48 protein-coding genes (2 of these 48 only partly in view) are annotated in these 57,671 nt (G+C 37.9%); 27 read left to right on the plus strand and 21 right to left on the minus strand.

Annotation, left to right across the window (positions count from 1 at the left end):
- The 6 genes from sov to JYB62_RS09000 form a co-directional block, all read left to right on the plus strand.
- Window positions 1-4,496, plus strand: the 3' portion of a protein-coding gene (sov, locus tag JYB62_RS08975) for a T9SS outer membrane translocon Sov/SprA (protein WP_243431479.1). The gene continues 2,443 nt to the left of window position 1, outside the view; 4,496 of the gene's 6,939 nt are visible here — the last part of the coding sequence; the start codon falls outside the window, past its left edge; its stop codon occupies window positions 4,494-4,496.
- A gap of 56 nt (window positions 4,497-4,552) precedes the next feature.
- Window positions 4,553-4,927 (plus strand): glycine cleavage system protein GcvH, encoded by a 375-nt coding sequence (gene gcvH, locus JYB62_RS08980; RefSeq protein ID WP_205645054.1) that lies wholly within the window; start codon window positions 4,553-4,555, stop codon window positions 4,925-4,927.
- Window positions 4,928-4,986: 59 nt separating this feature from the next.
- On the plus strand, window positions 4,987-5,310 hold the full coding sequence (locus tag JYB62_RS08985) for a VanZ family protein (RefSeq protein WP_205645055.1): 324 nt from the start codon (window positions 4,987-4,989) through the stop codon (window positions 5,308-5,310).
- Between the two features lie 67 nt (window positions 5,311-5,377).
- Window positions 5,378-6,052: an energy transducer TonB gene (locus tag JYB62_RS08990; RefSeq protein ID WP_205645056.1), complete on the plus strand. Its 675-nt coding sequence runs from the start codon at window positions 5,378-5,380 to the stop codon at window positions 6,050-6,052.
- Window positions 6,053-6,201: 149 nt separating this feature from the next.
- On the plus strand, window positions 6,202-6,873 hold the full coding sequence (locus JYB62_RS08995; RefSeq protein ID WP_205645057.1) for an energy transducer TonB: 672 nt from the start codon (window positions 6,202-6,204) through the stop codon (window positions 6,871-6,873).
- Window positions 6,874-6,976: 103 nt separating this feature from the next.
- Complete coding sequence (locus JYB62_RS09000; protein ID WP_205645058.1) at window positions 6,977-8,536, plus strand: N-acyl-D-amino-acid deacylase family protein; 1,560 nt, start codon at window positions 6,977-6,979, stop codon at window positions 8,534-8,536.
- Between the two features lie 22 nt (window positions 8,537-8,558).
- On the opposite strand, the gene JYB62_RS09005 is transcribed toward JYB62_RS09000, so the two are convergent.
- Genes JYB62_RS09005 through JYB62_RS09015 form a run of 3 tightly spaced genes read right to left on the minus strand, consistent with a single transcriptional unit; the run spans window position 8,559 to window position 13,828 of the window.
- A complete protein-coding gene (locus JYB62_RS09005; RefSeq protein ID WP_205645059.1) occupies window positions 8,559-9,440 on the minus strand; it encodes a YicC/YloC family endoribonuclease in 882 nt (293 codons plus the stop codon).
- A 15-nt stretch (window positions 9,441-9,455) separates the two neighbouring features.
- Entirely contained in the window at window positions 9,456-12,758 is a 3,303-nt protein-coding gene (locus JYB62_RS09010) for a biopolymer transporter Tol (RefSeq protein ID WP_205645060.1), read from the minus strand.
- Between the two features lie 23 nt (window positions 12,759-12,781).
- A complete protein-coding gene (locus JYB62_RS09015; RefSeq protein ID WP_205645061.1) occupies window positions 12,782-13,828 on the minus strand; it encodes an NAD(P)/FAD-dependent oxidoreductase in 1,047 nt (348 codons plus the stop codon).
- Between JYB62_RS09015 and JYB62_RS09020 the strand changes: the two genes are divergently transcribed.
- From JYB62_RS09020 to JYB62_RS09040, 5 genes are read left to right on the plus strand one after another with little or no spacing between them, the layout of a single operon-like run.
- Window positions 13,827-14,537, plus strand: a complete 711-nt coding sequence (locus JYB62_RS09020) for an MBL fold metallo-hydrolase (protein WP_243431480.1) — start codon at window positions 13,827-13,829, stop codon at window positions 14,535-14,537. The genes JYB62_RS09015 and JYB62_RS09020 overlap by 2 nt on opposite strands.
- Window positions 14,534-15,226 carry a CDP-diacylglycerol--serine O-phosphatidyltransferase gene (gene pssA / locus JYB62_RS09025; RefSeq protein ID WP_205645062.1) on the plus strand — a complete coding sequence of 231 codons (693 nt, stop codon included), beginning with the start codon at window positions 14,534-14,536 and terminating at the stop codon, window positions 15,224-15,226. Before JYB62_RS09020 ends, pssA begins: the two co-directional genes overlap by 4 nt.
- Window positions 15,223-18,474, plus strand: coding sequence for a type IX secretion system sortase PorU (porU, locus tag JYB62_RS09030; protein ID WP_205645063.1), 3,252 nt, complete (start codon window positions 15,223-15,225; stop codon window positions 18,472-18,474). The genes pssA and porU overlap by 4 nt, the downstream gene beginning before the upstream one ends.
- The gene (porV, locus tag JYB62_RS09035) at window positions 18,471-19,682 is read left to right on the plus strand and encodes a type IX secretion system outer membrane channel protein PorV (RefSeq protein WP_205645064.1); all 1,212 of its coding nucleotides are present in this window, start codon (window positions 18,471-18,473) and stop codon (window positions 19,680-19,682) included. Before porU ends, porV begins: the two co-directional genes overlap by 4 nt.
- A 2-nt stretch (window positions 19,683-19,684) precedes the next feature.
- A complete protein-coding gene (locus tag JYB62_RS09040) occupies window positions 19,685-20,956 on the plus strand; it encodes a M16 family metallopeptidase (RefSeq protein WP_205645065.1) in 1,272 nt (423 codons plus the stop codon).
- On the opposite strand, the gene JYB62_RS09045 is transcribed toward JYB62_RS09040, so the two are convergent.
- From JYB62_RS09045 to JYB62_RS09055, 3 genes are read right to left on the minus strand one after another with little or no spacing between them, the layout of a single operon-like run.
- The gene (locus JYB62_RS09045; protein ID WP_205645066.1) at window positions 20,953-21,903 is read right to left on the minus strand and encodes a glycosyltransferase; all 951 of its coding nucleotides are present in this window, start codon (window positions 21,901-21,903) and stop codon (window positions 20,953-20,955) included. The two genes, JYB62_RS09040 and JYB62_RS09045, sit on opposite strands and share 4 nt — an antisense overlap.
- Window positions 21,890-22,816, minus strand: coding sequence for a hypothetical protein (locus JYB62_RS09050; protein WP_205645067.1), 927 nt, complete (start codon window positions 22,814-22,816; stop codon window positions 21,890-21,892). Before JYB62_RS09050 ends, JYB62_RS09045 begins: the two co-directional genes overlap by 14 nt.
- Window positions 22,809-23,234, minus strand: a complete 426-nt coding sequence (locus tag JYB62_RS09055; RefSeq protein WP_205645068.1) for a sugar 3,4-ketoisomerase — start codon at window positions 23,232-23,234, stop codon at window positions 22,809-22,811. The genes JYB62_RS09050 and JYB62_RS09055 overlap by 8 nt, the downstream gene beginning before the upstream one ends.
- A 115-nt stretch (window positions 23,235-23,349) precedes the next feature.
- Between JYB62_RS09055 and JYB62_RS09060 the strand changes: the two genes are divergently transcribed.
- Entirely contained in the window at window positions 23,350-23,961 is a 612-nt protein-coding gene (locus JYB62_RS09060) for an IMPACT family protein (RefSeq protein ID WP_205645069.1), read from the plus strand.
- On the opposite strand, the gene JYB62_RS09065 is transcribed toward JYB62_RS09060, so the two are convergent.
- From JYB62_RS09065 to JYB62_RS09075, 3 genes are read right to left on the minus strand one after another with little or no spacing between them, the layout of a single operon-like run.
- Window positions 23,951-24,556, minus strand: coding sequence for a 3'-5' exonuclease (locus JYB62_RS09065; RefSeq protein WP_205645070.1), 606 nt, complete (start codon window positions 24,554-24,556; stop codon window positions 23,951-23,953). The genes JYB62_RS09060 and JYB62_RS09065 overlap by 11 nt on opposite strands.
- 1 nt (window position 24,557) lies before the next feature.
- On the minus strand, window positions 24,558-26,009 hold the full coding sequence (gene nhaC / locus JYB62_RS09070) for a Na+/H+ antiporter NhaC (RefSeq protein ID WP_205645071.1): 1,452 nt from the start codon (window positions 26,007-26,009) through the stop codon (window positions 24,558-24,560).
- Between the two features lie 51 nt (window positions 26,010-26,060).
- The gene (locus JYB62_RS09075; RefSeq protein WP_205645072.1) at window positions 26,061-27,188 is read right to left on the minus strand and encodes an NAD(P)/FAD-dependent oxidoreductase; all 1,128 of its coding nucleotides are present in this window, start codon (window positions 27,186-27,188) and stop codon (window positions 26,061-26,063) included.
- A 73-nt stretch (window positions 27,189-27,261) separates the two neighbouring features.
- Here JYB62_RS09075 and JYB62_RS09080 point away from each other — a divergent pair, with 73 nt between their 5' ends.
- Window positions 27,262-27,741, plus strand: coding sequence for an Mpo1 family 2-hydroxy fatty acid dioxygenase (locus tag JYB62_RS09080; protein WP_205645073.1), 480 nt, complete (start codon window positions 27,262-27,264; stop codon window positions 27,739-27,741).
- Here JYB62_RS09080 and JYB62_RS09085 read toward each other — a convergent pair.
- Entirely contained in the window at window positions 27,735-29,900 is a 2,166-nt protein-coding gene (locus JYB62_RS09085; RefSeq protein ID WP_317194648.1) for a patatin-like phospholipase family protein, read from the minus strand. The genes JYB62_RS09080 and JYB62_RS09085 overlap by 7 nt on opposite strands.
- Before the next feature lie 341 nt (window positions 29,901-30,241).
- On the opposite strand from JYB62_RS09085, the gene JYB62_RS09090 reads away from it, so the two are divergent.
- Complete coding sequence (locus JYB62_RS09090; protein ID WP_205645075.1) at window positions 30,242-30,739, plus strand: DUF4494 domain-containing protein; 498 nt, start codon at window positions 30,242-30,244, stop codon at window positions 30,737-30,739.
- 51 nt (window positions 30,740-30,790) lie between these two features.
- On the opposite strand, the gene JYB62_RS09095 is transcribed toward JYB62_RS09090, so the two are convergent.
- From JYB62_RS09095 to JYB62_RS09105, 3 genes are all read right to left on the minus strand, one after another.
- The gene (locus tag JYB62_RS09095) at window positions 30,791-31,792 is read right to left on the minus strand and encodes a DUF6515 family protein (RefSeq protein ID WP_205645076.1); all 1,002 of its coding nucleotides are present in this window, start codon (window positions 31,790-31,792) and stop codon (window positions 30,791-30,793) included.
- Window positions 31,793-31,812: 20 nt separating this feature from the next.
- Window positions 31,813-32,544 (minus strand): DUF2092 domain-containing protein, encoded by a 732-nt coding sequence (locus JYB62_RS09100; protein WP_205645077.1) that lies wholly within the window; start codon window positions 32,542-32,544, stop codon window positions 31,813-31,815.
- Window positions 32,545-32,613: 69 nt separating this feature from the next.
- Window positions 32,614-33,222, minus strand: a complete 609-nt coding sequence (locus JYB62_RS09105) for an HD domain-containing protein (RefSeq protein WP_205645078.1) — start codon at window positions 33,220-33,222, stop codon at window positions 32,614-32,616.
- 70 nt (window positions 33,223-33,292) lie between these two features.
- Here JYB62_RS09105 and JYB62_RS09110 point away from each other — a divergent pair, with 70 nt between their 5' ends.
- A complete protein-coding gene (locus tag JYB62_RS09110; protein WP_205645079.1) occupies window positions 33,293-34,369 on the plus strand; it encodes a PAS domain-containing protein in 1,077 nt (358 codons plus the stop codon).
- 42 nt (window positions 34,370-34,411) lie between these two features.
- On the opposite strand, the gene JYB62_RS09115 is transcribed toward JYB62_RS09110, so the two are convergent.
- Entirely contained in the window at window positions 34,412-35,284 is an 873-nt protein-coding gene (locus tag JYB62_RS09115; RefSeq protein ID WP_205645080.1) for an SDR family oxidoreductase, read from the minus strand.
- 103 nt (window positions 35,285-35,387) lie between these two features.
- Between JYB62_RS09115 and JYB62_RS09120 the strand changes: the two genes are divergently transcribed.
- Complete coding sequence (locus JYB62_RS09120; protein ID WP_205645081.1) at window positions 35,388-36,194, plus strand: hypothetical protein; 807 nt, start codon at window positions 35,388-35,390, stop codon at window positions 36,192-36,194.
- A gap of 46 nt (window positions 36,195-36,240) precedes the next feature.
- Here the strand turns inward: JYB62_RS09120 and ahcY are convergent, their stop codons facing one another.
- Both ahcY and JYB62_RS09130 read right to left on the minus strand, forming a co-directional pair.
- On the minus strand, window positions 36,241-37,560 hold the full coding sequence (ahcY, locus tag JYB62_RS09125) for an adenosylhomocysteinase (protein ID WP_205645082.1): 1,320 nt from the start codon (window positions 37,558-37,560) through the stop codon (window positions 36,241-36,243).
- A gap of 82 nt (window positions 37,561-37,642) precedes the next feature.
- Entirely contained in the window at window positions 37,643-38,404 is a 762-nt protein-coding gene (locus JYB62_RS09130; RefSeq protein ID WP_205645083.1) for a biotin--[acetyl-CoA-carboxylase] ligase, read from the minus strand.
- A 60-nt stretch (window positions 38,405-38,464) separates the two neighbouring features.
- On the opposite strand from JYB62_RS09130, the gene rsfS reads away from it, so the two are divergent.
- From rsfS to JYB62_RS09150, 4 genes are all read left to right on the plus strand, one after another.
- Window positions 38,465-38,812: a ribosome silencing factor gene (rsfS, locus tag JYB62_RS09135; protein ID WP_074223143.1), complete on the plus strand. Its 348-nt coding sequence runs from the start codon at window positions 38,465-38,467 to the stop codon at window positions 38,810-38,812.
- 65 nt (window positions 38,813-38,877) lie between these two features.
- Window positions 38,878-40,944: an ATP-dependent zinc metalloprotease FtsH gene (ftsH, locus tag JYB62_RS09140; RefSeq protein ID WP_205645084.1), complete on the plus strand. Its 2,067-nt coding sequence runs from the start codon at window positions 38,878-38,880 to the stop codon at window positions 40,942-40,944.
- A 63-nt stretch (window positions 40,945-41,007) separates the two neighbouring features.
- Complete coding sequence (locus JYB62_RS09145; RefSeq protein ID WP_205645085.1) at window positions 41,008-41,787, plus strand: UDP-2,3-diacylglucosamine diphosphatase; 780 nt, start codon at window positions 41,008-41,010, stop codon at window positions 41,785-41,787.
- Window positions 41,784-42,611: a hypothetical protein gene (locus tag JYB62_RS09150; RefSeq protein ID WP_205645086.1), complete on the plus strand. Its 828-nt coding sequence runs from the start codon at window positions 41,784-41,786 to the stop codon at window positions 42,609-42,611. The genes JYB62_RS09145 and JYB62_RS09150 overlap by 4 nt, the downstream gene beginning before the upstream one ends.
- Before the next feature lie 33 nt (window positions 42,612-42,644).
- On the opposite strand, the gene JYB62_RS09155 is transcribed toward JYB62_RS09150, so the two are convergent.
- Both JYB62_RS09155 and JYB62_RS09160 read right to left on the minus strand, forming a co-directional pair.
- Window positions 42,645-43,502: an inositol oxygenase family protein gene (locus JYB62_RS09155; protein ID WP_205645087.1), complete on the minus strand. Its 858-nt coding sequence runs from the start codon at window positions 43,500-43,502 to the stop codon at window positions 42,645-42,647.
- Window positions 43,503-43,541: 39 nt separating this feature from the next.
- Window positions 43,542-45,119 carry a solute:sodium symporter family transporter gene (locus tag JYB62_RS09160; protein ID WP_205645088.1) on the minus strand — a complete coding sequence of 526 codons (1,578 nt, stop codon included), beginning with the start codon at window positions 45,117-45,119 and terminating at the stop codon, window positions 43,542-43,544.
- A gap of 340 nt (window positions 45,120-45,459) precedes the next feature.
- On the opposite strand from JYB62_RS09160, the gene JYB62_RS09165 reads away from it, so the two are divergent.
- A complete protein-coding gene (locus JYB62_RS09165) occupies window positions 45,460-46,881 on the plus strand; it encodes a hypothetical protein (protein WP_205645089.1) in 1,422 nt (473 codons plus the stop codon).
- Between the two features lie 46 nt (window positions 46,882-46,927).
- On the opposite strand, the gene JYB62_RS09170 is transcribed toward JYB62_RS09165, so the two are convergent.
- On the minus strand, window positions 46,928-47,356 hold the full coding sequence (locus JYB62_RS09170; RefSeq protein ID WP_205645444.1) for an FKBP-type peptidyl-prolyl cis-trans isomerase: 429 nt from the start codon (window positions 47,354-47,356) through the stop codon (window positions 46,928-46,930).
- Between the two features lie 182 nt (window positions 47,357-47,538).
- Here JYB62_RS09170 and JYB62_RS09175 point away from each other — a divergent pair, with 182 nt between their 5' ends.
- Genes JYB62_RS09175 through JYB62_RS09185 form a run of 3 tightly spaced genes read left to right on the plus strand, consistent with a single transcriptional unit; the run spans window position 47,539 to window position 51,793 of the window.
- Window positions 47,539-48,921 carry a sigma-54-dependent transcriptional regulator gene (locus tag JYB62_RS09175; protein WP_205645090.1) on the plus strand — a complete coding sequence of 461 codons (1,383 nt, stop codon included), beginning with the start codon at window positions 47,539-47,541 and terminating at the stop codon, window positions 48,919-48,921.
- On the plus strand, window positions 48,911-50,254 hold the full coding sequence (locus tag JYB62_RS09180) for a sensor histidine kinase (protein WP_205645091.1): 1,344 nt from the start codon (window positions 48,911-48,913) through the stop codon (window positions 50,252-50,254). The genes JYB62_RS09175 and JYB62_RS09180 overlap by 11 nt, the downstream gene beginning before the upstream one ends.
- 12 nt (window positions 50,255-50,266) lie before the next feature.
- Window positions 50,267-51,793, plus strand: coding sequence for a glycosyltransferase family 39 protein (locus tag JYB62_RS09185; protein ID WP_205645092.1), 1,527 nt, complete (start codon window positions 50,267-50,269; stop codon window positions 51,791-51,793).
- Window positions 51,794-51,858: 65 nt separating this feature from the next.
- Here the strand turns inward: JYB62_RS09185 and JYB62_RS09190 are convergent, their stop codons facing one another.
- Window positions 51,859-52,659, minus strand: a complete 801-nt coding sequence (locus JYB62_RS09190; RefSeq protein ID WP_205645093.1) for a hypothetical protein — start codon at window positions 52,657-52,659, stop codon at window positions 51,859-51,861.
- A gap of 385 nt (window positions 52,660-53,044) precedes the next feature.
- On the opposite strand from JYB62_RS09190, the gene JYB62_RS09195 reads away from it, so the two are divergent.
- Both JYB62_RS09195 and JYB62_RS09200 read left to right on the plus strand, forming a co-directional pair.
- Entirely contained in the window at window positions 53,045-53,830 is a 786-nt protein-coding gene (locus tag JYB62_RS09195) for a sialate O-acetylesterase (protein ID WP_262897660.1), read from the plus strand.
- A gap of 97 nt (window positions 53,831-53,927) precedes the next feature.
- A complete protein-coding gene (locus JYB62_RS09200; RefSeq protein WP_205645095.1) occupies window positions 53,928-54,389 on the plus strand; it encodes a hypothetical protein in 462 nt (153 codons plus the stop codon).
- Between the two features lie 52 nt (window positions 54,390-54,441).
- Here JYB62_RS09200 and JYB62_RS09205 read toward each other — a convergent pair whose 3' ends face one another.
- Window positions 54,442-56,925 (minus strand): S9 family peptidase, encoded by a 2,484-nt coding sequence (locus JYB62_RS09205; protein ID WP_205645096.1) that lies wholly within the window; start codon window positions 56,923-56,925, stop codon window positions 54,442-54,444.
- Window positions 56,926-57,167: 242 nt separating this feature from the next.
- On the opposite strand from JYB62_RS09205, the gene JYB62_RS09210 reads away from it, so the two are divergent.
- A protein-coding gene (locus JYB62_RS09210; protein ID WP_205645097.1) for a UDP-2,3-diacylglucosamine diphosphatase crosses the window boundary here: on the plus strand, window positions 57,168-57,671 show its 5' portion. 363 nt of this gene lie beyond the right edge of the window; the window shows 504 of its 867 coding nt (coding positions 1-504); the start codon lies at window positions 57,168-57,170; its stop codon lies off the right edge, out of view.

Below are 57,671 nucleotides of genomic sequence, written 5' to 3' on the forward strand. Positions count from 1 at the left end.
TGAGCAATCAAACAGAAGATTTATTAGGGTCAACCTATAGAAGGGCCCGACTTGCTTGGTATAATATTGATAACATCTTCTATAGGGAAAGTGGTCCCGGAGTACCTTCCAACATATCAAGGGAAGATCGACGAAATCACTACGTTCGCCGGGTTGTACCGCAAGAGATTTTCCCTCAGCAAGACAGAACGGTAATTATTACCCCTGAGCCTTTATTTGAACTGGCTTATTTTCCTAGTGAGCGAGGGATGTATAATTATAATCCCAACTTGACTTTTGATGGGTTACTTCCAAACCCTGAGAAAAATTATGGTGGGGTAACCCGAGCAATTACCACAGAGGTAGACTTTGACCGAACCAATATAGAATACATTGAATTCTGGATGCTAGACCCATTCATTGAAGGAGAAAATGGTCGAGTGTTAGATGGAATATTCAATGAAAACAACACCACAGGCGGAAAGCTATTTCTGAATTTAGGCGACATTTCTGAAGATGTGATGAAAGACGGTCGTCATGCCTTTGAAAATGGACTTCCAGCAGACGGAGACCCTTCCAAAACTTCCTCCAATGAATGGGGGCGAATCACCAGGGAACAATACCTTCTTCCTGCATTTGACAACTCAGAATCTTCTAGGGAAAATCAAGATGTGGGATTGGACGGTCTGAAAAACTCAGATGAGGCAGGATTTTTCCAGTCTAGATTTTTAGATCGTTTGAGTATATCCCAAGAGGCTAGAAATAGAATTAATCAAGATGTTTCCGCAGATTTATTCCAATACTATCTGGACGAACAATTTGACCAGAACAATGTCAAAATTCTAGAACGGTATAAGAAGTTTAATGGATTGGAAGGAAATACTCCAGTTACTGCCAGCCAAAATCTTCCCTACACCCCATCCGGTTCCAATACCCCTGATAATGAAGATTTAAATACCGACAATACTATCAATGAACTCGAAAACTATTACGAATACGAAATTGACTTAAGACCAGGAAACTTGGTGGTAGGGCAAAATTATATCGTGGATAAGGTGACTCATAATGAGGCAGGTGAGAACGTTAATTGGTATTTATTTAGAATTCCAGTAAGACAACCTGATCGAGTTCAAGGAGATATTAATGGCTTTAAATCCATTCGTTGGATGAGAACCTATTTGACGGAATTTGAGCAACCGGTCGTATTGAGAATGGCTAATTTCCGAATGATTGGTAGTCAATGGAGGGTATTCCAAGAGTCCCTTTTCGAAAGAGGTCTTTTCGAAATACCTGAGCCAGATGTATCCAATGTGACAGTCGATGTGGTAGGTATTGAGGAAAATAGCCAAGGAAGTGCCACACAAAGCCCTTATGTATTACCTCCGGGAATCAATAGAGATAGGGATAATACCTCTACAGTAGAAAGAAGGTTGAACGAGCAGTCTTTAAGAATATGTGTTGAAGACTTGCCTGCAAAAGATGCCAGAGCAGTTTTCAGAAACATAACACAGGATTTGGTTCAATTTGAAAGAATCAAAATGTTCTTCCATGCTGATAGTGAAGATGCATTGGATGGAGAATTCACCGGTTTCTTAAGACTTGGAACAGACTACACCGACAACTATTATGAAATAGAAGTTCCTCTAACCATTACACCTAAAGGAACGAGAGACCCTCGACAAATTTGGCCATTAGAAAATGAAATAGACATTGCCATTCAGGATATTGTTGGGGCTAAAGTCGAAAGGGATAATAGTCAATCCCCTTTAAACATTCCATATACTATTCAAGTAAATCAGTACAAAGTAACCGTAGTGGGTAGGCCTGAATTAAGTTTGATTCAAGGTATGATGATTGGGGTCAGAAATCCAGGTGAATCGGGGGGAGCAAGTAAGAGTATTTGTGTTTGGGCCAATGAACTTCGGGTGACCGGATTCACAAAATCAAATGGGTGGGCGGCAAATGCTTTATTGAATGCAAAGATTGCAGATGTCGCAGTGGTTTCAGCTTCTATTAGACACAATTCTATAGGGTTTGGAGGTTTGGAAACCAGACTTTCTGAAAGATCAAGACAATCCACTACTCAGTATGATATTTCTACCAATATAGATGTACATAAACTACTTCCTTCTCAATTGGGCGTGAGTATCCCAATGTATTTTAGTGTAGAAAATTCATCTACTAGACCAGAATATGATCCTTTAAATCCTGACGTTCCTTTTGAAGTGGCATTAGGTAAATTTGAAACTGATGCAGAACGAGATGCATACCGAGGAATCGCACTTGACCAGTTAAATAGGAAAAATATTAGCTTTAATAATGTCCGAAAAATCAAAACCAATCCTGAATCTGTAAGTAGGTTCTATGACCTGAGTAATTTCTCATTTTCTTATGCTTACGGAACTGTAAAACAAACCAATGCCCAAATTCAGGATTATACCTTTAAGACTTATAAAGGCAATATTACTTATAGTTTTCAGCCTAAGCCACTGGTGATTGAGCCATTTAAAAACAGCACCTGGCTTGATTCCCCACACTTAAGGTTAATTAAGGACTTTAACTTTAATTTGGCCCCTACCCTTGTTCTGGCGAGGTTAGATATCGACCGAAGATTCCTAAGATCTCAATATAGAAACGATCAATTAAGTACCTCTGGAGTGGATCCGCTTTTCCAAAAAAGCTATTTCATGAATCGCTTCTACACGGTCAACTGGGATCTTACTAGAAACCTGAGGGTAGATTATTCTGCCAGAGTCATGGCCGTGATCGATGAACCGGAAGGTGACCTAGATTCAGAAGCAAAGCAGGATTCTGTAAAAAGTAATTTCTGGAGATTTGGTAGAAGAACTAATTACAATCAAACCATAAACCTGAATTATACCATACCTTTTGACAAGTCTCCAATTTTGGATTGGATAAGAGCTGATTACAAATACACAGCTAATTATACCTGGCAGACCGGCGCCATAGGTCAAAAAGATACACTGGGAAATGTTATTCAAAATACCAGGGATCAATCCATCAATGGTAAGCTAGACTTGATAAAGCTTTACAACAAGAATAAAAAGCTAGCTGCTCTGAATGCTCCTAAACGTCCAACAATTCCAGGAAGGAACTCTGTAGGAGCGGAAGATACCATCGGAACACCATTTAGTAATAAGGTCCTCAAATTTTTGATGATGGTGAAGGAAATCACTTTTAATTACGGGGTGATACAAGGCACTTTCTTACCAGGTTATTTACCAAATACGGGATTATTGGGAATGGACCGAGCTTTTGAAAATCCAGGACTGGCTTTCCTTTTTGGTAGTCAAGATCCTGCTATTCGTTACAGATTAGCAAGTGCAGGCTATATAGCTCCAAGTTCGGAACTCACCCAACCATTCTCTCAAAACCGAGCTATGAATTTAAGGCTGGGTAGTTTAATTGAACCGTTCCAGGATTTTAGGATCACTTTGACAGCCACTAAACGAGAAACAGGTAACTATCAAGAGATATTTAGAAATTCTACAGATGACCCAGGAGAATACATTTCAATTAGTCCAAACCGATTAGGTTCTTACAGTATTACCACCATCATGCTTGGAACAGCATTTTCGAGAGACGACTTTGAAAACAACTCCCCACTTTTCACAGATTTTGAAAAAAATCGAGACATTGTAAAAAGTAGGTTAGATAGCGAAAACGCATCCGGAGGAGAATATTCCATCAATGGGCAAGATGTATTAATCCCATCCTTTTTAGCTGCCTATCGAGGAAAGAATGCCTCTGATATGAAATTGAACCCTTTCCCAAAAACTCCACTGCCAAACTGGAGACTTGAATACAGAGGGCTTTCCAGACTCAAGGGATTAAGTGAAATATTTAGCAGCATCAATATTTTACATGGCTACACCTCTACTTATGATGCCAGCAATTTCTCCAACTCCCTGCAATACCAAGAGGGATTAGAGCTTTATAATAACTTACAAAAAATACCGAGACCAGATGTAACCAATGATGAAGGTCAGTTTATACCTATTTATGTGTTAAATCAGGTGGTCATGGCTGAACGTTTTTCACCGTTGATCGGGGTAGACTTGTTGACTAAGGACCGATTGAATATTGCTATCCAGTACAATAAAGAAAGAAGTTTGGGACTAAACTTTTCAAACGCCCAAGTGACGGAGCAGCGCAGCAATGATTTTGGAATAAATATAGGATATACCAAAGCAGGAGTAAAAATCCCTTTCAAAATTCAAGGTCAGCAGAAAATACTTAAAAATGATTTAACCTTCAGGTTGGATACCAAGGTGGTAGATACTCGACAAGTTCAGAGGAAAATCGAAGAAGGAAGCACTATTACCAATGGCAATTTGAATATACAGATCAGGCCGACCATAGGATATTTGATCAATCAGAACCTAAGCGTGACTCTTTATTTTGATAGAACAATTAATGACCCAAGGGTTACTACTGCCTATAGAAGATCTTCTACAGCATTTGGAGGACAATTACGATTTAATTTGTCACAATAGATTTTATTTAGCGCGATTCCTTTTAATTTTGGGACTCTTTACAAAAAATTTCAATTATGAATATTCCACAAGAATTAAAGTACACAAAAGACCACGAGTGGGTAAAAATCGAAGGTGATATTGCTACTATAGGAGTTACTGATTTTGCACAATCAGAACTTGGTGATATCGTTTATGTGGAAGTTGAAACAGTTGGTGAAACACTTGATGCTGAAGAAGTATTCGGAACCGTCGAAGCAGTCAAAACTGTATCTGATTTGTTTATGCCTGTTGCTGGTGAGGTAACAGAACTAAACGAAAAACTTGCAGATGAACCTGAATTGGTAAATTCTGATCCATACGGAGAAGGGTGGATGGTCAAAGTCAAAATTTCTGGTGAAGTTCCTAACCTTCTTTCTGCCGAAGAATATGCAGAATTAGTAGGTGCCTAATTCGTTGACTTTTGAGATTGTTTTTGAGTTTAGCTTGGCTAATTACCATTTCAATCGCAATGTTAACCCCCGGAGATAAATTTCCTGAGGTAGATGCGTTCGATTTCCAAGATAAATTTATTCACTTTATATGCTTCAGTTTACTAAGTTTTCTGTGGTGTGGAGTGGGAATAAAACCTCATGAAAGAGGAGTTTTAAGCAAAAGACTACTAATTAACTACTTGATTTTCGGAGTATTAGCCGGGATCATTTTGGAGTCTTTGCAACAATTCATCCCCTTTCGTACGTATGATTATATAGACATGGCAGTTAATGAGATAGGTGGAATCGCAGGATTCTTTGCATATTTTAAGCTGTCAGTCGTAAAAAACAACTTGGAATAATCGTCCTAAATACTTAGACTTGTTATTCCAAATTAGAAAAAAATTAACCTGTATAAACCAATTCACCATGGAAGCAAAAAAGACTCCTAAGGCTGATCTAACCAAAAAGTCAGGAATGTTCCTGAACTTAGGTTTAGCGTTGGCTGTTGGCGCTACTCTTGCTGCATTTGAATGGAAGTCATTCGACGAAGGTGCTCTTAAGGACCTTGGCCAGGTGACTGACAATTTCGAAGAGCTGATTGATATTCCAATCACCGAGCAGCCACCGCCACCACCACCACCAGTAGAACAGCCAATTATTGAGGAAATCCCTGATGAAGTTGAAATCGAAGAAAAAATCGAAGTAAACTTTGATGTGGATGTGAAAGAAGAAACTGTCATCAAAGAAGTTGTAATTGCAGAAGCTCCAGTAGAGGAGAAAGCTGACGAAATCTTTGACGTAGTGGAAACTCAACCAAATCCTCCAGGTGGAATGTCAGGTTGGAATCAATACCTTAGTAAAAACTTGAAATACCCTACTCAAGCAAGAAGAATGGGGATTGAAGGTACTGTAATTGTGGTATTCGTAGTTAACACCGATGGATCTATTCAAGACGTTGATGTTTTGAGAGGTATCGGAGGAGGTTGTGACGAAGAAGCAATTAGAGTAGTATCTGCAGCTCCTAAGTGGGAACCAGGTAAACAAAGAGGTAGACCAGTTCGTACCAGAATGAGACTTCCAATCAGATTTAAACTGAGCTAAAAAAATAAGAGACCCGAGCAATCGGGTCTTTTTTTTGTTCACATTTTTTCACCTTTTAATTTAGTTAATTTTTGTTATCCGGCTAGTATCCTGCTTTTCAACAGGTTAAATTCTTAGGTGTTAATTTTTACCTAAACAAAAAACAAGCCATGGAAAACAAAAAGACCCCTAAAGCGGACATACGAAAAATGTCCGGGATGATTTTTAATCTGGGATTAATGCTCAGCGTAGCGGCAGTTTTGGTGGCCTTCGAATGGAAGGCTTATGAGGATTTCGAAATAAAGTCTCTTGGAACTGAAGACAACACCTGGGATTTGTTGGATATCCCCAATACAGTCCAAACCCCTCCTACTCCCCCTCCGGTTTTACAGCAACCAGAAATCGAATTGGTTCCTGATGAAATTATCATTGAAAAACTGGATGTTGTTATTGATTTCAGTCTGGAACAGGAACCTGCCCCTACAGAAATTGAATTTGAAGGTCCTCCAGTGGTCGAAGATCCAGATGTCATCAATGATTTTGTGGAAGTGCAAGCCTCTTTTAAAGGAGGGATGGACCAGTGGTATGTCTATTTGAAAAATAATTTAAAATATCCTATCCAAGCGAGAAGAATGGGAATCGAAGGGACAGCAATCGTTCGATTTGTTGTCAATACAGATGGAAGTATCCAAGATGTGGAGCTAGTACGAACTATTGGAGGAGGCTGTGACGAAGTAGCTATGGAAGTTATAAAAAAATCCCCTAACTGGAATCCTGGCAGAATAAATGGAAAAGCAGTGAGATCAAGAATGACCATCCCGATCAAGTTCCGACTTAATTAAAGAATTATTTAAACAATGAGAAAGCTTACACCAAAAGTGTAAGCTTTCTTTTTTTATCTATAAATTCATTGTTCTGAAAATGAACCACCAACCCAAACCATTTATGAAGAATTATTCATTCCTTCTGAGTATTCTACTCCTATTTTCCTGTACTCAAAAATATGACCTTCTACTGATCAATGGAGAAATTTACGACGGGCAAGGAACTAGTGCTTTTGTTGGGGATATAGGTATTGTTGGAGATAAAATCGTTGCCATTGGAGATCTGGAAAAATCTAAATCTGCTGTTGTGATCGATGCCACTGGTCTTGCTATCTCTCCAGGTTTCATCGATATGCATACTCATTTAGAGCCCTTGATGGAGTTACCTATGGCTGAAAGTCTCCTAAGACAAGGAGCCACTTTTGCATTGGGAGGTCCAGATGGAGGTGGGCCTTGGCCTTTTGTAAGCTATTTAGACAGTCTGGACCAACTAGACCTGGGAATTAATGTTGGATACCTTGTTGGACATAATACCCTTAGAAAAGAGGTAATGGGAATGGAAGATAGAAAACCTACAGGTGAAGAACTAAACCTGATGAAATCCTATGTAAATGAGGCCATGGACGCCGGCGCATTTGGAATTTCAACTGGTTTAAAATACTTACCTGGGACATTTTCTGAACTGGATGAAGTCCTTGAGTTATCTAAGATGGCAAGCTCAAAAGGTGGGATTTATACTTCACATTTAAGAGAAGAAGGTTTAGGTTTAATTGATGCTGTAGAAGAAGCTATCGTGATTTCACGAGAAGCTTCCATACCGGTGGTTTTAACTCATCATAAAGCCATAGGTGTTAAAATGTGGGGACAAAGCTCCAAGACCCTTGCCATGGTCGACTCAGCCAGAAAAATAGGGTTGGATATCATGATGGACCAATACCCTTATGCGGCAAGTCACACAGGAATTAGCATTTTGATACCTAGTTGGGCCTTAGAGGGAAATGAATTCGAAAACAGAGTTGCCGATCCTGTTTTAAAAGATAGTATCAAAGCAGGCATTATCTTCAATATTCTGAATGACCGAGGAGGAAGTGATTTAAGAAGGATTCAATTCTCGAGAGTATCCTGGAAGAAGGAATTGGAAGGAAAAACGCTTCAAGATTGGTTAGAAATGGAAGGGATGGAACCTTCTATGGATAATGGGGCAGAATTGGTGATTCAGGCCCAATTGAATGGTGGCACTGGGACTATATACCATGCCATGGATGAAAAGGATGTGGAAAATATCATGAAGCACCCGATGACCATGGTTGGATCTGATGGAAGACTATCCTCTCCTGGGGATGGACACCCTCACCCAAGAGCCTATGGGACCTTTCCAAGGATTCTCGGATATTATGTAAGAGAATTAAAAGTGCTTTCGCTTCCAGAGGCCATTCACAAAATGACAGGTCTCTCTGCAAACCGTCTAGGGTTAAAAAATAGAGGATTAATCAAAGAGGGATATTTTGCAGACATCACTATTTTCGATCCTAAAACCGTAATTGATCAATCCACATTTACAGAACCCCATCAATATCCAGAAGGCATTGAATATGTCATTGTTAATGGAAAAATTGAAGTAAATGAAGGTGAACTAACTGGTATTTCCAATGGTCGGGTAATCAGAAAAAATCAACCATAAAAAAGGGGCCTAAGCCCCTTTTTTATAACACATTCATGGATTGTTCTTTAATTTTTTCGAGCTCATCCTTCATTAAAATCACGTATTTTTGAATACCTGCATCGTTGGCCTTCGAACCAATGGTATTGATTTCTCTTCCGATCTCCTGGCTAATAAATCCCAGTTTTTTACCTTGATTTTTCTCTTCTTTCATGATTTTGGAAAAATACTTCAGGTGTGTATCTAAACGAACAAGCTCTTCGGTAATATCTAGTTTTTCAAAATAATAAATGAGTTCCTGCTCAAACCGATTGGCATCAAACGAATTTTCGTCCAACCATTCGCTGAAATGATTTCTGATTTTCTGTTTGATCTTATCTTTTCGCTGCCCTTCCTCATTGATAATATAGGATAAGTTCTGAGCAATACTTTCAAGGTTGCCTTGCAGTTTTTCTTCCAAGGAAGCCCCCTCATCTTTTCTGAAGTTATCACAGTTTTTCAAAGCATCCGCCAACACAGACATGACCTGTTCCCATTCCTGGGCCTCGTCTTCATCTTCCGTCGTCACGTTATTGATGACGTTAGGGGCTTGAAGAGCCAATTTGAATAAATCCTGAGAATCATCACCCACGGATTGAGCCATGTCTTTAAACTTCCTATAGAACGTTTCAAAGAGCTCCTCGTTGATAGAAACAGGCAATTCTTTTGAGCTTTTGGATAAAAATTCAATGGACACACTTACTTTTCCACGATCCAAAACTCCCTGTACTAGGTTTCTTATTTCATGTTCTTTATCCGAAAACTGTCTTGGACTTCGAATGGAAAGGTCCAAGAATTTTGAGTTGAGAGATTTGACCTCCACATGGATCATAACCTTCTCATTCTCGAATCCGGCATTTCCAAAGCCGGTCATCGATTTGATCATAATTGGTTTTGATGATTAGAAATTAATCCCCAAAGTTACATAGAACTTTAGATCTTCATTTTTATAATTTCGAACAGGTTGCGCCACATCAAATTTTACATAATAATTTAGCAAAACAGTGCGAAGTCCAGCCCCATAGCTTTGTAACCAAGGATTATTGAAATTATTTAACGTGATGGTAAAAGGAGAGCCTTCCGTATTAATTACTTCAGTGTTTTGATCATTTACCTTCTCCCAAGGAGCAGAATTATTCCAAGCTGAAGCTATATCGTAAAAGCCAACTAATTGGAAATTTCTAATGAAATTTGAAGTAATATTCCCTCTACTTAAGTATGAGAAAATAGGCACTCTAAGCTCGGTAGTAAAAGATATCACATTCCTCCCTCGGATTTCATCATAATCATATCCTCTTAGATCAACAAAATCTGCAAATAAAATATTAGAATTTTCTATCCCTGTCGGATTCCTGATTGGAGAAGCTTCAGGCCTGTTGGATGGAGGTCTATAAAATTCATTGAATAACCAATTATCCATACCTCCCACAATATAGGTTTGAGGGTTATTCCCCATAAATGAACCTGCGTATAATTTGGATGCGAGGACAATGTTTTTATGAATTCTTTGATAATTTCTCAAATCCAGATAGAAGTTCCCGAATGAACGGGAAGATCTATTCAAGGATTGGTATTGCATGTATCCTATTTTGCCTTTAAATCCAGCTTGGGAATACAGACCAATGGGTTCTGTTTTATCAAAAACAAATTCAGCTTTTCCGCCAATATAATTTACATCAAACCTATTTTGATCCGGATCTTGACCAAGAATCAGAGAGTCAGAATTCAGGTTAAAATATTGAGTTTTGGCAACAAATGGTGCCAACATAAATCGTGCATTAATATTGAATGGATAAGAAAACCCTGCTTCCACTTTCGTAAGAACATACTTTTGGAAAGTAATATCTCCTTCAGATATTCGAATGGTTCTTCGATCAAACCTACCTCTAAAATCAATTCTGCTTTTTAAGTATTCATATTCAAAGAAAATATCTCCCCCAGACCGAAAATCCAAGGTAGTCATCACTCCTGCATAGAATTTATGGTTATCTAGGAGATCAGTCATTCTACCTGTAAAACTAATCCCAAAACCTCTCAACGGATCTACTACAAACCTTGTATTGATACTATTTGTCAAAAACTGAGGTTCCATTCGCCTTGGCCCGGAAACTCTTTTTTGCAAGCTCTGCTTTCTAAAAGTTTCTAATAAATTAATCTTATTATCTCTCCCTTCTGACCCTATTCTCTCGCTGGCAATAGTTGGGTTTGGAAGTGAATCAAATGTGTAATTCTCTGTATTTATACCATTTTTGGATTCAAATCGTAATCTATCCAAGTTGATTGAAGTAGAGATGTTTTTTTTAGTGGTATCTACTTTGACAGTAACCGTATCCTTTGTAACAGGCAATTCCAATGATGGTTTTTCTTCCACTGGATCCTGAGCTTTCTCTTCCAATAATCTTCTGGCAGCAATTCGTTCATTCAGCGATTTAGCTTGTTCCAATTGGATTCTTGGAGTACTTGGAGTAAACTGATCGGCGCTGGAATAATTTTCAATCTTTAGGAATACTTCTCTTCCATCTCTCACTGCGTAAGCAATCTTGCTCATTCTACTGCTCACATCAAATACTTCAATACTCTTATTAAACCCAGAAATTTGGTTGGCAACTTGAGATCCAATCCCCAATCTCATCAAATTATTTATCCCACTGAGGTCACTCAAAAACACTACACTATTTCCATTCAATTTTCTAGGAAGAATATTTTTACTATTGGTATTAGTAAGCTTTCTAGTCACAATAGTATCTCCTACTTCCATGAGGTAAAGATTATATGCGTTGGGTAAACTGCTCAAATCCATTTCCTTCACATCTACCGAATCGGATAATTCAGTGTAATTCGTAGAATATATGATAGTGGAATCATTCAAAAATGTAGGCGTAAGATCATCAAAAATGTCATTGGTCAACCTTTTACCAGCTCCTCTTGTATTTAAGGTATAGATATCGGATTTCCCATTGGATATAGCAGAAAGCACCATATTCCTTCCAGACTCATTAAAATCTAAGCTTAAAATCTGTGTAATATTTCTCAGAAATATTTTGTCTTGACTACTACCATCAATTGATCTTAATCTTAAAGTTGTAAAGCCTCTTTTGAATGATGCAATAGCTAGATTTGCGGAATCCTTCCAAGCAATTATTGGAGATATTAAATTTGGAGCCTGGTCTTTATACACGGCCCCTCCCTGCAACAAAGTGCGTTCATTTCCAGAACTCACTTCCCTAATCTGAACTTTATAGCGACCGCCATTATTAATCACATAAGCTACATTCAGACCATCTGGGCTAAATTTGATATCACTTATGGCTCCCATTACTTTGGAAGAAGTAGAGGCTACTGCATTTGATCTGTCTACATCTTTGAAATTTGTAAAGACCTGCTGATTGATGGTCTTATAATATTTCATCCATTCCGAGGTAAAAGTATCATAATTCAGGCCCACCGTATTGGCGATACTATTTTCCTCATTTCGGTTGATTCTTGATAGATTCAAAATACTGGAAATATATCTTCGCCCATACCTTTCTGCTATATAGTTCCAAATAGATTGCCCTACAAGAGCCGCTTCATGTTGCTTTAATTTTAAGATTTTTGGATTTTCCTCTTCTTGTAAATAGTGGCGAACAAAATCATCCATTTCTAAACTCCACCCTTTTGCCAAATACAAAGCAATCCCGTCAATATACCATTCCGGAAAAGCATTGACTAAATTGGATTGGAAGGCATCGGACACTGAAGATCCATATAGCATCTCCTGGATGATCACCTTTGAAGTAGCATATAAAATATCTTCTTTAAACTGATCTACCTCCCCTTTGTATGAAACTTCAGCAATCAAACGGTTAAAATCAGTCTGACCTTCTTCATACAATTCCATTTTATTGACGTCCAGATTACTTTGCAATAGTTCTTCTGGAGAATTGTAGATATAAATCTTTGGTTTGGTATATGCCACATACCCTATCATTTGAGTTAGCTTATTAAACTCTTCCTCCAAAAACTCAATGGCCATTTTTGCATTTGCTCCACCACGGTCATAGTAATACACCTCAAAGTTATTAGAGGTGAAATAGTACCATTCAAATTGCTGGTGCTGAACCCTGTTCTTTCCAAATCTCTCTTGATCAAATTGAGCAAGAACAAAAAATGAATTCAACCATAACCCAGCAAAAATCAATATTCGTAACAGGTGATATCGCATTCGTATTGCTGAAGATGTTTTTTTTAAATATAATTAAAATACCTTGCTATGTCTACTTCATTGGGTAGTGAAGACTGCCCTTTCAAATAGTCACACATTAATTTACTAAAATAAGGAACTAAAGAAACACCCTTCGCTCCAAACCCATCAAATATGTAAACGCTTTGCTCCTTAGGATGTTTACCCAAAAATGGTTTTCTGTCCTTAGTAGCTGGTCTAATACCTGTTTTATGAGAAATAATTTCCTCTACAGGTAATTTTACTAAAGCTCCTAGCCGCTCTAAAATTTCAGCTTTGGCAGAATCAGTAGGACCTTGATCCAGGTCATGTTTGGTGTAAGTAGAGCCAACCCGGTGAATTCCATTTCCCAGATGAACTCTAAACACGCCCCTATTTACAATATAATCAGGGCAGAAGGCTTGTTTCAATTCCAATATTTCTCCTTTCACAGGTGCAAAAGGCAAATAATTAAAGAACGAAGACTTCATCGCTCCCAAACCATTGCAAAATATGATGGACTTATACTTGATGCCTTTGTATACCCAATGCCCCTCCTCTTTTCTCAATTCATTTTCTTCAAAATATTCCTGCTGAAGCTTCTCAGCAAAATACCTCTGCATGGCATTCAGGAAAACATTTATTTTCAACCAACCCGATTGTTTAAGCAACACCCCTCCAAATGAATCATTCAACGAATCACTTTGGCTCTCGGTATAGATGTCCTTTAAATAAATTTGGAATCCCTCATCAGCACTATGCCCCATCCATTCATTCTGTTCTTCAATGGATAAAAAGGGCCTGTAAATAGGCTGCTCTTCCAAAAAAGATTGGCCGGTTATTTCCTCCAGTCTCTTGTAAAACGAATGAAGTTCAGGAAACAAATAATCTGCATTCCAGGTCTTTACCATTTTTCTCCCCGTCACTGGATTAAACAATCCAGCGGCTACCCTGCTTGATTGATTTCCCGAGGGCTGATCGATAATTCTTATACTTTTACCCGATTCTAATAAACGATATCCTAGGGCTGTTCCAGCTAGCCCTTGACCAATCAGTAAAAAATCAATTTCCATGACTCAAATTAAAGGTATAATTCTTTATTTTGTTGCCTTAGTACAGACAAATCCTATGCTTCACATCAAGTCTTTTACATTTAATCCTTTCCAGGAAAACACCTACCTGCTTTATGATGAATCAGGGCAAGGGGTTATTATAGACCCAGGATGTTATGAAGATTCTGAAAAACAAGAACTTGAGGATTTTATCAGACAAAATAAAATCTCAGTAAAGCAAATCCTAAATACCCACTGTCATATTGATCATGTGTTAGGAAACACCTGGGCAAAACATACTTTTGGCGTTCCCTTACTAATTCATGAAAAAGAAATCCCAGTGATTAAATCTGTGGAAGTGTATGCTCCAAACTATGGATTCCATAAGTACGAAGGAAGCGAACCAGATGGATTTCTTATCGAAGGACATGAAATCACAGTAGGTACTGAAACATTGAAAATACTATTTGTCCCAGGTCACGCACCTGGACATGTAGTATTTTACCATGAGGATTCTCAGCAGGCAATTGCAGGTGACACCCTTTTTAAAGGAAGTATTGGAAGAACAGACCTTCCTGGAGGAAGCCACAACCAATTGATCAGTAAAATCAAGTCAGTATTATTCAGACTGCCAGAGGAAACCATCATTTACCCTGGCCATGGTCCGCAAACAACCATTGGTTTTGAAAAAATCAACAACCCATTCGTGGGACAAAAAGCAATGCTTTGAACATCAAATCACATATCCCAAACACGGTCACCCTTTTAAATTTATTATCAGGTCTGATTGGGATCGTATGGGTATTAGAAGGGAATATTCTTTCTGGGGCCTGGTTTATCTTATTGGCTGCATTTTTTGATTTTATAGATGGATTTGCTGCCCGACTCTTGAAAGTTCAGGGTGAATTGGGTAAACAGTTAGACTCTTTAGCTGACCTTGTTTCATTTGGAGTGCTTCCGGGCTTTATCCTTTTTGCAATGGCCAAGAGTACCAGCCAAATTGAATGGCTACCTTATGGCACTTTAATACTTCCCTTATTTTCCGCATTGAGGTTGGCTAAATTTAATCTAGATGATAGACAATCAGACCGATTTATAGGTGTACCTACTCCTGCCGCTGCATTATTCGTGGCTACCCTTCCGCATTTTGCTATTCAATGGACAAAAATTGGAACAGTAATCACCTCTCCGTTTATCTTGGTGGGAATTGCCCTTATTTTGGCAATTCTGCTAGTTTCTGAAATCCCTTTGATTGCTCTGAAATTCAAATCATTTGCATTTTCTAAGAATATTTTCAGATATGCTCTAATTGCACTCAGTTTCATTCTTTTTGTTTGGCTGGGGTTAGCTGGCATCCCATTGATTATCCTTGCGTATATTGGGTTATCAGTGGTTGAAAATGCAATGAATAGTAAATGAGACTTTTGATAAAAAAGCTTTTATTATTCCTGGCCATAAGCATTTCTTTTACTTGGGATGGATTTTCCCAAAGCCAATTCTATTCAGTTAAAATATCTGATTCAGGAGTTTATAAATTGGACGAGGAGGAAGCTAAGAAGCTAGGAGCAAATTCTTTGTCAGATATCTCCTTCTATGGGTATCCAGGGATGCTTCCTCAGCTACTTCAAGAAGAAAAATTAGACAAACAAGAAATACCGAGTTTCATTCAGAATGGAGTACTTTATATCTACCTAGAAGGTCCCCACATTTTTGAAAAAGGCGATAGCTCCAATTGGGAATATAAGCATCATTTATATTCAGATAGTTTAAGCTATTTAATTGGGGTAGGAAAAAGAACAATGGATGTATCTACTATTGAACTTCCTGAATCAATTTCAGCTTCCAAAACGATCTATCAATTGATTCCATTCAAAGGAGATGATAACAATATTCTTAACTCAGGAAGAACTTGGTATTCGGAAGCAATTTTACCACAAAGCTCGAGAACTATTTCTGTTTTTGAACAGGCAGGAAATTCTGACAATTGGAAATTATTTGGAACCTTAATGAGTAGATCCACTGCTCCTTCTACCATTTCTATTCTTTTAGATGATCAGGAATTGTATAAGGCTTCGTTTGAAGCGATCCCAAATACCATCTATGGAATCAAAGGAATTGAGCATCAGTTTTCTTTTGAATTTCCACCCATGGATGGACGACTGGATCGAATCCGTGCCAGCTTCAAATCTACAGATCAAAGTGCATCTGGATATTGGGATTATATCAGCGTAGGTATCCCATTTTCAAGCCAAACCCTTGAGCCAGGAATTTATTACAATTGGAACAGCGAAAGTATTTCCTTGATCAAAGACCCTAATTTATCTTATTGGGATATAAGTGATTTTTTTAAGCCAAAACGTTTAGAGTTTGCGCTCAATACCCAATTGAGTGCCGACAAATTTATCGCCTTTAATCCAAAAGAAGTACCTACTCTAGACCATTTTGAATCAATCAGCAACCAGTTAACGGAATCCAATAATTCTGCAGAATTAATAATCATTGCACCCAAGACCTTTTCATTTTCCGCTGAAAAACTAAAATCCCACAAAATCGAGATGGGGATTTCTACAGAAGTGGTATTGATCGAAGAGATATATGACCATTTTGGATATGGTAATCAAGATTTGACAGCTATTAGGAATTTTATCGCCAGTAGGTATCATCATTCGAATTCCTTAAAAAATGTATTACTCTTTGGTAAAGGGACATTTGATTACAAAGGTAAATTGGGAGGACGGCCCAACATCATACCCACCTATTCAAGTAGAAATAGCCTAAACCCATTAACTACCTACAGTTCTGATGATTACTTCGGCATATTGGAAATTGGCCAAGGTTTTTGGGGTGAAAGCTCAGAGGAAGATGAAAAGATGCAAATTGGAGTGGGACGGCTTCCAGTTATAAGCAAAGAAGAGGCTTTAGCTGTGGTCAATAAAATCATTACTTATGAAAGCAATCATGAGCCGGGATTTTGGAAAAAGGGTATTTCGCTGTTAGTGGATGACGGAGATAACAACATTCATATGCGGGATGCTGAAAAGCATGCAGGATATTTAGTGGAAAATCATCCCTATATCCAACAAAAAAAACTCTACCTGGACAGTTATGAACAGGTACAGGAAGGAACAAACCAAAAATCTCCACAAGCTATTTCAGCTTTAGAAAGAACATTAGAAGAAGGAACTCTCATTCTCAATTTTATAGGACATGGAAATGAAACCTCATTGACTGCAGAAGAGGTATTTACAGTTTCTGATATTATGGATTGGCCCAAACAAAAGAATCTAGCCCTATGGGTTACCGCCACTTGTGAATTTGGAAGACAAGACAGCCCCTTTTTGAGATCCGCTGCAGAGGAATTACTTATCGCTCCGGACAAAGGAGCCATAGCTGTTTTGAGTACAGGAAGACCCGTATTTTCCAGTGTTAACTTTTCCGTCAATGAGGCTTTTATTCAAGAGGCTTTCCAATCCAATACTTATGGATATCAGGATCTTGGAACGATATTTAAAAACACTAAAAATAATAGTTTAAAGGGCCCATTCAATAGGAATTTCTCTCTTATAGGTGATCCAAGCCTTAAATTGAAGCAGCCTGAGCTTCAAGTGGATTTAATATCCATCGAAGATCTAGCTGGAAACACCCTAAACTCACTTGTATCAGGACAAGCACTCGTATTGAAAGGTGCAATAATTGATCCTGTGAGCGGAGCCAACCAAATTGGTTTCACTGGGAATTTTCAAATAGAAGTTTGGGGTGAACCATCTGATAAAATAAGCATCGGCGATGAAAACCCTCCTTTTCCCTACAACGAATCAGAGGTGCTTTTATTCAGAGGGGAAGGATTTGTTTTGAATGGAGAGCTAACAACTGGAATTTTTATTCCCAGGAAATTAAGTAAAAAGGAACACCCTGCCCGAATCAGAATCATCGCAATGGAGAGCCAATCCAAATTAGAGGCATTTGGAGCAGAGGAGGTTCTTGCGAAAGAATCAGAAGAAGCATTCGTTGATAGGGAAGGCCCTTCCATCCAATTATTATTAAACGGTTTAGATCCTTTATCAAATAGCTTCCCTTCCAAATCGCTTTTTGCTCATATTGATTTACAGGATATGAGTGGAATAGATATCTCAGGGCTATTGCCTGAACATCAACTTTCTGTAGAGATCAATGGAGGTACACCTATTTACTTAAACCAAGAGTTTATTGCTCGAAATAACAGTTTTGAAAGTGGTTATATCGATATTTTATTAGAAGGATTTGTTGAGGGGAAAAATGAGATTCTGATTAATGCTTGGGATAATTTGGGAAATCAAAGTAACTTAAGTGTATTGTTCTTTGTAAAAGGAAGCGAACAGTTGAAAATACTGAACCACAAAACTTATCCTAACCCTACGAATGAGGTCAGTAATTTTATTTTAGAGCATAATAGACCAGGTGAAAATTTTCAAATTACAATTTCAATATTTCAAACTACAGGCCAGGCAATATTTACTGAATCGCTTCGTTTGACCAAGGCATCCGCTAGGATTGATGATTTATCATGGATATTTTTACAAAACCAATCAAAATATCCCACAAAAGGAACTTATATTTACAAATTAACGCTTCAATCTGAAGCCGATAATTCGACGGCAACAGTAAGCGGACAAATCGTTATTAAATGAAAATAATGGCCATTAGAAACAGGATAAACATACTCCTAATAGTTTTTACCCTGGCTAGTTTTACAACCTCTGCTCAAAATAGCAGCATCATATCAGGTCAAGATCCAACTAGGCGGGTAATCACTACGGCTGTGCCATTTTTAAATTTCGCACCTGACTCTCGGCATTCTGCTATGGGGGATGCTGGTGTGGCTACCTCCCCAGATGCTAATTCAGCCCATTGGAATTCTGGTAAACTTGCTTTTGTGGAAGATAAAATGGGGTTTTCATTATCCTACTCTCCATGGCTAGGAAAGCTTGTCAATGATATGTCATTAAGTTATCTGACGGGCTTTGTAAAAATAGATGAGGTTTCTGCATTCGGATTCGAGTTGAGATACTTCAATATGGGAGACATTGAATTGACAGATGGAATGGGGAATCCATTGGGTGAGTTTAACCCTCGGGATATAGCAATTGGAGGAACCTACTCTAGAAAACTGTCTTCTAACCTGGCTTTGGGTATTTCAGCAAGGTTTATCCATTCCAATCTTTCTGGAAATATTTCTTCTTCAGGAGGAAATGAAAGTAGACCTGGAATCAGCGTAGGAACAGACGTAGGACTTTATTATCAAAAACCAATTTTTGCAGGAGCAAAAGAAGGAACCTGGTCATGGGGTGTAAACATTTCCAACATTGGACCAAAAATCACCTACAATAGCGCTGATGATTTAGATTATATCCCCACGAACTTTAGAATTGGAACAGCTTATTCTTTAGATCTAGACCCAATGAATACTCTAACTTTTGCATTGGATTTTAATAAATTATTGGTTCCAACGCCTCCCTATTACCAAACTAACGAAGACGGAACATTGGTAACGGATGAAGATGGTAATTTAGTGATAGCCAAAGGAAAAGATCCTAATCGACCTTTGATTTCAGGAATGTTTGGATCATTTGCAGATGCTCCTGGAGGTTTTTCCGAGGAACTTCAGGAAGTTACAATCTCCTTTGGGGTAGAATATACCTATGCAGAAAAATTCAATTTGAGAACCGGGTACTTTTTTGAAAATCAAAGTAAGGGAGGCAGAAAGTATTTCACCATGGGCTTAGGCTTTGATTTAAAAAGAATTGGATTTGATTTCTCTTATTTAGTTCCTCAAAAGCAAAACCATCCTTTAGCAGAAACGCTAAGATTCTCTCTTCTTTACACCATTCCAAATTAAAAATGCCATTAGATAGGTCCAAAGCTCCTGAATTTAGAATTCCGGAGGATTTTGAACTTACTCCTCCATTTGATACTAAGTTGGATAATGGAGCGAAGTTGTTTTTCAATAACACTCCCAATCTGGATGTTGTAAAAATAGAAGTCATTGGAAAAGGGCGAAAAGCATCTCTCCCATTATCTCATAATCTAATTCCTTCATTCACCTTGATCCTGCTACAAGAAGGACTCAAAGGAATGTCCAGTGAAGAGATTGCAGAATTCTTTGATTTTCATGCAAGTGAAGTGAACCCTATTCTTTCCTTTGCCCATGAGGGTTTAGGGTTGTTAACCACCAAAAAACACTTGGAAAAAGTCCTTCCTATATTTATAAAGTTATTTTCTGAGGCCACATTCCCATTAGATTCGTTGGAAAAGAGAAAGTCACAAAAAAGGCTAGGCTTAAAACTGGAAAAAGAAAAAACTTCTGTAAGAGCCAGCCAGCTTTTCAGAAAGGCTTTATTTGGTCCTGAACACCCCTATGGATTAGAACCAAAAGAATCTCATGTGGATGAAGTCACCCAAGACCGCTTACAATTCTATTACAATGAATTGCTCTGGCAGGGAATAGAAATCTTTATAAGTGGGAATTTTTCAGAACAGGAATTAAAAGGTGTAATAAAAGATCTTTCCAAAATCCCGAATAGAAAACCTACGGAGGAGCTTCTTTTTCCAGAAATCATCACTAATTATCAATGGATAGAGTCGCGTGAATCGGCAGTTCAAAGCAGCATTAGAATGGGAAGTTTTTCCATTCCAAAATCCCACCCTGATTTTATAGGGCTCTCTGTACTTAACACCATTTTGGGAGGTTATTTTGGGTCTCGATTGATCAAAAACATTCGGGAAGACAAAGGACATACCTATGGTATTTTTTCCAGCTTGGCTGAAATTGGGAACTTTGAATATTGGGTAATCTCCGCAGATGTACAAAAGGCATTTTATCAGGAAGTCATTGATGAAATTTACTTTGAAATCAATAAATTGGTAGAAGAACCTGTTGCAAATGATGAATTAGAAGTAGTTCGGAATTACATGATTGGGCAGATGTTGAACCGATTTAGCTCTGCTTTTGATGTAATGGACAGATTTAGAGCGGTTCACCACTCAGGCTTAGATTTATCTTATTATTTCAACAAACTCTCTTATTTAAAAACATTTCAATCTGAGGATTTACTGAAACTCTCCCAAAAGTATTACCAAAATAAAAAGCTAGTTGAGGTAGTAGTAGGTTAACCGATTCTGGTATAAAGCCAAGATAAATCAAACTTAAACCTAGCCCAGAATTTATAGATAACAAATGTTAAACTTTTCAGGTGAATCTCTTCTCCTAAGGCAATAAAACCTGTTGCTACTTCAAAATTTGCAGACCATAAAGCGTGTTTTAATTCGAATAAAATCCGCTTGCCCAAAGCCTCCATTTCCGAAGGTGTTTCGTTCATCTTCTTGATTTTCTTACAAACGATCAAAGTACTTGGAAGCATTTTTGATTCATAAGGAATATACTGTCTGCTGGACAACGAATTAGAAAGCCTACGCTTCAGTACTCCCACATGATCAGAAAATACCAAGGGGTATTTTCTTGCTAGTCGAACTTGGATGTCAAAATCCTCATAGCTTAAATTTTCATCATATCCTCCTTCTTTTATCAGAATAGTCCGATCAAACACAATAGTTGGGGAACATATATAATAGCTTTTTACAAGAATTTCATAGATATGATTTACTTCTATTTCATTGACTAATTCCCCTCCTGTCTTCCTATCATAAAATGTTTTGACTACCCCATCCTCATCCAAAATATAAGCATCTGAAAAAACGAATGCTGCGTCTCTGGAAATCTCCAACATTTCTACCGACAAAGAGAGGTGGTCTGGATAAAGTACATCATCACCAGATAAATCCACCACATATTGGCTGTTCGAGTTCCTAATCGCCTGGTTAAAAAGCATCAAATAAGATTGTGACTCCTCATTAGAAATCAATTCTACCTTCAGGTTTCCCGCACTTTCCTTAATCCACTTTTGAATAACTTGAAGTGAATCATCCGAGCTCCCATTTTCAATAATGATCAACTCCTTTTGAGGATAATCCTGCAATCGCACACTTTCCAAACATTCTTCTATCCAATGTTCATGATTGTAGCATATACAAATCACAGAAACCAACTTACCTCTTCTCATATTTATAGCTTTTTACCCAGGTTTCTTTGTTTGAAATATCATTGGCAAATTTAGATTTAAAAAACATCAAAGGATGGTTTATCTCATCGCCTAAATCCGAGGACCCCAAGTCTATGAATTTGACTTTTTCATCATTAGCCAATTTAAACAGATTTGCCAGCAATAATTCACCTCCATTTTTGAGAGATGAATTAGGATTGATTGCCGAAAGAAAATAATAGATGGAATCCGAGAAAAGTTTAACTGCTAAACAATGAGCAACAGGTGTTTCTGACTCTAGAATACTGATTAAAAAATAACGTTCCGGATATTCTGATACCTGCATAATAATTCTATTATCATCCAACTGAAATTCATAGCCTCGCTCAACATTCCAAAGGCGGATTTCTTTCAAAAAATTAAAATTAGTAATCGAATTAATACTAGCTGAAAAAGCATGGTGCTGATTCATTTTTTTTTGATAACGGGAGTATTCCTGCTGTACCCATTTCTTTATCTTTTTCCGGCCCAAAAAGAATTGGTGGCTCAACATATTCTTTAACTCAAAACCCTGTTTTTGTAAAAGGTAGCCGATTAAATCATGATTTTCTTCATAGGGTTTGGGAGCACCAGTAATTTCTATTTGTGTAACACCTTTATTTTTCAAAGTGTCAAGCACCTTTTGAATAAAACATAACAATGATTCTGAATGTAATTTTTCTAAAATAAATATCCCTCCAAACGGGGTCAAGGGAAGTGAACTTGCTACTAAGTTTGCATCAATCGAAAAAGTAATCCATGCTTTTTTCTTTCCTTTCTTTTCCCAGAAAAAATCTAATGCTTCTACCTTCCCCTTTACTGAAATATTGGATAATAAATAATCCTTTATGAATCTATCTGAAGGTTGAACAATTAGTTCAAATCCTTTACTCATTTCCGTATTGGTAGTTTTCAAAATCTTGTTTATTCCTAATAAAATCGTCCTCAGAAAATGCTTGATCACAGAGTCCAAGTAACACAGAACTCTCTGAAAAAATGATAGAAACCCAATTTAACGGAGGGATATACAACCCAGTTGAAGAAGACTGCAACTTAAATTTTAATATCTCCCCGGTTACATGAGTCACCTCAACTTCTAAAACCCCGGCCATGGCGATGATCACTTGAGATTCTTGAATATGCGCATGATTACCTCTAGTTTCCCCAGCTTTCACATCTGATATCCAAAAGCATCGTTCTATTCCAGATGGAAAGAGCGTGCGATCATCCCAATAATTTAATTTCCCTGTTTCTGACACATGGCCAGGTAAGTCTATTAAGTAAGGTAATTTTTTCGCAATCAATTCTATCATCTTTATAAAATCCCAATTAATTAAAATTAATAGAAATCAGACGGAATCAAGGTTACTGAATAGTTAAATTTCTAATTTAGCCATTCAATAACCTTCAAAAATCACCTCAACCCATATGAATTTAGAGGACTTAGACGATACTTATTTAACCATCAAAAGAACGAGCGAAGGGCTATATAAGGATCGAAGTAGTAAGTTCTTTTACTTTTCTTATCCAGTCAAAAATGAAGATGAAATAAAAGATCACCTTTCTGAATTGAGAAAGACCTATTATGATGCCAGGCATCATTGCTATGCCTATGTACTTGGCAAAGATGCAACCACCTTTCGTGCTGTAGATGATGGAGAGCCTAACCATTCAGCAGGAGATCCAATTTTAGGCCAAATCCGATCAAATAACCTGACCAATATCCTCATCGTGGTAGTTAGGTACTTTGGAGGCACAAAACTTGGCATGAGCGGATTGATTCAGGCATATAAGACTTCTGCAGCATTAGCGATCGAAGAAAATGAGATCATTGAAGAACAAGTTTTATCCTCGGTAGAAATCAAGTTTTCTTATCCAGCAATGAATGAGGTCATGAAATTGGTAAAAACGCATGAATTGGAAATCATCAATCAAGAATTAATGCTGGACTGTAAAATGTCTTTGGAATATAGAAAAGGAATTGAAGAGCAGCTACTAGAAAGTTTAGGAGAAATAGAGTCTCTAGAAATTATTTCTTAAAAAGAGGATCTAAGTAGCCTTCCTCCTTTAGTTTTTCGAAAATCTCCAAACAAGCCCAGGCATCTGTGGCTGCATACCGTTTTTGCTTCTCCGTAAGTTCATCAGCTTCCCAATTTGAAACTTGTTCAGCTTTAGATATTCTGATTTTCAGAACCATCCCGCAAAGATTCCTAACCCCTACATTATGGAATCCTACTTTCTTTAATTCATCATTCAGGTCAAAAAAAGATTGGGGATAAAATGAATCTGTCAATTTAGCCAACCCTTTAATATCATCATGGACTGCTGCTCCAACTTTCACAATAGACTCCTTTTCTAAAATATTTCTCAAAGAATCCGGAAAACTCCCAATATTATTTAGCCTAAATAGAAAAGCTTGAGTTGAAGTGGATAATTGAAGTAAAGCGACCGGGTTAATCACTCCTCTTCTAAAAGCAGGCTTTGTTTCCGTATCAAAACCAATGATCCTTTGCTTCGCTAAAAATTCCGCCGCCTCCTCTACATCCTCCAAATCATCTATTAAAAACATTTCCCCTTCAAATTGACCGAGGGGTAACTGATTAATCTCATCTTTACTTATCCTTAAAGGAATCATACTAAACTTCTTCTTTCTCGTAATACGTTATTCCAATTTTAAGATACCCAAATAAAATGGTCATGAATGGGCTTATAATATTAAAAAAGCAAAAAGGTGCATACGTCAATGTAGCGACTCCTAAAACTGAAGCCTGAGTGGCTCCACAGGTATTCCAAGGTACCAAGACAGAGGTAACCGTCGCAGAATCTTCTAACGTTCGGCTGAGGTTTTCCGGTTTAAGTCCCCTTTTCTTATATACATCTGCGTACATTCTTCCAGGAACCAATATAGCCAGGTATTGATCAGAAGTTGTAATATTGAAAAACACACAGGTCGCAGCAGTAGAAGCGATCAAAGAACCCACTCTATGTACTTTTCTGATGATTGCCTCTGCCAAAACTCTCAACATCCCACTTTCTTCCATAATTCCTCCAAATACCATCGCACAAACAATTAACCAAATGGTATTAAGCATTCCAGCCATTCCTCCAGTTACCAACAATTCATTAACTACATCATTACTGGTGACCACACTTATTTCTCCATATAAAGACATCATTACTGCTTTGAATCCCTGGTAAGCATAAGATCCATCTTCTCCGGCTATCAAGGAGATAATTTGTGGTTGGAAAATCAAAGCAAAAACCCCTCCTAATAAAGCTCCAGTAAGCAAAGCAGGAATTGCTGGCACCTTTTTTATGATCATAACTAATACCACCAAAGGAACTATAAACAACCAACCATTCACATTGAACCGTTCTAAAATTACTGCAGAGATCGCTTTAACATCCTCAACCGAGCCTACTGTTTCATAATTAAAGCCAATCACTATAAATATTATTAAAGTGATTGTGATAGAAGGCACTGTCGTTTTTGCCATGTACCTGATATGGGTAAATAAGTCAGTACCTGCCATCGCAGGAGCCAAATTAGTTGTATCTGACAAAGGAGACATTTTATCTCCAAAGTAAGCTCCCGATATAATCGCTCCAGCAATAATTCCTTCCTCAAATCCCAGAGCCTTGCCAATGCCTAACAGCGCAACACCTACCGTCGCCACCGTGGTCCAACTACTACCTGTAGCGATGGATACAACAGCACTTACCACACAAGCCGCAAAAAGGAAAATGGTCGGATTTAATATTTTTAAGCCATAATAAATCATGGCTGGTACAATTCCACTTAGAAGCCATGTCCCTGCCAGCGCTCCAATTAAGAACAGAATTAATATACTTGACATGGCAGCACTGATACTTTTTACAATACCATCTTGCAAAGTCTCCCACCTAAAGCCTAACCTAACGATCGCGACCAAGGCTGCTACAGTAGCAGATAATATCAATACAATTTGGTTGGAACCAGATAGTCCATCCGTTCCAAAAACCTGGATATTTAAAACAAGTAATACTATTAAAAAAATTAAGGGGATAAGGGCGTCAAAAACCTTTGGGGCACGTATAGTTCCTTCCATTAACAGCTGGTTTGTGAATTTAAGTGTTGAATCTAATCAAAAAATATGATTTTATTTTTTGGAAATCAGTTTTGCAAGCTCTTTTCCTACTTGCCAACCGATCGCAACCCCCATCCCTCCTAGCCTTACTGCAACGCTTGTTTTTTTTCCTACTTCCTGAATAATAGGGGTTTTCTTTTCTCCAAAAGCCATAATTCCTGTCCATTCCTTTTGCCAGATAATTTCTTTATCGGGAAAAATCACCTCATGCGCTAACTTATTCAGGTGAGATTTTATTTTTTGATTGATTTCAAAAGCCGTACTATTCTCCCCTTCAAAATCTATATTTCGAGCTCCCCCCAACAATAACCTTCCATCTACCTTGCGGAAATAAACATAACCTTTATCCATATGAAAACTTCCTTTCCATGGAATTTCAAAATTTAGGGGTTCTGAAACCATTACCAACCCTCTACCAGGCTCCAAAGTTGTATCGGGCAACAATTGTTTGGTAAATGCATTGGTACAAATAGCCAATTCTTTTCCTTTCATTTCAAATTGTCCATTATCCCAATTGTTCTCCACCGAGATAGTACCCAAATCTAGATCTATACTTCTGACATTTAAGCCACTGATAATTCTCACTCCCAATTTTCCCGCCAGCTTCCACAAGCTGCTTAGGTACATCCCTGGGTCAAGTTCACCTTCAAATTTATTTTGGATCACCATTTTCATCCTGGAAGAAAATCCTAAACGATCATGATTGGAAACGATGGAGAACACCTCTTTTTTAAAAAGAGGTTGAAGCATTTTATTAATCTCTTCAATTCGATCAGCAGCCATCAATTGGCTTTCCTCCAAGAGCTCAAATCCATTAGATGCCTGATAATTTAAAGCCTTGTCACCAAATTTCTCTCGAATTTGTAGGAGTCCTCGGTACCTTTTTTTAACCAATCCCAATACCTCAGCTTGAGTCATATTCTCTAAATCATCCAATATTTCGGTTAGGCTACCAAAACAAGCAAAGCCGGCATTTTTTGAACTAGCTCCGCTTGGGAATGCTCCTCTTTCAAGCACCGCTACTTTTGCTTTGGGATGTTTTTTTTGATAATGAATTGCAGTAGAAAGCCCCACAAACCCGGACCCAATGACAACCAAATCGTATTTTAAAAAATTTTTACTCTCCCAGTAGCTAAACATTTCTTTTTTCCTCCTTAAATGATCAATTGATTTATTAATTTGATGAATCTTGTTGATAAATTCCCAAAATACCATGAGAAAAATAGATGCATTATTGACGGAGTACGGTTTAAGCCATCAAAACCAAACCAATAAATTTATTCATTGGATCTGCGTACCATCCATATTTTTCAGTATCGTAGGATTAATCTATGCTATCCCTTCCGAAAGCTTACATGACTTTGCTCCATTTTTAGAAGACTTTGCCAATTGGGCCACATTGGGTTTGGCAATTGTCTTGGTTTATTATGTTTCTCTTTCCCCTCCGCTGGCACTAGGAATGTTTTTCTTTTCCGCCATTTGTTTGGCTTTGGCTAATTTTCTCAGTTTGGAATTCCCGGGGAAATTATGGCTTATCAGTTTGGTTATTTTTGCGATTGCTTGGGTATTTCAGTTTTGGGGACATAAAATTGAAGGAAAGAAACCATCCTTTTTAAAAGACATCCAATTCTTATTGATTGGTCCTGCGTGGCTGATGCACTTCATATACAAGAAAATTGGAATCGCCTATTGAATTGAATCGGTTGCCAGAGTATTGTGTGAATCTTCAAAAATCTCTTCCAATTTTTTTAGGCTTTGCTGATTTTTTAAAGTATAAATACTTGAAAGAATAGACTTTTTTTCTCTTGCTGTTAATCTCCAATTCAAAGAGGCTCGCTGCATGGTTTCCTGACTACCACTCAATTCTCCTGGCTGTACCTTTTCAGGCGCATATTCAAATTCAACTTTTTCCAGATCAAAAGGCATTGACTCATCCATGTAATTAAACAATACTTCATTTTGAATGGTCTGTACATTATCCCAATTCGAATAAATATTTTTTAGAGGGATAAAAATTTTCTCCAAAATTTTCGAAGGATCGGTAGGTGGTATCTCTGTGGACTTTTCAGAATCCCGAATTGTAATTAACACCACCCCAGAAGTATTTTCTGAAATCCAATTTTGAAAAACGTATATAAATCGTAACGCGTCTTGAATCCCAAAATTATCTGCCAAGCCAGTGTCCATCGTCTCCATTTCTGGAATGGAAGGCAATTGGACATTTGGAGTAATAAAAGGAAAGGTAGCACTCATTCTCAAGGCGGATAAAAAACGAAGATTTTCCGGATCATGATCATGAAAAAAACGAACAAAATCGATGGATTGCTTTTTTTCACCTTTTCCACTTTTACCAAGAACTGATGTTCCAAGGTAAGACATGGAGTTAGGAGAAATCACCAATTTTCTCCCATCATTGGTGATCAAGGATGTCACTGGCAACATTGGAATTTGAGCCGATTGTTCAGGCTCTTTGTAAGCTGAGATCGGTTTATCCATCACTCCTTCTGTATTAAGATTTAGTTGATTTTCAAAAGCAAATCCTCTGTCTTTCAAATGCCTGTACCCTCTATATTCAAAATATTGATTTCGAATTAATAAATCATTGACCAAAAGGGTGAAAATGATTGGGTTTAGATTATCTGCAGAAATTTGATCCAAGTATTTCGGATCCATCGGTTTAACTGTAGAGTCCGATTGAGATCGAAGATAAATCTCCCTAAAAAAAGCCTCTCCTATCACCCCTCCCGAGGCTCCAGTAAACAATTCCGTATGTTGGATGACCTCCCCCTGTTGAATATTATAAATGGACTGAAGAACATGAAAAGTCCAAAGCGAAGCTCTTTGTCCTCCACCACTTGCAGAAACAATAACTAATTTTGGTTTTTCCTCTGCTGGAAATTTGTTTTTCCAATTTGTCAACGTTTTGATGGTCCTCGCTCGATCTTTGGCCACAGTATCAGGATGTAAAAGTTGATCAAGTCTTTGTAAATTATACAAGGCAGGTTTGACAGAATAATTGATTCCGAATGCCTCATGGGGTCTATTCAAAAAAGAAAAATTAGAAAAATAGTTGACCAGAAACAACATAGCGATTACTGCTACCGTCGACCATTTTCTAAGCCAAAAACTTACTGCTCCCACCAGCATGACAAGGATGGCCAATAGGAGTGTCACACTCATTGCTGCGGGAAATTGAAGGATCGGATTTTCTTTAAAAACCCCTAAAAACAAAACAAAAAGTATAAGAAATACCTGAATCAAAAATAGATTAAGGTGATTTTGATCAAATACTCTAAGCAATTTTGTTCCTTCGAATCTAGAAATATCGGGACGAACCTTTTCAAATTTTAAGTTCAAATTCAGGTAGTATAAGACCTTATCTTGTTTTGACTTCAATTCTTTATACTGACTGATTACATTGGCCCGAGTGAACCTGACTTTTCGAAGCCGCTTATCCACCGAGCCGGCAAAAAGAATAAAAAAGTCCTTATTAGTAAATGAAAAATAACCAAAAATCAGTGCATAAGACAATAAACTTCCACCCGCAAAACCCAGGAAATAATAAAAGACAAACCATTCTGAAGATAAATCATTCCCTAATTGAAATGTGATAAATTTGATGCAGTAAATAGAATAAAATATAAAAGGGACGATGAAGTTATTTATACAGAAATGAATAAAGGGTTTGGAAAGAACAGCCAAAAATTTGAATTGGCTTCCATCCATGATATAGGTAGTCATGTGGAAAGCCATGGTCAATACTGCAAAACCTATCCCCATCATCATAAAGCTTACCCAAGATACATGATGCAAGTATTCTGGATCTAGAAAAAGAAAAGGGATCCCTAACATTACCCCAAACTTTTCTAAAATAATCCCCGAGAGTACCACCCAAATAAAAATAAGAGCTAGATTTTTTCTGAGATGTAGAAGTAAAAGTTGTACTGGAAAACTATACCAAATTTTTTCTCGCATACTTTACTATTTGTTTTCAATTTACAGCTTTTATCAAACCTGAACCAATTCCATGGGAAAAGGAAAACCTAAATTCTGGATTAAAAAAAAATTCAACTGTATATGATTTATTTTCAATCACTTAATCTAACATCAAAATAAATAGGAAGTACTTTTAACATGAATTTCATGGTTGTTCAAATGATAAGATTTAGATTCACGATTCAAAATAATGAATGATGAGAACTTGGTTTTTGTGTAAAGTAAAATATGCGAAGGAGAATGAAGAAGGGTTGTTAAAAAACATCTCTGAACAGTATTTGGTAGATGCTGTATCATTCACAGAAGCAGAAGCAATAATATATGACCGTTTAGGCTCCCAAATCAGAGGAGATTTTCAAGTTACTAGCTTAAGCAAGAGTAACATTGTGGATGTCTTTTTCTTTGAGGATGCCGATATCTGGTATAAGTGTAAAGTGTCCTATCTAGTTTCTGATGGAGAGAGCGGTAAGGAGAAAAAGGTAACTCAGTATATGATTGTGACGGCCTCTGATGTCAAAGAAGCTTATGATAGAATACAAGAAAGCTTAAGCAATATGTTGGTGAGTTTTAGAGTTCCTGATATCGTGGAAAGCCCGATTGTAGAGGTGTTCCCTTATGAGAAAGATGAGTTAGCTGAGCAATTGCCTGAAGGTAATTTCAAGCCACTCTCTGAGGTTCAGGAAACTGAAGATTAAAAATAAGGGCCTTGACATATCAAGGCCCTTATTTATTTCATAAAATTAAGTTCACTCCTCCACTTCTTCAACCTGAACTATCTCATACATATCTTTTCCATCTTCTTGCACAGGCATATAATATGTGTCTCCTATTTTGACATATGTTTGATCTCCGACTTTCACCTCTTCCCCTCCTTCAGGTAAAGCGTCCACAACTGCCCCTGCTGGAGGCGGAACTACCGTATAGCCACCATCACTTTTCTCGTAAAAGGTCCCTCCGTAGTAATAATTGTTTACAGTCGGGCTAACTTCTACCTCTTTTGATTCTTTAGGTATTACTTTCACTGTGGCCCCCTGAGGAGCTTCCACTACTACATATCCATCATCTGTTTCCACATAAAATACTCCTTCATTATAATTATAATCCTGATTTTCAATAGATACTATGATCGCTGTTGTTGCAAGAGCAGCTACAAAAAATCCCCATGGATGCCAAACTGGCCCCCAGTAATAGGGCCTGTAGGGATGATAATAATAGGGTCTAAACCAACTAAAACCGTATCCACCCCAGATATACGGGGGTCTAGGATAAGGTCTATATGGTGGCCTGTAGGGACGGTAATTCCGAACATGATTATTTCGGACATTGACATTGTTCCTATTGATCGTAATATTATTGTTTATGGTATTTCGATTACCTCCTCCTCGATTATCGGAAGGATTATTTCGAATATTGGACACCTTGCTATTGTTTGCCCTGTCTCTGGTTACTTTATTGGCTCCCCCATTTAAGGTCGGACGGGAACTGGAGTTTTTTGGGTGAATATTATCCCGGCTACTCATATTAGGTCTTGAAGAAGGACTGGTAGAGGGTCTTGTAGCTGGCCTAGTAGAAGGTCTTGAAGGAGGTCTGCTCATCTCCCTTGATGGTGCTTGCCTAGTTGTGGCAGGTCTAGCTCCCGCTCTTCCAGCTCCTGCTCTCACCCTTTGTGCCTGGGCTAAGTCTGAAATGAAAACCATACCAATTAATCCAACACCCAAAACCCATAATTTAATTCTTAACTTTTCCATTGCTCGATTTCTTTAACAAGTTAGTTCTGTCTCATCCAAGTAATTTGCTTTGCACTTGGTGGGGGAGAAAATTCAAATATGGAATCTGGATAATCTTGATTGATTTCCCAATCCGAAAAGTCCGTTTCATGCTGATTCGCATAAGGCCCATCAAAATAGGTAATTAGCGTTTTGATTGGTAAAAAATAAGAATCATCAGAAATCCATATTTGTACAGTAATCGACTCATTACTTCCAGCTATATGAAAGGCTCTCTTCCCTTCGACTTGCGCTATTCCCAAAAATCCTACATAGTCCATTTGTTCTGTAAAATCTTTTGAAAAGCTAGGGTATAAAAAGTCAGCTGTAGTTAATTCAATCCCAAAATCGGTATATAACCAATCAATGGTTTCAATCAAGTTATCAGGTGCATCAGCTACGGTATAGATATTATTTTGGTAAGAATAATAAATCACCTGCTCTCCATTATAGGAGTATAAATCCTCTTTATTTTCCCCATGAATCCGGGCTGAAAGTTTATTAGGACCCTCAATTTTCACATCGCTACTTGAAAAAACCTTGATGAAAAAATCCTCTGCATAAACCAGATCCCTTGAAACAGTGGAAGTAAATCCCAAACTTTTCAATTCCCCGAAAACGGAACTCATTCTATCCAAGATAATTACCGCAGTGGTATCTATGCTTTTCTCTTGAGCTTTAGCCATTTCGAAAACCAGTAAAAGCATTAGCCCAAAACATAACTTTTTCAACATATTACTTGATTTAAACATGAAAAATAAAATCAAGATAAATATTCTTTTAATTAAATTCTATTATTCCAATCATTCAAGTGCTGTAATTTGATGTGTAATCACAAATTGAATCAAATCCTCTACAGGAATACCTGCTCGTTGAGAAGCATCTTGAATATCTTCTCGGCTTACTTGAGCTGCAAAAGTTTTATCCTTCAATCGTTTCTTGACTCCTTTGACTTCCATACCCGCATATCCTGTGGGACGCATCAAAGAATAAGCATGCACGAATCCACTTAATTCATCAAAAGCATATAACATTTTATCCATTTCAGATTCAGGCTCTACTCCAAAATACCGAGGCCCATGGGAGGCTATGGCTCTTATCATTCCTGGATCTAAATTCCTGGACTCTAATTCTTCAATTATTTTCTTACAATGCTGATCAGGCCATTGATCCCAATCGGCATCATGAAGCAAACCAGCCAAATACCAGAGATGTTGAACTTCATCTGGGTAATTTTTACTATGTGCATAGGTTTTCATTAAATGCCCCACTTGAAGCATATGAACTTTTAATTTTTCGTTTTTCACCCATTCGTCCAGTAGAGTAAGTGCCTCTTCTTTTGAAATTGCTTTGCCTTCATTTTGTGGGTTTCCAAAACTACTTCTATTTAAATTCAACGTCTCTTGATTCATTTCAAATATATTTTTTTGTATTTTAAATTATATTTTATGTAATTAGATGCAAAATTTGCTATTTTCATAAATGATCAAGGTCAAAGCTTTAGAACTATTAGCCCAAGCAGCCATCACTTCAGAGTATTTCATGCAGGTGACCATGGATAAGACTGGATTAATTCTAAGTTCTGATTCAGGTATTGGCCCTATTCCATCACTTTTTGACAAAACCGAAAAACCAATTCATTTTCCCGATTGCTTCCTTTCTTCAGATTGGATAAAGTATGAAAATAATAGAATAAAAGCTTGGCATCATCACCAACAATCATTTTTGGTGGACCTTCAGAAAATTAACTATCCATCCGGAAATTTAATAAAAACCAGATGGGAGTTCTTTTTCATTTCAGAAGATTTTGGAACCTGTTTAGGGATTGGTCATCCCTTGGATCCTTTAAAGCCATACAATATAAGGTTGGGAGACTTTATGGATAGTGAAGATTCATCTTCCGAAATCATTGACACCCTATTGGAAGATAAATTATTGGGTTTTTGGGAATTCAACCCTTTTGAAAAAGTAAATACCATCAGCTCTGGACTAGCCCAAACCTTAGGGTACACGGAAGAAGAAATAGAAACAAAGGGCAAAATTTCTTGGGAGAAACACATCCATCAGGAAGATTACCGGCTATTAACTCAAGAACTAACACTTCATTTTAAATCCATTGGAAGTATTCCTTTTAAAAAGGAGTTTAGGTTAGTCTCTAAAAGAAATCAGACGATATGGGTAATCGCTTTCGGAAAAACCATCCAATGGACCGTGGAAGGAGTACCTAAAAAAGTACAAGGAATTATTTTGGATATAACTGAAAAGAAAAAACAGGATCTTTGGATGAAGGAACACCAATATTTTTTGAAAGAATTGGCATTCCAGCAATCCCATACCCTCCGGGCTAGAGTCGCCAATATTTTAGGACTAATTGATATTTTGGATATCGAACAGCAATCTATAGAATCCAAGCGAATATTAGACATCATCAAGAAAGAGACAGTTCAGCTTGACCAAGCCTTGAAAAAAAGCATCAAAGAGTCAGTTAATCAAAATAAAAATTTTGAAAAGGATTCAGACTCTCTTTCTTCAATTCAAAAAGAAGTCAAAAGTTCCTGATTTTCCATTTGGATTTTAAATAGCCCCAAATCACTTTGGGGCTTAGCGCTTTTTTCCCCTTGAGACTTCCATCATATCCCACATTTCCTCAGGGATTTGGTCCAAATTATTAAACTCGCCAGCCCCTTTTAACCATTCTCCACCATCAATGGTAATTACTTCTCCATTGACATAAGATGAATAATCAGAAACTAGATATGCTGCTAAATTGGCCAACTCTTGATGTTCTCCCACTCTACCTACGGGCACTTTTTTAGCGGGGTCAAATTTCTTTACCAAATCGCCTGGAAGCAACCTACTCCAAGCTCCTTCTGTCGGGAATGGACCAGGTGCAATGGCATTGGAGCGGATTCCATACTTTGCCCATTCCACCGCCAAAGATCTGGTCATAGCCAACACCCCTGCTTTTGCAGCTGCTGATGGAACAACATAAGCGGAACCTGTCCAAGCATAAGTAGTTACAATATTTAAAAATGTTCCTTTTTGTTTTTTTTCAATCCAGCTTTTCCCTGCTGTTAAAGTCACTTGTGAGGTACCTTTCAACACGATATCCAGCACTGTATTAAAAGCGTTGGTAGACAATCTCTCTGTGGGACTAATAAAATTTCCGGCTGCATTGTTTAAGACCACATCTATCTGGCCTAGTTCTGTCACAGCTGCACTCCACATGGCTTCTACCTGTTCAATATCCCGGACATCACAAGCCAAAGGAATTACTTTCCCTCCTTTTTGAGACATCATTTCATTTGCGGTTTCCTGCAGAATCTCCAATTTTCGAGAAGTAATCACCAGATTCGCCCCCAATTCCAAAAAATACTCTCCCATTGATTTCCCCAAACCTGTACCTCCTCCCGTAATGAGAATATTCTTTCCTTTTAAAGCTCCTTCTTTGAGCATACCATCTAAATAATTCATACTTATTTTGGATTCATTCCTACCCAAGATAGGCATTCGGCCTAGTAATTGAAAGGAAGAATTGTTCGCAAAAAGATTCTAATTTTACAGTAGTAGTTTACGCATGAAAAGATTCAACTTTTTTTTCATCCTTTTAAGTATCGCATTAGCTTCTTGTCAGGAGGATGCCGATAAAGTCATTAGCACAGATTTGCCTACAGAGGCCAATCAGCTATTTGACCTCAGCAATGCTTGGAGCGAAAGTTTATACTTTGCCTTACTTTCATTTGACGAATACCAGGCGATGGATACGGCCAGTACACTACCTGGCTGCCCAGAATTATTAATAGAAGAGGATACGAGAAAAGTATTCTTGAATTTTGATGCCGAAATCGAATGTGAACAGGCTGGAAATGATAAAAGGTCAGGAAAGATCGTTTTGGAATATGCACTATCAAATAGTAACTCAGCCACATGGACTCTAGAATATGATAATTATTCTTTCAATGGAAGTAGTGTCAAAGGTATCAGAAGTTTTAAAAAAGATAATTCCAATCAAATTATTGAAAGCTTTAACCCTATAACTCTAACCACAGAGGAAAAGCTAAACTCTGTCTTCTCTGGCGACATAAAACATTCAGGGGGAACGGTATTTTCCAATGGCATAGGCTTTATCTCTGGAGGGAACCTCCATGGAGTGAATCCGGCAGGAAGAGATTTTAACATTGAAATCCCTTTTGACAGATTGATGCTTTCCTCTTGCTTTCAGGAAAACAAATTGATGCCAGTAGCAGGTTCTGAAGTTTGGAGTGTTAGCCGAGGTTCCTCCAAAAATGTCACCTATCAGCTGCAATATGAATTATTGGATTCCTGTAATGTGGCCGCCAATGTTATCCTTCCTGACGGAAGGTCCCTTCTCTTAAACCCATAAAAAAAGGCAGCTTTAAGGCTGCCTTTTAATTTAAATCCAACTTTGATTAATATCTATAGTATTCCGGTTTGAATGGTCCTTCTACCGTCACACCAATATATTCCGCTTGTTCCTGAGAAAGAGTCTCAAGCTCAACTCCTAGTTTTGCTAAGTGCAAGGCTGCAACTTTTTCATCTAAATGCTTTGGAAGCACATAAACTCCTGGTTTATAATCTTCACTATTTTGCCATAACTCAAGTTGTGCCAAAGTCTGGTTAGTAAAGGAGTTTGACATCACAAATGAAGGGTGACCTGTAGCACAACCTAAATTCACCAATCTACCTTCAGCTAAGACAATAATTTCTTTACCATCAAGATCATACAAATCAACCTGTGGCTTGATGACATTTTTAGTATGGCCATAATTCTTATTCAACCAAGCCATGTCGATTTCATTGTCAAAATGACCAATATTACAAACAATGGCCTTATCTTTCATTCCTTTGAAATGCTCTTCAGAAAGGATGTCTTTGTTACCAGTAGCAGTAACTATAATATCTGCTTCCTTCACAGCATCCACCATTTTCTTAACAGCATAACCATCCATTGCTGCCTGAAGCGCACAGATTGGGTCAATTTCAGTAACAATTACTCTTGCACCAGCACCTCTCAAAGAAGCCGCAGAACCTTTTCCGACATCACCATATCCGGCAACAACAGCAACTTTACCTGCCATCATTACATCGGTTGCTCTTCTAATCGCATCTACTAAAGATTCTTTACAACCATACTTGTTATCAAACTTAGATTTGGTAACAGAATCGTTTACATTGATAGCTGGCATCGGAAGTGTACCATTCTTCATTCTTTCGTATAATCTATGAACACCTGTAGTGGTCTCTTCAGAAAGACCTTTGATACCTGCAACTAATTCAGGATACTGATCCAACACCATATTTGTCAAATCACCTCCATCATCCAAAATCATATTTAGTGGCTTACGATCTTCACCAAAGAACAAGGTTTGTTCGATACACCAATCAAATTCTTCTTCAGTTAAGCCTTTCCACGCATAAACTGAAATTCCTGCAGCAGCGATGGCAGCAGCAGCATGATCCTGTGTAGAAAAAATATTACAAGAAGACCAGGTAACCTCTGCTCCTAATTCCACTAATGTTTCTATCAATACTGCAGTTTGAATTGTCATGTGAAGACAACCTGCAATTCTCGCGTTTTTCAATGGCTTGGATGCTCCAAATTCTTCGCGAAGAGCCATCAATCCTGGCATTTCAGCTTCCGCTAATTTGATTTCTTTTCTTCCCCACTCAGCTAAAGAAATATCTTTAACCTTGTACTTTACGAATTTTTCAGATTTAGTTTCTGACATAATATTGATAGTTAACGAATTAAATTCTTTTAAAAACTCGGGCAAAGGTACCGTTTAAAATTCGGATTCTAAAATTCTCACGCTATTCCAAAAACATCACTTCCTTCAATTCGAAAGTTTGAATTTCTCCGGAATCCAATTTTATGTTTAGCTTACCGAATGAATCTATTCCAGTAATTTCCCCCCAAAACTTTTCTCCTCTCGACCCAAATTGAGCACGATGATTTTTTAAATACAAATGATTTAAATAGGCGTTTTTAATTTCTTTTTCCTTACCTCGCTTCAAAGACAAATAACTTTGCTCGATTCTAGTAATCAATATTCTAAAAAGCTCATTTAGGTCAAAAATGTTTTCAGTAATTTTAGCTAAAGAAGTGGCCTTGGTGTTTAAAAAAGACTTTTGATTGATATTTAATCCTACGCCCACAATGGCATGTTCCCAAGAATTTCCGGAAAAAGTATTTTCTATTAAAATTCCTCCAATTTTCCCTTCTCCTGGAATTAAAACGTCATTAGGCCATTTTACTTTTACCTCTGATAAATAATCTTCTAAAAAAATACGAACTCCATTCGATATACTCATGTTCAATAAGAACTGGTCTGTTATATCCAAAAAATCAGGTTTCAGAACTAAAGAGAAAGTAAGATTCTTTCCTGCTTCTGATTCCCAAACATTACCACGCTGGCCTTTACCTTTTGTCTGATGACCACAGATGATGATACTGCCTTCAGAAACCTGACGAAGCCTGACCATCTGTAAAGCAATGTCATTGGTAGAGTGACAGTCTGGCAGGAAATGTACATCTTTCCCTAAAAAAATGGTGTTGGCAAGAATTTTATACATAAATTTTAGATTCACTGGAAAAAGCAGGATTTTCCAGCTCACAAAAATAAAACAATAATAATGACAGCAGAAGAGCTGAGCAAAGTTATCATTAAGGGAATGGAAGAAAAAAAAGCTTCTGACATTATCTTGATGGACCTTAGACATATAAAGAATTCCGTTACCGATTTTTTTGTGATTTGCTCCGGCAACTCAGATACACAGTTGGATGCAATCTCTGATTCCATTGAGGAACAAGTGATCAAAGCTGGTGACAAAGGACCTTGGAGGAATGAAGGTAAAAATAGCAGAAATTGGATTTTAATGGATTATGTGGACGTAGTTGCCCACATTTTTCTTAAAGACAAACGGGAGTTTTACGGCCTCGAAGATTTATGGGGAGATGCAAAAGTTACACACATAGGCTAAAAACCCACAAACTTTACCCAACCTATTCCGTTTTACCTTAAGTTTACAGAATTACCCATTATGCGATGAGCGATAAAAATAAAAACAAAAAATTATTACCAAAGACACCTCAACAAAAACCGAATTTTCAACTTTGGTTGATCATTGCGGCAGTTTTGGTACTACTTGGCCTTACTTGGATACAACAAAGGTCAGCAGTGATAGATATTACGCAGAAGAAGTTTGAAGACATGTATTTGGCCGGTGACGTTTCTAAAGTCGTAATGGTCAAAAACATGGAAAGAGTAGACATCACCCTAAAGCCTTCTGTCTTATCTGAGCCTAAATATAAAAATGAATTGGAGTCCAACTCTACGTTCTTTAATCCATCTGGGCCTCACTATTCCTTTCAAGTAGCTTCAGTTGATAAGTTTGCGAATGATTTTGATGCATTAAAAGAGCAAGCAGATCCTGCAAATAGAATCGATCTAGAGGTATCCACGGAAGAAAATTGGAGTAGTTACTTCAGCAGCTTCGGTTTCTTAATCTTGTTGTTTGTATTCTTCTGGTTTATGATGAGAAGAATGGCAGGTCCATCTGGGCCTGGAGGACAGATTTTCAATGTTGGTAAATCAAAAGCCCAATTATTTGATGCCGAAAACAAGGTCAAAATTACCTTTGACAATGTGGCAGGCCTAGACGAAGCAAAAGAGGAAATCCAAGAGATTGTAGAATTCCTTAAAAACCCAGGGAAATTCACCAAACTAGGAGGTAAAATACCTAAAGGTGCTTTGCTTGTAGGACCTCCGGGAACTGGTAAAACCTTACTGGCTAAAGCAGTAGCAGGTGAAGCAGCAGTACCTTTCTTTACGCTATCAGGATCTGATTTCGTAGAGATGTTCGTAGGGGTAGGAGCTGCTAGAGTAAGAGATCTGTTTAAGCAAGCAAAAGAAAAGGCTCCTTGTATCATCTTTATTGATGAGATCGATGCGATCGGTAGATCTAGAGGAAAAGGTCAAATGCCTGGTTCCAATGATGAAAGAGAAAACACATTGAATTCGCTTTTGGTAGAAATGGATGGTTTTGGAACTGACTCTGGTGTAATCGTTTTGGCAGCTACCAACAGACCTGATGTATTAGATAGCGCGTTATTGAGAGCAGGAAGATTCGATAGACAAATCTCTATTGACAAACCAGATATTGTAGGTAGAGAGGCCATCTTTAAAGTACATTTGAAGCCTATCAAAACCAGTCCGGATATTGATCCTAAAAAACTGGCAGCACAAACTCCAGGCTTTGCAGGGGCAGAAATTGCAAATGTTTGTAATGAAGCAGCCTTGATCGCAGCCAGAAGAAATAAATCTGCAGTGGATATGGAAGATTTCCAAGACGCCATTGACAGAACAATTGGAGGACTTGAAAAGAGAAATAAGATTATTTCTCCAGAAGAGAAAAAAATTGTGGCTTACCACGAAGCAGGACATGCAGTGGCTGGCTGGTTCTTGGAACATGCAGACCCTTTGGTAAAAGTAAGTATCGTACCAAGAGGAATTGCAGCGCTAGGATATGCCCAGTATTTACCAAAAGAACAGTTTTTATATCAAACTGATCAATTGATAGACGAAATGTGCATGACCTTGGGTGGTAGAGCAGCGGAAGAAATCATCTTCAAAAAAATCTCAACGGGAGCCTTAAGTGACTTGGAAAGAGTTACTAAAATGGCTTATTCAATTGTATCTGTATATGGTATGAACGATAAGATTGGAAATGTTTCCTTTTACGATTCCAAAGGAGATAATTATAAAATGACCAAGCCTTACTCCGAAACCACCGCAGAAACAATTGATGAGGAGGTTAGACAATTGATCCAGAAGGCCTATACCAGAACCAAGGAATTACTGGAGCATAGAATTAAAGAATTGGAAATCTTGGCGAAAGAACTTCTTGAGAAAGAAATCCTTTTCCAGGCTGATCTGGAACGCTTGATTGGGAAAAGACCTTTTGAAACAGAGACTACTTATCAGGCTTACACCAATAAAAAAGAAAGTGCTCCTGTTCCTGTCATTGATCAACTAGAGGAACCTACCCTTGATCCTGATGAAAAAACAACAGATGAGGCTACTTCAGTCACGGAACCGAAGGAAGAAAAATAACAAATTAAAAAGCCCCTTCTCAAGGGGCTTTTTTTTTAATCCGCTACCCGATTATCTTTATTCATGCAACTAGCCAACCTAACCATCGAACCCAACGGAAAGAAGATCTTCTTTGCATCGGATTTTCATTTAGGTACACCCAATACTCAGGCCAGTAAAGGGAGAGAGCAAAAAATCATTCGATGGCTGGATAGCATTCAAGACCAGGCATCTGCCATTTTTTTGGTAGGTGATATTTTTGACTTTTGGTTCGAATATGGAAAGGTAATCCCCAAAGGATTTATTCCCTTCATTTCTAAGATGTCCCAACTACGAGATCGAAATATTCCAGTGTATTTCTTTACTGGAAATCACGATCTCTGGATGAAAGACTATTTTACGGAGGAATTAGGCATCCCTGTGTTTCATGATCCGATTCAAATCACGGTAGGTTCCAAGACTCTAATGGTTGGCCATGGTGATGGATTGGGACCAGGAGATAATTCTTATAAATTCCTGAAAAAGGTTTTTGTACACCCTTTATCCAAATGGCTTTTTAAATGGCTCCATCCGGACATCGGCATTTCTATTGCCCATGCCTGGTCAGGACATAGTCGAATTACCAATATGGAAAAAGATGAAAACCGCTTCTTAGGAGATGACGAATGGCTGTGGGCATATTGCAAGGAAATTGAAGCAGAATCTCATCATGACTATTACATCTTTGGCCATCGACATTTACCTCTGGAACTGGAAGTAGGAACCAACGCTACCTATTTCAATCTTGGGGAGTGGGTTAGTCAATATACTTATCTTGAATTTGATGGCAATTCCAAACCCGTTTTAAAAACATTTGAAGGATGAAAAACTGGCTTGTCTTCCTCTTTCTACTTTGCCCCCTTCTTTCATGGGGGCAGGAACTAGAAGAATTTGGCAAGCCGCTTTCTGAAATTAGTATTAGGGATTTAGACCTGGTATCTATGGATACGAAGGACCAGATCTTTATTAGCAATAGTCGTGGTGATATTTTCCAATTCAATAGAACAGGAGAACAACTGAATTTATTCTCCCCTACTAGACAAGGAAGACTACATCAATTGGAGGCTGCATGGACCGTAAATATTTTTAGTTTTTCTGCTGATCTTCAAGAGTATCGGATCCTAGATCGATTTCTGAATCTTCTCTCTGAAAAAGGATTTTTTCAAACAGAGATCCAGCTCGCCAAAGCAGCTTCTCTTGGCAATAACAATATTATATGGGTCTGGGATGAATCTGACCTCAACCTGAAGATTTTAGATTATCGTAGAAATTTGATTACTCAATCTCAACCCTTAAACTTGATCCTAAACCTGGAAAACCTGAATGTATTAGAAATCCGCGAGTTCAAAAACAGACTATTCATGAATGTGAAAAATGAAGGAATCTTCTTATTTGACAATCAAGGCAATTTTTTAAAAAAAATAAATCTTCAAACAGATCAACGACTTTGCTTTTATAAAGAACACCTATTCTGGCTTGAAGGAGGAAAAATCAAGGCCATTTCTCTTCAAAATCAAGAAGTGAAGGAAATAGCCAACTACCCTGCCCCATTCATGCAAATCCAACTAGGACAAGAAATCATCACATTAATTTCTAAAGACAAAATTACGGTTTACCCATTTCCTAAAAAGATCAAAGAATTGAATTAAAAAACCGAAGCGTTTACTTCGGTTTTTAAGGGATTAGAACTTTAAGGTATCTGGTAAATATTTCGAAGCCAAATCCTCATAATATGGTCTCAATTCCTTCACATTGGGAGGTACAGCAGCTTTGGAATACAAATCATAAGGATTGAATTTATTAACCCATTCAAACAATCGATGATCTTCCTTATTCATTAAATGACTATAGGCATTTTCACGGTGTTGGGCATAAAAACTATGATATCTCAACATAGCCAAGCCTTCCTCAGGCAAATAGTCTTTCATGATTTGGTAAATGTATTCATCATGCCCCCAAGACATATGGACATTATCTAAACCACAATTTGGCTCGTATACGCCGAATTTGGTATTAAACCTTGGGTCGTTGTAATCTGGATTTTCCTTGAAAAATTCAGGGTAAACGATTTTGTCAGAATGTTTACAACCTACCGGAAAAGTATCGCCTACCACACACCACTGAGGTTCACCAAACAAGCAAAGTACTTTACCCAGATCGTGCAAAAACCCTGTCAAAACAAACCAATCGGGATGACCATCGGCTCGAATGGCCTCAGAAGTCTGTAGTAAATGTTGTGTTTGATCCAAATCCGTATCGGGATCCGAATCATCCACCAAAGTATTTAGAAACTCTACGGCCTCCCAAAGTGTCATCTCTCTTTTATCGAATTTCAAAAACTCTCGTTCCTTCTCCAAAACAAAATCATAGGTTTGATTCAAGTGATTGATCCGATAAAATTCCTTGACTGTTTCCCTTTGAGGATCTTCGTAATTTCTAAACTCCTCTTTCGCTTTTTCTGGCTTTCCATTCTCAGGATAACGTTTTAAAAGATCCTCTTCCCAGAGTTCTTCCATTTGGTGTGGAGTTATTTCTTTCATACTCTTAAAATTTAATCTAATATAAAGGTTTTCAAAATGTTAATTACCTAACCAAACATAAATCAATACAGTCAAGATCACTAAGACAAGTCCAAGTAGCTTCGCATACTTCCAGGGCTGTAATTCTATAGGACTGATATCAGAAGGTTTAAAAGTGTTGCTATTAGGAGAAAAATAGGAAACCGTAAACATAACCCCCATATTCAACAGAAATTCAATACCCCAAATATGCACAAAATGAATATTCACTTTCAGAATGAAAACAGCTAAAATATAAAAAGCAAGTCCGACAAATAAGCCCACCTTCGCTCCTAATGCTGAAATTCTAGGGAGAAACAGTCCAGCTATAATGACCGAGGCAATAGGAATGAAGAAAATCCCATTTAATTGCTGCAGTAATTGATAAAGGCCATCAGGAGCACCCGCAACCAAAGGGGCTGCCATTATAGCACAAATCGCCAATACGATGGATGTCAACTTACCTACCCAAACCAATTCTTTCTCATTGGCATCGAGCTTAATATGTCGTTTATATATCCCCAAACTGAATAAGGTTGCAGTACTATTCAAAACACTGTTGAAAGTACTCAATACTGCTCCCATCACCACTGCTGCAAAAAAGCCTGTGAGCCCTACCGGTAGCACTTTTTTGATTAATTCCGGATAGATCATATCCTGATTGTCATAGAGGCTATCTCCAAAATAATAAAATCCTATTACCCCTGGTAAGATGATAATTAAGGGAATGAATAGTTTGAATACACCAGTGTACAACAAGCCTTTTTGAGCCTCTGCCAAATTTTGAGCTCCAAATGCTCTTTGAATGATCGTTTGATTCATACACCAGAAATACAACTGGTTAATCATCAGGCCTGTAAATATGGTTTCAAAAGGAAGAACAGAGTCCTTTGCTCCTATCACATTAAACTTTTCGGGGGCAGCATGGTATACCTTGCCCAAACCTGCAATCATATTCCCTTCTCCAATATCCCAAAGTGCAAATCCTAATACCAGTAGTCCTCCAGCAAACAAGCCAATCCCATTGATGGAATCTGAAAATGCGACTGCTTTAAGCCCTCCAAAAATCGCATATACAGAACCAATCACTCCGATCGCAATCACCGTGACCCACAACCCTTCTTGTTGACTGATTTGTAGATTTTCGGATACATCGAAGATACTTTCCAGGTTGATTGCGCCTGTGTACAATACAATAGGAAGAAGAGTCACTACAAATGAAACGATCAGAAATAATGCGACCATCGTTCGTGTGACTTTGTCAAACCTATATTCCAAATATTGAGGAATGGTTGTCAAGCCCATCCTTAGAAAACTTGGGATAAAGTATAAGGCTCCAATGACCAAAGCTATGGCCGAAGTGACCTCCCAGGCTATGATAATAAATCCATTCTTATAAGCAGACCCATTCATTCCTATGAGATGTTCTGTAGAAATATTTGTCAATAACATGGATCCGGCAATGACCACTCCAGTCAAACTTTTCCCTCCTAAAAAATATCCATCTTGGGTATCCAGTTTATCTTTTCGGAGTTTATACCAAGAAAAAAACGCTACAAATGCCGTGAAGGCTAAAAAGGAAATAATTGTTAGGGTCATGCTAATTGTATTGGATTAAACCAACGACTTAATATACTTCAGATAAATAAAAAAATTAGGGCGTAATTACGAAATCGATTACGTTCTTCCCTCCTTTTGATCAAAAATTCCTTAGAAAATGACCAAATTCTAAAAATCCTACTATCATAATATTTGTAACATTGTCAGTTGAAAAGATTATCAAATAATTCAATAAAGCTGACCAATGCCCACTTTTAAATCCCTCGCCTTACTCCTGATAATTCTAGCTATAGCAAGTATTAACAGTAAGAAGGATTCTATTTTTTTTAAGAATGAGAATTCAAGGTTCCCATTGATAATCCATTCATCGAATCAAGACTTGAACGAGGCATTCAATTGGGCTCAGGGAAAAGCCCTCTCCTATGTACAAACTGGAAAGACAGGACCAATCAACGCTTGGGAAAATGGACCAGGAACTGACACAGTTAATTACCTTCCCTCCTATTGGGCAGGGTACCCTAAACGCACCGCTTTTTATTCAAGGGATTTCTGCCATCAGCTAGAAGGAGCCCATTTCTTGGGGTTGGAGGAAGAAAACTTCACCATGTTGAAAGCATTTGCGGCATCAGCCAATTCCAGTAAAAAATGGTTTCCTCTATGGGCCATTAATTTCGATGGTTCGCCCTATACTATAGATTATAAATCTGATTCCAATTTTGTCAGAGAAGTTCCTGCTACCTTTGAGCTGGTAGAAAAAGCCTATGAGTTGTACTCCTGGACAGGAGATGACAGGTACATTCAGGATTCCCATTTGTGGGAATTCTATGAGAAATCAGTTTCAAAGTTTATTGAACTGCACGATGTACAAATTCCCAATGGTATTGCCGAGGGTACAGGAAAAGGGATTTTTGACGGAGCAGCTTCCTACAACGAACAAAAAGATCAACCACTTATCGAAGCTGGCGATGCATTAGCGAGCCAATACAAGGCCTACCTCGCATTCGCACAATTTGCTCAACTAAAGGGTAATGAAAAGGACTTTCTTGAGTTTTCCCTAAAAGCTGAACAACTTAAAAACCTCTTTAATGAAGGCTGGGGGATCAAAAACACCACGCTTTACAACCGGGGTTATTTAGCAAATGGAACTCCTGTGGATGGATGGGGAAAGGAAAATTCATGGTTTATGCCCATGAAAGGCATCACTGAATTTGGCTCAAAAAGAACATTGAAATACTTGGCATTTATTGATGAGCGATTAGAGTCCAAAGCTGATATTCCTGATAATATTGAAGCAATCAGTTACATACCAGAAATGTTCTTCCTCCACCATCAAAATGAATTGGGTTGGAAATGGTTGACTTACATCCTAGAAAAATTAGACCAGGAACATTCCTATTCCTCAGCTACAGGAAGAAATGGGGATTACCCAGAAGTATCTTATGTATTAATTCGAAATGTGGTCATTGATCTTCTTGGAATCAAACCCCATGCATCAGAAAATGAAATCAGTACCTTATCCCACCTTCCCAAGTCATTGAAGTTTTTGGGAGTCCAAAACATCACATTAGGTAACTCTAAGCTTGCTGTACATCATGAAGGAACAAAAAAAAGCACCCTCAACTATCAAATAGGTTCCAAACCTTTGACATGGAAAGCTGAGTTTCTGGGAACTCATCCAGAGTTGTTGGTGAATGGAAAAAAAGTAACTGCACAATCCTACCAAGATGAGGGAGTAAGAAAATCAAGCGTGGTAGTTCAACTTTTACCTGGAGAAGGTATAACTATACAAACAGTGAAATAAAAAAGGCCCATTTCAAAATGGGCCTTTTTGAAAATTCATCTCTGGATTAACCGATTTTCATCAATTCAATATCGAAAATCAAATCCTTTCCAGCCAACTGGTGATTTGCATCCAATGTGATTTTTTGCTCATCTATATGAGTTACAATAACAGGCATTGGCTGACCATTTTGCCCCTGAAGAGTCAATTGCATTCCAACTTCTGGTTTAATGTCTGCTGGAACTTGCTCAATAGGAACATCGATCATCATATCATCTCTTTTTTCACCATAGGCCTCAGCTGCAGGTATGGTCACAGTTTTTTTATCGCCAACAGCCATTCCATCAACAGCTGCATCAAATCCTTGAATCATTTGACCTGCACCAAGAGTGAAACCTAGAGGTTCTCTGTTTACTGAAGAATCAAAAACACTTCCATCTTCCAACTTTCCGGTGTAGTGCACTTGCACCGCATCGCCTTTTTTAGCTTGCATGATATTTCATTTGGTTAAAGCGCAAAGTTACATAAATCTTTTGGGCCTAAAAACCCGGACAATATTGTCCGAAAACAGTATAAAATCGTACATTTATGGACACTTCTATCGAAAAAACGGGGTTAAAAGGCCAAAATCAGCCTTGGCACTATTTTCCCCTTATTATTAGGACAAACAATACACCAATGGAAAATCAAGATCTTGGAAGAATACTCATCATTGACGATAACGAGGATTTACTATTTGCAGCAAAAATGCTTTTAAAGAAGCATGCCAAAGAAGTATCTATAGAAAAAGATCCACGAAGAATACCCTTTTTGATCAACAACAATTCCTATGATGTAATTTTGTTGGACATGAATTTCCGGGAAGATACTACTTCCGGAAAAGAGGGATTTCATTGGTTGAAGCAAATTAAGGAGATTGACCCAAAAGCCGTAGTCATTCTCATTACTGCGTTTGGAGATGTGGAAATGGCTGTGCAAGCTTTGAAAGAAGGAGCAACTGACTTTATTCTTAAGCCATGGCAAAATGAAAAGCTATTGGCAACCCTTTCCTCAGCGGTGAGACTGAAGGAGAGTTACAATGAAGTAGAAAAGCTGAATAAGAAACAAAAGCAGCTGCAGTCTGATTTGAAAAAGCCCTATAGCGACATTATCGGGCAAAGTGCTTCTATGAAAAACATCTTTTCAATTATAGATAAAGTCGCTCAAACGGATGCCAACATATTGATATTAGGAGAAAACGGTACCGGAAAAGAATTGATCGCCCGAGCGATTCACGATCGATCCTTGCGAAAAGATGAAATTTTTGTAGGAGTGGATATGGGAGCAATTACAGAAACACTTTTCGAATCCGAACTATTCGGCCATAAAAGAGGCGCATTTACAGATGCCAAAGACGATAGAGCAGGTAGATTTGAAGTAGCGGACAAAGGCACCTTATTCCTGGATGAAATCGGGAATTTGTCCATGCCATTGCAATCCAAATTATTGACTGTACTACAAAAAAGGGAAGTCACTCGAATTGGTACCAATAAAGCCATCCCAGTAGATATTCGATTGATTTGCGCTACCAATATGCACGTGCATGAAATGGTCATGGAAAACACCTTCCGCCAAGATTTACTCTATAGAATAAACACGGTGGAAATTTTCCTTCCTCCACTTCGTGAAAGACAAGATGATATTCCTGTTTTGGCAAATCACTTTCTAAAAAATTACAGCCAGAAATACCGTAAAAATTTCAGTGGGTTCAATGAGTCTGCCATGGATTTACTTCAACGATACAACTGGCCAGGTAACATCCGAGAACTGCAGCATGCGATAGAAAGAGCCATCATCATGGCCGAAGGAGAAGAATTGGACTCTAGAGACTTCTTCTTCCTTTCTGCCAAACCCTCCTCGGATAAAGTTCCGGCAAACAACACCTTGAATCTCGATGATATGGAGAGAAGCACCATTCAACGAGCCATAGATAAAAATGGAGGAAACATTTCCAAAGCAGCAAAAGAACTGGGCTTAACTCGAGCTTCTCTTTATAGAAGATTAGAAAAATATGGATTATAAAGTTGGCTTACTGGGTAGAATTGCCTTTCTAGCCGCTACTCTTTTCCTAATGGCATATACCATTTTCGATGAATGGGGAGTCTTTATGATCTCCCTTTTCTTGATATTGGTAGTGATACAGATTATTTTCTTCCTAAAATACTCTGAAAGCTCTTTTAAGAAAGTTCGGGTATTTTTGGATAACATCAAACAGGATAAATATACCCAACTCTATCCCGTCAAATTCGATGGGACTGAAACCGATGATCTTCATATTGAATTCAATGCTATTCTCGCCAAACTAAAAGAGGATCAAGCAGAAAAAGAAGCACAATACCAGTATTTCAGATCTGTTTTTAAACACCTCAGCATAGGCTTGATTACCTATGGGGAAAACGGAAATATCCAAATCATCAATACCGCAGCCAAAAGAATTCTAGATATAGAAGAGTTAAAAAACATCTCTCAAATTGAAGGAATAAACAAAGAGCTTCATTTAGCAATCCAAAACCTAAGGACAGGGGGTTCTGAATTAATCAAAATTGCCCATCCAGACGGAATCATGCAGTTATCGGTCTATGTGATAGAACTCTTGATGAGAGGTGAAAAATTCAAATTGGTTTCTTTACAAAATATTCAATCTGAACTCGAAGAGAAAGAAATGGAGGCTTGGCAGAATCTTGTGAAGATTCTTACCCATGAAATCATGAATTCCATAGCTCCGATCTCTTCTTTGGCAGGAACTATCAAAGAAGAAATTGAGTCCAAGATGGATGACGTAAGTCAGGTTAGCCCCTCTGATATGGAGGATTACCTGATGGGTATTAGTACCATTGAAAAACGAAGTCAAGGTTTAATCAATTTTGTTTCTGACTTCAGAAGTTTAGCGCATATCCCTACTCCTAAATTCAGTAGTATTGGTATTGCGAAACTATTTGATCAACTTGAGGTACTACTTGCGCATCAATTAGAGAGCAAAAATATCACCTTGCGAAAGGAACTCAATCCACCTGAATTAATTCTTTTCGGAGATCAGACTCAAATTGAGCAAGTACTGATCAACCTTGCACAAAACGCCATTCATGCTGTTGAGGATGCTGAAATCAAAGTGATTACCTTTCGTGCTTTTATAGATGAAGCTGGTAAAATCATTTTGGAAGTAAGTGACACAGGAAAAGGAATAGAAGAAGAAGCACTGAGCAAAATCTTCATCCCTTTCTTCACCACCAAAAAGAAAGGCTCAGGGATTGGTTTGAGTCTTTCCAAGCAGATCATGCGTAGACACAAAGGCAATATTCAAGTTCGGTCTGCGATCGAAGAAGGGACTACATTCAAGCTGATCTTTAACGGGTAATCCAGTAGATTTATGAGTCGCAATAATTGGTACTTAGTAGGATTTGTATTGATCAAAATCTTGCTTCAATACCTTTTGATAGATTCTAGCTATGAACTACACCGTGATGAGTTCCTGCACTTAGACCAGGCTCATCATCTGGATTGGGGCTATATTTCTGTTCCTCCCGTCACTTCTTGGTTTTCCTATTTGATTTACCTGCTTGGCTACACAGAGTTTTGGGTAAAGTTTATCCCAGCCTTATTAGGTGCTTTGACCATTGTAATAGTTTGGAAAACCATTGAAAGTTTTGGAGGCAATCTCTTTGCATTATCATTAGCAGCCATCGGCTTGATTTTCTCAGCTTTGCCAAGGTTAAATTTACTTTTTCAACCGAATTCCTTCGATATTCTTGCTTGGACTTTTATTCTATATGCTTTGATTAACTTTTTCAAAACTGAAAAAACGTCATGGTTATATTGGATGGGAGTCGGATTTGGTTTTGGATTTCTAAATAAATACAATGTTGCTTTTCTCGCCATCGGGTTATTCATTGGTTTATTGTTAACCCCAGAAAGAAAAATTTTCAAAAACCCACATCTCTACGGTGGACTGGGAGTAGCTACACTGATTGCATTACCTAATCTTTGGTGGCAATGGACCAATGATTTTCCGGTAATCTGGCATATGCGTATGCTAAGTAGATATCAATTGGTGAATATAAATCGATTGGATTTTTTGACGGATCAACCCACCTTCTTTATCGGGTCTATATTTATCATCATTGCCGGATTGATTTCATTTTTCACGCAACCTCATTTCAAAAAATATAAATTTCTCTTTTTTACCCTTATTGCTACACTGACGGTATTTACTTATTTCCGAGCAAAGGCTTATTATGCAATAGGCCTATATCCTATTTATTTTTCCTTTGGAGCTATCTACTTATCTCAACTTCTAAAAGATGGAAAGAAACGCTATCTCAAGCCTCTCGCTTTAATCCTCCCCATAGGAGTCTTCACGGCAATCGCACCTTTGATCTTTCCAATTAGTAATCCAAAAAACCTCAAATCTGTATATGAGAGGTATCCAGATTTGGGACTGACACGCTGGGAGGATGGAAAAACATATGATATACCTCAGGATTTTGCGGATATGTTGGGATGGAAAGAATTGGCAGAAAAAGTAGATCTTGCCTATTCTAAGATTCCTAATGATGAATATACTGTTATAATTTGTGACAATTATGGACAAGCTGGCGCCATAAACTTTTACACTAAAACAAAAGGCTTGCAGGCAGTGACCATGAATGCTGATTATGTCAACTGGATTGACCTCAGCAAGCCGATCAAGAATGTAATCTTGGTCAGGGAATCGGATGACAACGTCAGTGAAAGAGAGGTGTCATTATTTGAAAAATCAGAACATATTGGCAGTATCACTAATCCTAATGCCCGTGAATTCGGAACACTCGTTCATCTGTTGATTGGAGCAAAGACAGACGTAAATGAAATTCTAGCTGATGAAATCCAGGAGAAGAAGGCCGAATTGAGACAATAGATCAAAAAAAATCCGCGCGAATCAAATCGCACGGATAAATTATTTTAGTATTTACTGGATTAAAATTAATCCTTCAACGTTACGGTTCTGGTTACTTCATTAAATCCACCAGGGATCAAGTTTCCTTCCGCATCCAATAATTCCAACTTGATTGTTGCCTCTCCTTTTGGAAGTCCTTTGATGATATACGGAGCCCACTCTGTGATCATAAATTCTTGATCGTTGATTGTTGCTCTCACTTTGTTTCCATCTTCAGACAAGGTGGTATTCAATAAAAAGAAATCCAACATTAGATTCTCAGTATCAGCACCACTGTACTCCCCCTTTGGTCGGCTATAAATTAGGGTTGGTTTCTCCAAATCTACTCCTAGATCATCTCCAGCATCACCAACTATAATCTTTTTAGCTACAAACGAATTGGCATTTTTTACAGATTCATGGTAAGATCTGCTCAAGAATGCAACTAAGTAATGTGTTCCTTCAGATACTTCTTTTTTAAATTCAGGCTCATAATGCGCTGAATATGGATCGTTGTCCATAATGAAGTGAATATGCTGACCATTTCCAGAGTTCGCCATTTGTGCAGCAACTCCATTTTTCTCTGTTTGAGCTCCCAGCTCATAATCCCCCACTTCAAATGCAAAATCCACTTCTCCAGGTGCTGCAATTGTCAAATTGCTTGGTTTGGTTAATTTCAAAGATGAATTAGCATAGGCAGGAGAATCCGTAAATTTTTCAATAGAAATGCTTGCAGAAGTACTCATTTCTGTCTCCTCCATCATCATTTCTTCATTTTCTGATTTTTGAGGCTGGCAACTTGCGGCAATTAAAAGTGCTGCAGCTGCTCCTACTATTCTAATGTTCATAATTTTCATTTTTGGTAGTTGTTTTAGATAAAAGTCACAAATGCTATTCCAGCAATTAGGTGAATAAATCCTAGGTTTAAGATTCGATCTCATTTTCAAGGGTTTAAACAAAAAGCGCTGAATTAACATTCATTTTGGCGTGAAATTAGTCAAGAAGCCTTCCATATTCCAATTTTAGGGGCTTTTTTCCGAGAACAACTCTCAATTTGATTGAGAATTTCATCTTAAAAAAGGAAAAGGATTATCAATAATAAAGGTCTAACTTAATGAATTGAGAACTTCTTCCCCAAATCAGGGAATTCGATTCTGTCTACTTTTGAATTAAACCATTTTTAGAAAAAGAATGAAAACACTTAGTTTGATAATTTCCACTATCTGCACAGTAATGTTGCTCCATTTTGAGGTTACCGACCCAAACAGGAATTTGAGTTCAAACTCGAAGAAAAAGGACTTCCACCTGTATTTGTTAATGGGCCAATCTAATATGGCAGGGAGAGGATTAGTACAATCAATTGATACGATTACGCACCCTCGTGTAATGATGCTTGATGAAAATCAACAATGGGTGTTAGCAAAGGACCCCATGCATTTTGATAAACCAATAGCAGGCGTAGGCCTAGGGCTTACTTTTGGGAAGATAATGGCCAACGAAAACCCAAACATTACCATCGGTTTAATTCCAACGGCAGTAGGCGGAAGTTCTATCAATGCTTGGTTTGCGGATTCTTTACACCAGCAAACGAATGCATACCCTTACAATGACATGATCCTTAGGGCAAAGGAAGCAATGAAAGATGGAACTCTAAAAGGCATCTTATGGCATCAAGGAGAATCTGATTCAGGAAATGAAGCCTCTGTGGCTGGGTATTCCCAAAAATTCTTGGCCATGGTAGATTCTCTAAAAAAGGATTTAGGGGTAGAATCAATCCCTATTGTAACAGGTGAATTAGGATACTTTTTTTATGAAAGGTCCCCATTGGCGGAGCAGTTAAACGGAGAGTTAAATAAGCTTACCAAAGAAAATGAGTGCTTAAGTTTAGTGAGTGCTCAAGGATTAAATCACAAAGGAGATCAAACCCATTTCGACTCAGATTCCTACCATGAATTAGGACGTCGGTATGCTCAAAAAATGATTGAACTTCAAACCACTTGTTCCACGGTTATTAAATAAATATAGTTAAATAATTAAGGTTTTATTCTTTTTCTCAACTATTCATTTTTATAATTGACTATATTAATGAGGATCAAATCGTTATCATTATAAATAAATGAAATTAACAGCTTTTTCAATTTTTCTTTTTTTCATTCAGGATGTTGCCTTTGCACAAGATTTCAAGCCATTATTAGACCCAACAAATGCCTGTTCGTATACAAACCCTATTAAACCCGAGGGGTCCAAAACAGGGTATTTCTTTATTGTGGAAGAAATGCCAAGGCCCAAAAAAACACTGTCTTCCATTGAGAAACTTCTCCAAAAGAAGGTGACACATCAAGACATTCCTACAGGACCAATCGTCTTTCAAACGCTAATAAACTGTGAAGGGAAAGCAAGTGATTATCAATTATTATCCTGTAATTCCGAAACTGCCTTCGTGTGTAAACAAGTATTGGAAATTTTTCAGAAAGAAATAGAATGGGATGCTGGAAAACAAAGAAATCGAAACGTGGATGTACTGATGAAAGTGGCCATAAAATTTGAAGAAGGCCAATTTAGAGTCGTTTTGACGTAAAAAGCCTGACTCTTTATGGAATCAGGCTTTAGTCTTTATCTGAAAATCTTATTTATTTAGTCTGGGCTTTTTCACGTTGGAATTCCAACATATCCACAGGAGGTGGTGTATTATCTCCCAATAAATGCTGCACAAAATAATCTCCCATCCTCCAGAAGAAATACTCGGTCATATCACCGTAACCATGTCTTTGACCAGGAAGCATTACAAAGTCAAAGCGCTTTCCTGCCTTGATTAAAGCATTCGCCATGCGAATGGTATTCGCTGGATGCACGTTGTTATCTACATCTCCGTGAGAGAGCATCAAGTGCCCTTTTAGATTTTTGGCGAGATCTGGGTTCTTCTCAATCTGGTAAACAAAAGTAGTATCCCCTTTAGGAGAAATTTGCTCTTTCACGCCATGGTGCTTTTCTGACCACCAACGATTATAAATATTGTTTTCATGGTTCCCCGCTGAAGAAACAGCTACTTTGAAAATGTCAGGATAGACCAACATGGCAGCGGTAGACATGAATCCACCTCCTGAGTGACCATGGATTCCCACTTTGGATTTATCAATAAAATCATATCGATCTGACAATTGCTCTATGGCAGCCTTTTTATCCGCTAAACCGTAATCCCTCAAATCACCATATCCATAATTATGGTACCACTTGGATCTTCCAGGGTGCCCTCCTCTATTTCCAAGAGTAATCACGACAAAACCAAATTGTGCCAATCGATCTGTTCGATCCAATCTTGCTGAAAACGATTTGTTTACCGCCTCCGTCTGAGGTCCGGGATACACATATTCGATCAGTGGATATTTGCGGGTTGAATCAAAATCAAAGGGCTTGTACATTACACCATACAAATCGGTAATCCCGTCATCTGCTTTAAAGGTAAAAGGTTCTGGAAATTGATACCCCGCAGCAAACAATTGAGTTAAATCCGCTGTTTCCAAATCCATCACTTTCGAACCATTTCTATCTTTCAATTCGGAAACCGGGGTAGTATTTACTCTTGAATACGTATTGACAAAATAAGTCCCACCATCATTCATATCCGAAGAATGGTTGAAATCTCCTTTGTTTAGAAGTGTGATCGCGCCACCATCTAAACTCACGGAATATAAATGTTCATAGTAAGGATCCTCTCCCTTTTCTCTTCCATTGGCAACGAAAAACAGTCTTCTGCCTTTATCGTCGACACGCTCTACACGGTCGGTATGAAATGCACCTGAAGTCAACTGCCTCTTCAAGGCCCCATCTTTTCCATAAAGGTAAAAATGCCCCCAGCCATCACGTTCTGACCAGAAAATTAACTCCTCTCCTCCATTCACCAATTCAGGGCGGCTTAAGTCTATATAGGTATTGCTACGCTCTTCAATCACCACCTCTTTTTCTCCTGTACGAAGATTCCATCTTGCGATGTCTACTTTTTTCAGATCCCTGGAAGTGATTCCAAAGTAAAATTCATCTTCATTTCCCAACCATGTTGCAGCTCTAAAATCATCATCTCTTGCATTTGCAGGAGCTGGCGTCGACCAAAGAGAAATTGTTTGATCTTTAAAGGTACCTACTGGTAAATTCTTCAATTCTTCAGAGTCAAAAGAGTAATGGTATAGATAGACAATAGACTGCTCCTTCTCTCCGGGCATGGCATATTTATAAGTCTCTAAAGTAGGACGAGGATCTCTCGTATTGTGAAGAACCCAAAGATCTTTTACTTTTCTATCATCAGAGCGGGTAAATACAAATTGGGTAGATGCTTCATTCCAAAGCACTCCAACTCGCTTTCTCTTATCTTTATTTTTTTCAACTTCCACATTATCCTCTCCTCTTCCACTAAAGCCATAACCAAAATCTTCCTCTCCATCAGTAGTGATTTGATGCTCCACAATGGCACTGTCTTTCTCATCTTTTACAGCTTTGAGGAAATTTTCTTTGTCCATCCAAAACAAGTTATGATGCTTCGCAAATACCACTTTGGATGAATCTGGAGATATTGAAGCCCAGGACAATCGTTTTGGATCTTCCTCTGTATCTGTAATTTCTACCAATTGCTGGTTACCGATATTGTATTCGAAAACAAAAGTCTTTTTTTCCAGCGAGTCTTTTGCATTTTTATTTTTTTCCTTGATTTCTGCCCAATCTTTTTTCAGGACTTCTTCAGTGCCTTTGATTTTAAACCGGATAGTGTTTTCATCTTCTAAAAACTTCAAATCATCTAAATCCAGGTGCTGCCCATCTACAGGATCTTTCATGATTTTGGTGATTTCCATTGCCAATTTATCCTTGTCAAAAAGGCTGGATTTGGTTTTCCTTGCAGGGTCTACGATGTACCAGTTATTTCCATCGCTGGTTTTGTATTCATACCAAAACCGATCAGATTTTTTCAACCAATGCGGAGACACAGAAGTTGAAAAGACCATTTTTCTCATTTTTTCTGGTGAAAATCGAGCTGCCAATTCATAATTCCCTTGATAAACTTTTTCTTGGGCAATAGCCCCTGTAAGAATCAAGAATAATGTTGAAAAGAGTAAGAGTTTCTTCATAGGGTTTACATTTGAACCAATAAATCTAGGGTGAAAGTGAATTTTTTATATCACCATTAATATAATAAATGGGATGTTTAGCCTTAGTCTTGAACAAATTAGCCTCTACATACCGATTTTTAATCTTAGCTTAATTTTATCATCATACTAATCCTAAAAGCTTTCATAATCATAGCTTTTTGATAAAACCAATTTCATTCTTAGTTGATTTTCGGTGTATACATTGAGATCAAAACAGAAGTGTGAAAACCAAATTCAAAACAATCGTGGTTTCCGATGTGCATTTGGGAACAAAGGGCTCCAAAGCCAAAGAAATTTCCAGATTCTTAAAGATGTATGAATGTGAAAACCTAATCCTGAATGGTGATATCATAGATGGTTGGCAGCTCAAAAAATCAGGTTCATGGAAAAGGAAACACACACGATTTTTTAATAGAATAATAAAAATGATGGAAAACAAAGACACCAAAGTCTTCTATCTACGCGGGAACCATGATGATTTTTTAGAACAAATTTTACCTCTTCGAATAGGAAATCTTTCCATCCAATTAGATATGATTTATGAGAGTAATGGTAAAAAATACTTCATTACACATGGGGATGTTTTTGACAGCATTACTACAAACTTGAGATGGATTGCCTACATCGGTGATGTGGGCTACACATTTTTGCTTTGGCTAAATCGGGTGGTCAATTATTACAGGTACAAAAGAGGTCTTTCTTATTTTTCCTTATCAAAATATGTC

The organism is Algoriphagus lutimaris (assembly GCF_017051705.1).
Classification (GTDB): domain Bacteria; phylum Bacteroidota; class Bacteroidia; order Cytophagales; family Cyclobacteriaceae; genus Algoriphagus; species Algoriphagus lutimaris.

Bases quoted from the DNA above. Each gene is read 5' to 3' on its own strand.
- JYB62_RS09160 (WP_205645088.1), bottom strand. From the start codon at position 45,119: ATGACCCTAACAATTATTTCCTTTTTAGCCTTCACGGCATTTGTAGCG.
- JYB62_RS08990 (WP_205645056.1), top strand. From the start codon at position 5,378: ATGGAAGCAAAAAAGACTCCTAAGGCTGATCTAACCAAAAAGTCAGGA.
- JYB62_RS09105 (WP_205645078.1), bottom strand. From the start codon at position 33,222: ATGAATCAAGAGACGTTGAATTTAAATAGAAGTAGTTTTGGAAACCCA.
- JYB62_RS09100 (WP_205645077.1), bottom strand. From the start codon at position 32,544: ATGTTGAAAAAGTTATGTTTTGGGCTAATGCTTTTACTGGTTTTCGAA.
- JYB62_RS09180 (WP_205645091.1), top strand. From the start codon at position 48,911: ATGGATTATAAAGTTGGCTTACTGGGTAGAATTGCCTTTCTAGCCGCT.
- JYB62_RS09005 (WP_205645059.1), bottom strand. From the start codon at position 9,440: ATGATCAAATCGATGACCGGCTTTGGAAATGCCGGATTCGAGAATGAG.
- JYB62_RS09145 (WP_205645085.1), top strand. From the start codon at position 41,008: ATGCAACTAGCCAACCTAACCATCGAACCCAACGGAAAGAAGATCTTC.
- JYB62_RS09185 (WP_205645092.1), top strand. From the start codon at position 50,267: ATGAGTCGCAATAATTGGTACTTAGTAGGATTTGTATTGATCAAAATC.
- JYB62_RS09130 (WP_205645083.1), bottom strand. From the start codon at position 38,404: ATGTATAAAATTCTTGCCAACACCATTTTTTTAGGGAAAGATGTACAT.
- JYB62_RS09000 (WP_205645058.1), top strand. From the start codon at position 6,977: ATGAAGAATTATTCATTCCTTCTGAGTATTCTACTCCTATTTTCCTGT.
- porU (WP_205645063.1), top strand. From the start codon at position 15,223: ATGAGACTTTTGATAAAAAAGCTTTTATTATTCCTGGCCATAAGCATT.
- JYB62_RS08995 (WP_205645057.1), top strand. From the start codon at position 6,202: ATGGAAAACAAAAAGACCCCTAAAGCGGACATACGAAAAATGTCCGGG.
- JYB62_RS08985 (WP_205645055.1), top strand. From the start codon at position 4,987: ATGTTAACCCCCGGAGATAAATTTCCTGAGGTAGATGCGTTCGATTTC.
- JYB62_RS09090 (WP_205645075.1), top strand. From the start codon at position 30,242: ATGAGAACTTGGTTTTTGTGTAAAGTAAAATATGCGAAGGAGAATGAA.
- rsfS (WP_074223143.1), top strand. From the start codon at position 38,465: ATGACAGCAGAAGAGCTGAGCAAAGTTATCATTAAGGGAATGGAAGAA.
- JYB62_RS09175 (WP_205645090.1), top strand. From the start codon at position 47,539: ATGGAAAATCAAGATCTTGGAAGAATACTCATCATTGACGATAACGAG.
- JYB62_RS09040 (WP_205645065.1), top strand. From the start codon at position 19,685: ATGCCATTAGATAGGTCCAAAGCTCCTGAATTTAGAATTCCGGAGGAT.
- gcvH (WP_205645054.1), top strand. From the start codon at position 4,553: ATGAATATTCCACAAGAATTAAAGTACACAAAAGACCACGAGTGGGTA.
- JYB62_RS09020 (WP_243431480.1), top strand. From the start codon at position 13,827: ATGACTCAAATTAAAGGTATAATTCTTTATTTTGTTGCCTTAGTACAG.
- nhaC (WP_205645071.1), bottom strand. From the start codon at position 26,009: ATGGAAGGAACTATACGTGCCCCAAAGGTTTTTGACGCCCTTATCCCC.
- JYB62_RS09200 (WP_205645095.1), top strand. From the start codon at position 53,928: ATGAAATTAACAGCTTTTTCAATTTTTCTTTTTTTCATTCAGGATGTT.
- JYB62_RS09085 (WP_317194648.1), bottom strand. From the start codon at position 29,900: ATGTTAGGGATCCCTTTTCTTTTTCTAGATCCAGAATACTTGCATCAT.
- porV (WP_205645064.1), top strand. From the start codon at position 18,471: ATGAAAATAATGGCCATTAGAAACAGGATAAACATACTCCTAATAGTT.
- JYB62_RS09045 (WP_205645066.1), bottom strand. From the start codon at position 21,903: ATGAGAAGAGGTAAGTTGGTTTCTGTGATTTGTATATGCTACAATCAT.
- JYB62_RS09015 (WP_205645061.1), bottom strand. From the start codon at position 13,828: ATGGAAATTGATTTTTTACTGATTGGTCAAGGGCTAGCTGGAACAGCC.
- JYB62_RS09010 (WP_205645060.1), bottom strand. From the start codon at position 12,758: ATGCGATATCACCTGTTACGAATATTGATTTTTGCTGGGTTATGGTTG.
- ftsH (WP_205645084.1), top strand. From the start codon at position 38,878: ATGAGCGATAAAAATAAAAACAAAAAATTATTACCAAAGACACCTCAA.
- ahcY (WP_205645082.1), bottom strand. From the start codon at position 37,560: ATGTCAGAAACTAAATCTGAAAAATTCGTAAAGTACAAGGTTAAAGAT.
- JYB62_RS09195 (WP_262897660.1), top strand. From the start codon at position 53,045: ATGTTGCTCCATTTTGAGGTTACCGACCCAAACAGGAATTTGAGTTCA.
- JYB62_RS09190 (WP_205645093.1), bottom strand. From the start codon at position 52,659: ATGAACATTAGAATAGTAGGAGCAGCTGCAGCACTTTTAATTGCCGCA.
- JYB62_RS09055 (WP_205645068.1), bottom strand. From the start codon at position 23,234: ATGATAGAATTGATTGCGAAAAAATTACCTTACTTAATAGACTTACCT.
- JYB62_RS09205 (WP_205645096.1), bottom strand. From the start codon at position 56,925: ATGAAGAAACTCTTACTCTTTTCAACATTATTCTTGATTCTTACAGGG.
- JYB62_RS09065 (WP_205645070.1), bottom strand. From the start codon at position 24,556: ATGATTCCTTTAAGGATAAGTAAAGATGAGATTAATCAGTTACCCCTC.
- JYB62_RS09095 (WP_205645076.1), bottom strand. From the start codon at position 31,792: ATGGAAAAGTTAAGAATTAAATTATGGGTTTTGGGTGTTGGATTAATT.
- JYB62_RS09060 (WP_205645069.1), top strand. From the start codon at position 23,350: ATGAATTTAGAGGACTTAGACGATACTTATTTAACCATCAAAAGAACG.
- JYB62_RS09075 (WP_205645072.1), bottom strand. From the start codon at position 27,188: ATGTTTAGCTACTGGGAGAGTAAAAATTTTTTAAAATACGATTTGGTT.
- JYB62_RS09050 (WP_205645067.1), bottom strand. From the start codon at position 22,816: ATGAGTAAAGGATTTGAACTAATTGTTCAACCTTCAGATAGATTCATA.
- JYB62_RS09155 (WP_205645087.1), bottom strand. From the start codon at position 43,502: ATGAAAGAAATAACTCCACACCAAATGGAAGAACTCTGGGAAGAGGAT.
- JYB62_RS09080 (WP_205645073.1), top strand. From the start codon at position 27,262: ATGAGAAAAATAGATGCATTATTGACGGAGTACGGTTTAAGCCATCAA.
- JYB62_RS09115 (WP_205645080.1), bottom strand. From the start codon at position 35,284: ATGAATTATTTAGATGGTATGCTCAAAGAAGGAGCTTTAAAAGGAAAG.
- JYB62_RS09120 (WP_205645081.1), top strand. From the start codon at position 35,388: ATGAAAAGATTCAACTTTTTTTTCATCCTTTTAAGTATCGCATTAGCT.
- JYB62_RS09150 (WP_205645086.1), top strand. From the start codon at position 41,784: ATGAAAAACTGGCTTGTCTTCCTCTTTCTACTTTGCCCCCTTCTTTCA.
- JYB62_RS09110 (WP_205645079.1), top strand. From the start codon at position 33,293: ATGATCAAGGTCAAAGCTTTAGAACTATTAGCCCAAGCAGCCATCACT.